General features: G+C 60.9%; 59 protein-coding genes and 1 pseudogene (2 of these 60 running past the window's edge). 13 read left to right on the top strand and 47 right to left on the bottom strand.

Features of this window, described 5'->3' with window-relative positions; translation table 11 throughout:
* Positions 1-1,291: the 5' portion of an exodeoxyribonuclease VII large subunit gene (locus tag H6866_06145; protein ID USO07020.1), read on the bottom strand. Its footprint begins 131 nt before the window's first position; the window shows 1,291 of its 1,422 coding nt (coding positions 1-1,291); the start codon lies at positions 1,289-1,291; its stop codon lies beyond the left edge, outside the window.
* 18 nt (positions 1,292-1,309) lie between these two features.
* On the opposite strand from H6866_06145, the gene putA reads away from it, so the two are divergent.
* The 5 genes from putA to H6866_06120 all read left to right on the top strand — a co-directional run bounded on the left by putA (position 1,310) and on the right by H6866_06120 (position 9,064).
* The gene (putA, locus tag H6866_06140) at positions 1,310-4,393 is read left to right on the top strand and encodes a bifunctional proline dehydrogenase/L-glutamate gamma-semialdehyde dehydrogenase PutA (protein USO07019.1); all 3,084 of its coding nucleotides are present in this window, start codon (positions 1,310-1,312) and stop codon (positions 4,391-4,393) included.
* A 334-nt stretch (positions 4,394-4,727) separates the two neighbouring features.
* Complete coding sequence (gene purD / locus H6866_06135) at positions 4,728-6,020, top strand: phosphoribosylamine--glycine ligase (GenBank protein USO07018.1); 1,293 nt, start codon at positions 4,728-4,730, stop codon at positions 6,018-6,020.
* A gap of 4 nt (positions 6,021-6,024) precedes the next feature.
* Positions 6,025-7,002: an HlyD family efflux transporter periplasmic adaptor subunit gene (locus H6866_06130; protein USO07017.1), complete on the top strand. Its 978-nt coding sequence runs from the start codon at positions 6,025-6,027 to the stop codon at positions 7,000-7,002.
* A complete protein-coding gene (locus H6866_06125) occupies positions 6,999-7,934 on the top strand; it encodes an ABC transporter ATP-binding protein (GenBank protein USO07016.1) in 936 nt (311 codons plus the stop codon). The genes H6866_06130 and H6866_06125 overlap by 4 nt, the downstream gene beginning before the upstream one ends.
* Positions 7,844-9,064 carry an ABC transporter permease gene (locus H6866_06120; GenBank protein ID USO07015.1) on the top strand — a complete coding sequence of 407 codons (1,221 nt, stop codon included), beginning with the start codon at positions 7,844-7,846 and terminating at the stop codon, positions 9,062-9,064. Before H6866_06125 ends, H6866_06120 begins: the two co-directional genes overlap by 91 nt.
* Here H6866_06120 and acs read toward each other — a convergent pair whose 3' ends face one another.
* Positions 9,065-10,948 (bottom strand): acetate--CoA ligase, encoded by a 1,884-nt coding sequence (gene acs, locus H6866_06115; GenBank protein ID USO07014.1) that lies wholly within the window; start codon positions 10,946-10,948, stop codon positions 9,065-9,067.
* Between the two features lie 49 nt (positions 10,949-10,997).
* Positions 10,998-11,423, bottom strand: a complete 426-nt coding sequence (locus tag H6866_06110; protein ID USO07013.1) for an EVE domain-containing protein — start codon at positions 11,421-11,423, stop codon at positions 10,998-11,000.
* A gap of 64 nt (positions 11,424-11,487) precedes the next feature.
* Here H6866_06110 and H6866_06105 point away from each other — a divergent pair, with 64 nt between their 5' ends.
* Together H6866_06105 and H6866_06100 are read left to right on the top strand one after the other, a co-directional pair.
* Positions 11,488-12,864 carry a M48 family metalloprotease gene (locus H6866_06105; protein USO07012.1) on the top strand — a complete coding sequence of 459 codons (1,377 nt, stop codon included), beginning with the start codon at positions 11,488-11,490 and terminating at the stop codon, positions 12,862-12,864.
* A gap of 52 nt (positions 12,865-12,916) precedes the next feature.
* A complete protein-coding gene (locus tag H6866_06100; GenBank protein USO07011.1) occupies positions 12,917-13,657 on the top strand; it encodes a DsbA family protein in 741 nt (246 codons plus the stop codon).
* 63 nt (positions 13,658-13,720) lie between these two features.
* On the opposite strand, the gene H6866_06095 is transcribed toward H6866_06100, so the two are convergent.
* Both H6866_06095 and H6866_06090 read right to left on the bottom strand, forming a co-directional pair.
* Positions 13,721-16,894 (bottom strand): hypothetical protein, encoded by a 3,174-nt coding sequence (locus tag H6866_06095; GenBank protein ID USO07010.1) that lies wholly within the window; start codon positions 16,892-16,894, stop codon positions 13,721-13,723.
* 194 nt (positions 16,895-17,088) lie between these two features.
* Entirely contained in the window at positions 17,089-18,669 is a 1,581-nt protein-coding gene (locus H6866_06090; GenBank protein USO07009.1) for a PAS domain-containing protein, read from the bottom strand.
* Positions 18,670-18,817: 148 nt separating this feature from the next.
* Here H6866_06090 and H6866_06085 point away from each other — a divergent pair, with 148 nt between their 5' ends.
* Entirely contained in the window at positions 18,818-19,399 is a 582-nt protein-coding gene (locus H6866_06085) for an isochorismatase family protein (protein ID USO07008.1), read from the top strand.
* Positions 19,400-19,412: 13 nt separating this feature from the next.
* Here H6866_06085 and accC read toward each other — a convergent pair whose 3' ends face one another.
* From accC to H6866_06045, 8 genes are all read right to left on the bottom strand, one after another.
* Complete coding sequence (gene accC / locus H6866_06080; protein ID USO07007.1) at positions 19,413-20,801, bottom strand: acetyl-CoA carboxylase biotin carboxylase subunit; 1,389 nt, start codon at positions 20,799-20,801, stop codon at positions 19,413-19,415.
* A 2-nt stretch (positions 20,802-20,803) separates the two neighbouring features.
* Entirely contained in the window at positions 20,804-21,211 is a 408-nt protein-coding gene (locus tag H6866_06075; GenBank protein ID USO07006.1) for a RidA family protein, read from the bottom strand.
* Position 21,212: 1 nt separating this feature from the next.
* Positions 21,213-21,683, bottom strand: coding sequence for an acetyl-CoA carboxylase biotin carboxyl carrier protein (gene accB / locus H6866_06070; protein ID USO07005.1), 471 nt, complete (start codon positions 21,681-21,683; stop codon positions 21,213-21,215).
* Between the two features lie 121 nt (positions 21,684-21,804).
* On the bottom strand, positions 21,805-22,260 hold the full coding sequence (aroQ, locus tag H6866_06065; GenBank protein ID USO07004.1) for a type II 3-dehydroquinate dehydratase: 456 nt from the start codon (positions 22,258-22,260) through the stop codon (positions 21,805-21,807).
* 20 nt (positions 22,261-22,280) lie between these two features.
* Positions 22,281-22,880, bottom strand: coding sequence for an HAD family phosphatase (locus H6866_06060; protein ID USO07003.1), 600 nt, complete (start codon positions 22,878-22,880; stop codon positions 22,281-22,283).
* Positions 22,873-23,817 carry a copper chaperone PCu(A)C gene (locus H6866_06055; GenBank protein ID USO07002.1) on the bottom strand — a complete coding sequence of 315 codons (945 nt, stop codon included), beginning with the start codon at positions 23,815-23,817 and terminating at the stop codon, positions 22,873-22,875. Before H6866_06055 ends, H6866_06060 begins: the two co-directional genes overlap by 8 nt.
* 77 nt (positions 23,818-23,894) lie before the next feature.
* Positions 23,895-26,045: a thioredoxin family protein gene (locus tag H6866_06050; GenBank protein ID USO07001.1), complete on the bottom strand. Its 2,151-nt coding sequence runs from the start codon at positions 26,043-26,045 to the stop codon at positions 23,895-23,897.
* Positions 26,046-26,106: 61 nt separating this feature from the next.
* Positions 26,107-27,570, bottom strand: a complete 1,464-nt coding sequence (locus H6866_06045) for a bifunctional heptose 7-phosphate kinase/heptose 1-phosphate adenyltransferase (GenBank protein ID USO07000.1) — start codon at positions 27,568-27,570, stop codon at positions 26,107-26,109.
* A gap of 187 nt (positions 27,571-27,757) precedes the next feature.
* On the opposite strand from H6866_06045, the gene H6866_06040 reads away from it, so the two are divergent.
* From H6866_06040 to H6866_06030, 3 genes are all read left to right on the top strand, one after another.
* Positions 27,758-28,672 carry a transglutaminase-like cysteine peptidase gene (locus H6866_06040; protein ID USO06999.1) on the top strand — a complete coding sequence of 305 codons (915 nt, stop codon included), beginning with the start codon at positions 27,758-27,760 and terminating at the stop codon, positions 28,670-28,672.
* 121 nt (positions 28,673-28,793) lie between these two features.
* Positions 28,794-29,357 carry a cation transporter gene (locus tag H6866_06035; GenBank protein ID USO06998.1) on the top strand — a complete coding sequence of 188 codons (564 nt, stop codon included), beginning with the start codon at positions 28,794-28,796 and terminating at the stop codon, positions 29,355-29,357.
* A 15-nt stretch (positions 29,358-29,372) separates the two neighbouring features.
* Entirely contained in the window at positions 29,373-30,680 is a 1,308-nt protein-coding gene (locus H6866_06030) for an RsmB/NOP family class I SAM-dependent RNA methyltransferase (protein ID USO06997.1), read from the top strand.
* 3 nt (positions 30,681-30,683) lie between these two features.
* Here the strand turns inward: H6866_06030 and H6866_06025 are convergent, their stop codons facing one another.
* Positions 30,684-33,239, bottom strand: a complete 2,556-nt coding sequence (locus tag H6866_06025; GenBank protein ID USO06996.1) for a penicillin-binding protein 1A — start codon at positions 33,237-33,239, stop codon at positions 30,684-30,686.
* 86 nt (positions 33,240-33,325) lie between these two features.
* Positions 33,326-34,132, bottom strand: coding sequence for an entry exclusion 1 domain-containing protein (locus H6866_06020; protein USO06995.1), 807 nt, complete (start codon positions 34,130-34,132; stop codon positions 33,326-33,328).
* A 257-nt stretch (positions 34,133-34,389) separates the two neighbouring features.
* Here H6866_06020 and H6866_06015 point away from each other — a divergent pair, with 257 nt between their 5' ends.
* Entirely contained in the window at positions 34,390-35,151 is a 762-nt protein-coding gene (locus tag H6866_06015) for a hypothetical protein (protein USO06994.1), read from the top strand.
* Positions 35,152-35,223: 72 nt separating this feature from the next.
* On the opposite strand, the gene rplQ is transcribed toward H6866_06015, so the two are convergent.
* The 7 genes and pseudogenes from rplQ to secY all read right to left on the bottom strand — a co-directional run bounded on the left by rplQ (position 35,224) and on the right by secY (position 40,763).
* Positions 35,224-35,781 carry a 50S ribosomal protein L17 gene (rplQ, locus tag H6866_06010; protein ID USO06993.1) on the bottom strand — a complete coding sequence of 186 codons (558 nt, stop codon included), beginning with the start codon at positions 35,779-35,781 and terminating at the stop codon, positions 35,224-35,226.
* Positions 35,782-35,908: 127 nt separating this feature from the next.
* Positions 35,909-36,929, bottom strand: a pseudogene (locus H6866_06005) (DNA-directed RNA polymerase subunit alpha).
* 148 nt (positions 36,930-37,077) lie between these two features.
* Positions 37,078-37,476, bottom strand: a complete 399-nt coding sequence (rpsK, locus tag H6866_06000; protein ID USO06992.1) for a 30S ribosomal protein S11 — start codon at positions 37,474-37,476, stop codon at positions 37,078-37,080.
* Between the two features lie 104 nt (positions 37,477-37,580).
* The gene (gene rpsM, locus H6866_05995; GenBank protein USO06991.1) at positions 37,581-37,976 is read right to left on the bottom strand and encodes a 30S ribosomal protein S13; all 396 of its coding nucleotides are present in this window, start codon (positions 37,974-37,976) and stop codon (positions 37,581-37,583) included.
* 201 nt (positions 37,977-38,177) lie between these two features.
* Positions 38,178-38,774, bottom strand: coding sequence for a hypothetical protein (locus H6866_05990; protein ID USO06990.1), 597 nt, complete (start codon positions 38,772-38,774; stop codon positions 38,178-38,180).
* Between the two features lie 55 nt (positions 38,775-38,829).
* The gene (locus H6866_05985) at positions 38,830-39,423 is read right to left on the bottom strand and encodes an adenylate kinase (GenBank protein USO06989.1); all 594 of its coding nucleotides are present in this window, start codon (positions 39,421-39,423) and stop codon (positions 38,830-38,832) included.
* Complete coding sequence (gene secY, locus H6866_05980) at positions 39,420-40,763, bottom strand: preprotein translocase subunit SecY (protein ID USO06988.1); 1,344 nt, start codon at positions 40,761-40,763, stop codon at positions 39,420-39,422. The genes H6866_05985 and secY overlap by 4 nt, the downstream gene beginning before the upstream one ends.
* A 364-nt stretch (positions 40,764-41,127) precedes the next feature.
* On the opposite strand from secY, the gene H6866_05975 reads away from it, so the two are divergent.
* Positions 41,128-41,538: a hypothetical protein gene (locus tag H6866_05975; protein USO06987.1), complete on the top strand. Its 411-nt coding sequence runs from the start codon at positions 41,128-41,130 to the stop codon at positions 41,536-41,538.
* A 114-nt stretch (positions 41,539-41,652) separates the two neighbouring features.
* On the opposite strand, the gene H6866_05970 is transcribed toward H6866_05975, so the two are convergent.
* The 25 genes from H6866_05970 to H6866_05850 all read right to left on the bottom strand — a co-directional run.
* Entirely contained in the window at positions 41,653-42,150 is a 498-nt protein-coding gene (locus H6866_05970) for a 50S ribosomal protein L15 (protein ID USO06986.1), read from the bottom strand.
* Between the two features lie 21 nt (positions 42,151-42,171).
* Positions 42,172-42,426, bottom strand: a complete 255-nt coding sequence (gene rpmD, locus H6866_05965) for a 50S ribosomal protein L30 (GenBank protein USO06985.1) — start codon at positions 42,424-42,426, stop codon at positions 42,172-42,174.
* On the bottom strand, positions 42,419-42,991 hold the full coding sequence (rpsE, locus tag H6866_05960) for a 30S ribosomal protein S5 (GenBank protein USO06984.1): 573 nt from the start codon (positions 42,989-42,991) through the stop codon (positions 42,419-42,421). The genes rpmD and rpsE overlap by 8 nt, the downstream gene beginning before the upstream one ends.
* A gap of 14 nt (positions 42,992-43,005) precedes the next feature.
* Positions 43,006-43,377 carry a 50S ribosomal protein L18 gene (gene rplR, locus H6866_05955; GenBank protein ID USO06983.1) on the bottom strand — a complete coding sequence of 124 codons (372 nt, stop codon included), beginning with the start codon at positions 43,375-43,377 and terminating at the stop codon, positions 43,006-43,008.
* Positions 43,378-43,386: 9 nt separating this feature from the next.
* Complete coding sequence (gene rplF, locus H6866_05950; GenBank protein USO06982.1) at positions 43,387-43,917, bottom strand: 50S ribosomal protein L6; 531 nt, start codon at positions 43,915-43,917, stop codon at positions 43,387-43,389.
* Positions 43,917-44,300: a 30S ribosomal protein S8 gene (gene rpsH, locus H6866_05945; GenBank protein ID USO06981.1), complete on the bottom strand. Its 384-nt coding sequence runs from the start codon at positions 44,298-44,300 to the stop codon at positions 43,917-43,919. Before rpsH ends, rplF begins: the two co-directional genes overlap by 1 nt.
* A 19-nt stretch (positions 44,301-44,319) precedes the next feature.
* The gene (gene rpsN, locus H6866_05940) at positions 44,320-44,625 is read right to left on the bottom strand and encodes a 30S ribosomal protein S14 (protein USO06980.1); all 306 of its coding nucleotides are present in this window, start codon (positions 44,623-44,625) and stop codon (positions 44,320-44,322) included.
* Between the two features lie 15 nt (positions 44,626-44,640).
* Positions 44,641-45,288, bottom strand: a complete 648-nt coding sequence (gene rplE, locus H6866_05935) for a 50S ribosomal protein L5 (protein ID USO06979.1) — start codon at positions 45,286-45,288, stop codon at positions 44,641-44,643.
* Between the two features lies 1 nt (position 45,289).
* Positions 45,290-45,619, bottom strand: a complete 330-nt coding sequence (rplX, locus tag H6866_05930; GenBank protein USO06978.1) for a 50S ribosomal protein L24 — start codon at positions 45,617-45,619, stop codon at positions 45,290-45,292.
* The gene (gene rplN, locus H6866_05925) at positions 45,619-45,987 is read right to left on the bottom strand and encodes a 50S ribosomal protein L14 (GenBank protein ID USO06977.1); all 369 of its coding nucleotides are present in this window, start codon (positions 45,985-45,987) and stop codon (positions 45,619-45,621) included. Before rplN ends, rplX begins: the two co-directional genes overlap by 1 nt.
* A gap of 15 nt (positions 45,988-46,002) precedes the next feature.
* Complete coding sequence (rpsQ, locus tag H6866_05920) at positions 46,003-46,407, bottom strand: 30S ribosomal protein S17 (protein USO06976.1); 405 nt, start codon at positions 46,405-46,407, stop codon at positions 46,003-46,005.
* Positions 46,408-46,419: 12 nt separating this feature from the next.
* A complete protein-coding gene (rpmC, locus tag H6866_05915) occupies positions 46,420-46,713 on the bottom strand; it encodes a 50S ribosomal protein L29 (protein USO06975.1) in 294 nt (97 codons plus the stop codon).
* 33 nt (positions 46,714-46,746) lie between these two features.
* Positions 46,747-47,160, bottom strand: coding sequence for a 50S ribosomal protein L16 (gene rplP, locus H6866_05910; GenBank protein USO06974.1), 414 nt, complete (start codon positions 47,158-47,160; stop codon positions 46,747-46,749).
* Positions 47,161-47,165: 5 nt separating this feature from the next.
* Positions 47,166-47,942, bottom strand: coding sequence for a 30S ribosomal protein S3 (gene rpsC, locus H6866_05905; GenBank protein USO06973.1), 777 nt, complete (start codon positions 47,940-47,942; stop codon positions 47,166-47,168).
* A 2-nt stretch (positions 47,943-47,944) separates the two neighbouring features.
* On the bottom strand, positions 47,945-48,406 hold the full coding sequence (gene rplV / locus H6866_05900) for a 50S ribosomal protein L22 (GenBank protein ID USO06972.1): 462 nt from the start codon (positions 48,404-48,406) through the stop codon (positions 47,945-47,947).
* Between the two features lie 14 nt (positions 48,407-48,420).
* Complete coding sequence (gene rpsS, locus H6866_05895) at positions 48,421-48,708, bottom strand: 30S ribosomal protein S19 (GenBank protein USO06971.1); 288 nt, start codon at positions 48,706-48,708, stop codon at positions 48,421-48,423.
* A gap of 14 nt (positions 48,709-48,722) precedes the next feature.
* A complete protein-coding gene (gene rplB, locus H6866_05890) occupies positions 48,723-49,550 on the bottom strand; it encodes a 50S ribosomal protein L2 (GenBank protein USO06970.1) in 828 nt (275 codons plus the stop codon).
* A 9-nt stretch (positions 49,551-49,559) separates the two neighbouring features.
* Positions 49,560-49,880 carry a 50S ribosomal protein L23 gene (locus tag H6866_05885; GenBank protein USO06969.1) on the bottom strand — a complete coding sequence of 107 codons (321 nt, stop codon included), beginning with the start codon at positions 49,878-49,880 and terminating at the stop codon, positions 49,560-49,562.
* A 4-nt stretch (positions 49,881-49,884) separates the two neighbouring features.
* Positions 49,885-50,508, bottom strand: coding sequence for a 50S ribosomal protein L4 (rplD, locus tag H6866_05880; GenBank protein ID USO06968.1), 624 nt, complete (start codon positions 50,506-50,508; stop codon positions 49,885-49,887).
* 3 nt (positions 50,509-50,511) lie between these two features.
* Complete coding sequence (gene rplC, locus H6866_05875; GenBank protein ID USO06967.1) at positions 50,512-51,285, bottom strand: 50S ribosomal protein L3; 774 nt, start codon at positions 51,283-51,285, stop codon at positions 50,512-50,514.
* Between the two features lie 139 nt (positions 51,286-51,424).
* The gene (gene rpsJ / locus H6866_05870) at positions 51,425-51,745 is read right to left on the bottom strand and encodes a 30S ribosomal protein S10 (protein USO06966.1); all 321 of its coding nucleotides are present in this window, start codon (positions 51,743-51,745) and stop codon (positions 51,425-51,427) included.
* Between the two features lie 15 nt (positions 51,746-51,760).
* On the bottom strand, positions 51,761-52,951 hold the full coding sequence (gene tuf, locus H6866_05865) for an elongation factor Tu (GenBank protein USO06965.1): 1,191 nt from the start codon (positions 52,949-52,951) through the stop codon (positions 51,761-51,763).
* Positions 52,952-52,981: 30 nt separating this feature from the next.
* The gene (gene fusA, locus H6866_05860) at positions 52,982-55,099 is read right to left on the bottom strand and encodes an elongation factor G (GenBank protein ID USO06964.1); all 2,118 of its coding nucleotides are present in this window, start codon (positions 55,097-55,099) and stop codon (positions 52,982-52,984) included.
* A 15-nt stretch (positions 55,100-55,114) separates the two neighbouring features.
* Positions 55,115-55,660 (bottom strand): 30S ribosomal protein S7, encoded by a 546-nt coding sequence (rpsG, locus tag H6866_05855; protein ID USO06963.1) that lies wholly within the window; start codon positions 55,658-55,660, stop codon positions 55,115-55,117.
* A 3-nt stretch (positions 55,661-55,663) separates the two neighbouring features.
* A protein-coding gene (locus tag H6866_05850) for a 30S ribosomal protein S12 (GenBank protein ID USO06962.1) crosses the window boundary here: on the bottom strand, positions 55,664-55,853 show its 3' portion. The gene runs 182 nt beyond the window's last position; 190 of the gene's 372 nt are visible here — the last part of the coding sequence; its start codon lies beyond the right edge, outside the window; the stop codon is at positions 55,664-55,666.

The following is a 55,853-nucleotide window of genomic DNA, read 5'->3' as shown; positions in this document are numbered from 1 at the left end:
GGACGTTTTTAAAGCTTAGGGATTCCAGCATCCGCGCGGCCGCGGAGAGGCGCAGGTGCGCCGTTTCCAACGTGGCCTGGGGCGCGCGGACGCGGGCCGTTGCCAATGCGCGGTCGGCACCGGCCAGCATGCGGTCCAGCGCGCGCGAAAGTGCGGCTGTACCACGCTCCAGCCGTGCCGCGGCGGACAGGACGACATCCTGCGGCGTACGCAGTCGGGCGGATGTACGTGTAATCGTACGTTCAGCGGAAGAAAGAATTTTATCGGCGCCATGGGAAAGCGAGAGCACGGCACGGTCGAGCCGCTGGGCGGGCGTTTCCAGGATGCGGGCCGGATTGCCCAGCGCGCGCAAGGCGCGGTCAAGGCGCAGATGATCGTGACGCAGGCGGCCCGCGATGATGGCGTTCAGCCGGTTGGCGTCGTCGGCCAGCGTATAAAGCAGGTCGTCGCGCACCGGCACCGCCATTTCAGCCGCGCCCGTGGGGGTGGGGGCGCGCCGGTCGGCGGCGAAGTCGATCAGCGTCACGTCCGTTTCATGGCCAACCGCCGAAATCAGCGGCACGCGGCTGGCAGCGGCGGCGCGGACCACCGATTCCTCGTTAAAGGGCATCAGATCCTCGAATGATCCGCCGCCGCGCGCGACGATGATCAAATCGGGTGCCAAACCGGGCGGTGCAGACGGGGCTGCCAGTGCGTTCAGGCCCGCGATGCCACGCGCAACTTCAGCGGCCGCGCCCGCGCCCTGCACCGCCGCCGGCCACAGGACGACATGGACCGGAAACCGGTCGGCGATGCGGTGCAGGATGTCGCGGATTACCGCGCCGGTGGGCGACGTCACAACGCCGATGACGCGGGGCAGGAAGGGCAGCGGTTTTTTGCGCGCGGGGTCGAACAGGCCTTCTGCGGCGAGCCGGGCCTTGCGATCCTCCAGCATCTTCAGAATCGCGCCCTGCCCCGCAAGTTCGAGCGATTCGATCACCAACTGATAATTCGAGCGGCCGGGATAGGTGGTCAGGCGTCCGGTGGCCACGACTTCCATCCCCTCCTGCGGTTTTATGGACAATCTGGCGACTGTCGTCTTCCACGCCACGGCATCAAGCACCGCGCTTTCATCCTTCAAGGCGGTATATAAATGCCCGGATTTGGCCAGCGTGACCTTTGAAATCTCCCCGCGCACCCGGACATAGCCAAAGGCGGATTCAATGGTGCGCTTGATACCCGCGGCCAGTTCGGACACCGATAATTCGGGAATGTTGGTAACTGGCGCGGGGTGATTGAACAGGTCCGACATCCCACTAGAATAGGCGCGATGTCCGAGACCTTTGCAAGCTGGAAATTCCGCCCCGAAACCGAATGCGTCGCCGCGCTTCTCGCGGCCCTGCCCACGCAGGACGCCGCCGCGCGCACGCGCATCACACAGCAGGCAAGGGTGCTGATCGAAGGTGCGCGGGCGCATAAGGGAATGAGCCGCCTGCACGCGATGGTGGAAGGATTCTCGCTGACCACGCGCGAGGGCATCGCGATGATGGCGCTGGCCGAGGCGTTGTTGCGCATTCCCGACGCCGCCACGGTCGAAATGATGCTGGAAGACAAGATTTCAGACGCGGATTTCGAGCGCCTGTTCGGACAGGCGGACGACTGGGTCGGCAAGATTTCCGGGCTGGGCCTGCGCACCGCGCAAAACCTGATGGGCGGCATGGCACGGCGGATGGGCATGCCGATGATCCGCAAAGCCGCGGTAGAGGGCGTGCGCCTTCTGGGCGGCGCGTTCGTGATGGGTGAAAGCATCGAGGCCGCGCTGGCCGCCGCCAACGACCAGCCGCGCGGCATCGCGTGGTCCTTCGACATGCTGGGCGAAGGGGCGCGTTCGGATCAGGACGCGGAAAAATATTTCAACGCCTATGCGCACGCGATTTCCGCGATCGGGCGCAGCGTGGTCGACTCCGCGACAGGATCCAGAACGCCGTCTTTGCGCCGGCATGGAATATCGGTCAAGCTTTCGGCGCTGCACCCCCGCTATCACGCGGGGCAGGCCGGGCGGTGCGTTCCCGAACTGGCGGAACGGCTGACCGAGCTGTGCCGGCTGGCCGCCGACGGCGGTCTGGCGCTGACCGTGGACGCCGAGGAAAGCGAGCGCCTGACCCTTTCATTGCAGATCATCGATAGGGCGTTGCAGGCCCCGTTCCTTAAACACTGGGACGGGTTCGGGCTGGCGGTGCAGGCCTATGGCAAGCGCGCCCTGCCGCTGACGCGCGAGTTGATCACCTGGGCTGCGGGCAGCCAGCGGCGGCTTAACATCCGTCTGGTCAAGGGCGCGTACTGGGATTCCGAAATCAAGCGCGCGCAGGTCGCGGGGCTGCCGGATTACCCCGTGTTCACGCGCAAGGCGCATAGCGACGTTTCGTATCTGGCTTGCGCGCAGATGCTGATGGACAACCGAAAATTCGTCGCGCCGTTGTTCGGCACGCATAACGCGACCAATATCGCGCAGATCCTTGAAATGGCGGGCAGCGACAAACAGGGTTTCGCGTTCCAGCGCCTGTACGGCATGGGCGAAGGTCTGCATGCGCAGCTTTTGGCCATGGACCTGCCGGTTTCGGTTTACGCGCCGGTCGGACCGCATACGCAATTGCTGGCCTATCTGGTGCGGCGGCTTTTGGAGAACGGGGCCAACAGCTCGTTCGTCAACCGCATATCCGATAAAAGCGTGCCGACGGACCAGTTGATCGACGACCCGGTCGCGGCGGCGCGCGCCAGCAAGGGCGCGCCGCATCCGAAAATTCCCTTGCCTGCGCAACTTTACGCGCCCGACCGGCGCAACAGCGCGGGGTTCGACCTGGGTGAGCCCGCGGCACTGGGACAGCTTGAAGCCGCAGCGCGGCAGGCGGCTTCGGGCGCGCGTTTCGAGGCGTGCAGCATGATCGACGGCACACGGCGCGCCGGCGCGACCGCGTTGGAAACACACCCGCCCGCCGAGGTTTCGGCACAGCTGGGTACGCTGTGGCCCGCTGACGAAAAAATCGTCGAGGCCGCGTTTGAAAGCGTGGCTGGCGGCGCCGCGCTGTGGCGGGCGACGCATCCGGACACGCGCGCCAAGGCGCTGGAGGCTTATGCCGACATGCTGGAAAAACACCGCGATGAATTCGTGGGTCTGTGCGCGCGCGAGGCGGGCAAGACGCTGGCCGACGGCATCGCGGAAGTGCGCGAAGCCGTCGATTTCGCGCGGTATTACGCGATGCAGGCGCGTAAACTGTTCGGTACGGCCACGGTTTTGCCCGGTCCCACGGGCGAGCAGAATTCCCTGCGACTGGAGGCGCGCGGGATTTTTGCCTGTATCAGTCCGTGGAATTTCCCGCTGGCGATTTTCACCGGGCAGATCGCGGCGGCTCTGGCCGCGGGCAACGGCGTCGTCGCCAAGCCCGCCGAGCAGACACCGGTCATCGCGCAACGCGCCGTACAATTGATGCTTGAGGCCGGAATCCCCAACAACGTCATCGCGCTGGTGCAGGGCGACGGACGCGTGGGTGAAATGGTGGTGGCCAACCGGCGCGTCGCGGGCGTGGCGTTTACGGGTTCGCTGCAGGCCGCCAAGGCGATCCACAAATCGCTGGCCGACCGGCCGGGGCCGATCGTACCGCTGATCGCCGAAACGGGCGGTTTGAATGCCATGATTGTCGATTCCACCGCCCTGCCCGAACAGGTTTGCGACGACGTCATCCTGTCGGCGTTCACATCCGCCGGACAACGCTGTTCGGCACTGCGGCTGCTGCTGGTGCAGGAGGACGTCGCGGATACGATGATGGAAATGATCGCGGGCGCGATGGGGGAACTGACAATCGGGGACCCGGCATCGGCAGCAAGCGACCTTGGTCCGCTGATCGACGCCGAGGCGCTGGCTGTTGTCCAGCGCCATAAATCGCGTCTGCGCGGCGGCGCGCGCGCGGTGGCCGAGGCGTCACTGGACGCCGGGCTTGAAAAACGCGGGCATTTCTGCGCGCCGATGGTCGCGGAGTTGCGGTCGGTGGACGATCTGGACCGTGAGATTTTCGGGCCGATCCTGCACGTCCTGCGTTACAAGGCGGGCGAACGCAACGATCTGATCGAGGCAATCAACCGCAAGGGGTATGGACTTACTTTCGGCGTGCACAGCCGGATCTGGAGCGTACAACGCGAAGCGGCGGCCAAGATCAGGGCCGGAAACGTCTATGTCAATCGCAGCATGATCGGCGCGGTGGTCGGCGTGCAGCCGTTCGGAGGCATGAATTTGTCAGGCACCGGGCCAAAGGCGGGCGGGCCGCATTACCTTGCGGCCTTCGCCACCGAAAAAGTCATCAGCATCGACACCACCGCATCCGGCGGAAACACCACGCTTTTGACGCAGGACGCCGGTTGAGGCGCCGCCCGTCGTTAAGGGTTTTTTAGGAATTTGCGCGTAGGTTGAGGCTATTCCAGACCCAAAGACGACAGCCGAGAGGAGTCCGCCATGACCCTACGCCGCACATTCAATTTTCAGTCCGCCAACGACCATTTCACGGCTTATATAAGGCGGCCTGAGGCATCTGTACTGGATCAACTGCACACCCGCGCGCGCAGCGTCGCCGGTGGAATTTAGAAGTCCCCATCAATTTTACAAAAAAAAGGCGGCCCCGGCCGCCTTTTTTGTTTCCGGTTTTATTTCCAGCCCATGGCGGTTTGGCGTTTTAAGGCCGGGCTGGTATAACCGGCGCATGGACATTCTCGTGATCGGATCGGGCGGGCGCGAACATGCGCTGTGCCTGCGGCTTAAGCAATCTCCTTCCTGCGGCGCGTTGCACTGTACCCCCGGCAACCCCGGCATCGCGGAAATAGCGACCTGCCACGACGCGGGGGCCGAGGACATTCCCGCCATTCTTGCGCTGGCGCGGCAAATCAAGCCCGATCTGGTGGTCGTGGGGCCGGAGATGCCCCTGGTCGCGGGGCTTGCGGACGTGTTGCGCGCGGACGGTTTCGCGGTATTCGGCCCGTCGGCCGCGGCGGCGCAGCTTGAAGGATCGAAGGCGTTTTTAAAGGATTTCTTCGCGCGGCACGATATTCCAAGCGCGCAGTACCGGACCTTTACCGATGCCGACGCGGCGTGCGATTACATCGCGCGCATGGGCGCGCCGATCGTGGTCAAGACATCGGGCCTTGCCGCGGGCAAGGGCGTAACCGTGGCCAGCAGCATCGCCGAGGCGCAGGCGGCCGCGCGCGACATGCTTTCAGGCGCGGCGTTCGGCGACGCGGGGCGCGAGATTGTGATCGAAGAATTCCTTGAGGGCGAAGAAATATCGTATTTCGCGCTGTGCGCGGGGCTTGATTTCCTGTCGCTCGGATCGGCGCAGGACCATAAACGCGCAGGCGACGGCGACACCGGCCCCAATACCGGCGGCATGGGCGCGTACAGCCCGGCGCGGCTGATGACCCCGGCGCTGGAGCGGGAGATCATCGATCGCTGCATCCGGCCGACGCTGGCCGGCATGGCGGCGGAGGGCCACCCATTTCAGGGGGTTTTGTTCGCCGGATTGATGATCACCAAGGACGGGCCGAAATTGCTGGAATACAACGTGCGGTTCGGCGACCCGGAATGCCAGACGTTGATGCTGCGGCTGAAGGGCGATTTCGCGCGTATGCTGATGGACGCGGCGAAAGGCAGGCTTGAACCCGGCGATTTTTCAATGACGTCTGACGTTTCCGCCTGCGTGGTGATGGCGGCGAAGGGCTATCCCGGCGCATATAAAAAGGGCAGCGTCATCAGCGGATTCGCACAGGCGGCGCAAACCGGCGCGATCGTCTTCCACGCCGGAACGGCGCTTGCGAACGGCGCGATCGTCGCCAATGGCGGACGGGTTTTGAACGTGTGCGGCGTGGGCCGGGATGTCGCATCCGCCCGCGCCATCGCCTATGCCGGGGTGGACGCCATCGTATGGAATGACGGGTTCTGCCGCCGCGACATTGCATGGCGCGCGCTAGACGGCGCAGATATTGGCGGGGAGGCCGCATAGGGTCATGCGCAAGCTGATCGTCATTATCCTTCTTGTTATCGTTGCCATGTATCTGGTGCTGCGCATCGGCGAGGATCAGGGTGCGCCCACAAGCTGGCAGGGCTATGCCGAAAATCAGGATGCGCTGATCGCGCCGCAGGACGCGGGGCGGATCGATGCGGTGCTGGTCAAGCGCGGCGCGCGGGTCAAACGCGGTCAAAGCCTGTTCCGGCTGGAGGACATCAGCGCACGCAACGCGGCCGATGCCGCGCAATCTCAGGTCGCGCAGGCGCAGGCAAATCTGGACAATCTTTCAAGCGGCAAACGGCCGGCCGAGCTTTCAGTCCTGCAGGCGAATGTCGCCAATGCGCAGGCGGCGGTCAGGCTGGCGCAGGGCGATTACGCGCGCAAGAAGGACCTGTTCGCCACCGGCGACCTGAGCAAAAGCATGATGGATCAGGCCAGCGCGGCGTTGAAGGAGGCGCAGGCCCAGCTGAGCGCGGCGCAACGCAACGTCGCGGCGGCGAAGCTGCCCGCACGCGAAGGCGAGATCGCGGCGGCGCGCGCAGCGCTTGAAAATGCCAAGGCGCAATTTGAAAACGCGCAATGGGCGCTTGCGCGCAACGACGTGCATTCACCGGCAGACGGGCTGATCGCGGACACAATCCGCGAAGCGGGCGAAATGGCGTCGGCGCAGCAGCCGGTGATCCGCCTGTTGCCGGACGGCAAACGCGTGATCCGGTTTTTCGTGCCGCAGGACGAGATCGCGCGCTTGAAGCCGGGCGAAACCATCGCGTTTACCTGCGACGGGTGCGCGGCGGGGTTGCATGCGCGCATCGATTACATTTCGCCCAAGGTGGAATACACGCCGCCTGTGATCTACAGCGTGCACAGCCGCCAGAAACTGGTATTCATGGTCGAAGCCGCACCGGACAATCCGGATGCGCTGCCCGCTGCGGGGCAGCCCGTGAACGTCGCCAAGCCGTGGATGCATACGCCATGAGCGACGGCGCGGTCATCGACGTTCGCGGCATTTCAAAATCATTTGACGGACGGCGCGTCGTCGACCAGGTCGACATGCAGATCAAACGCGGTGAGATCGTCGGCTTCCTTGGCCCCAACGGGTCGGGCAAGACGACCACGCTGCGCATGATGTGCGGGCTTTTGACGCCCGATTCCGGCACGGGACGCGTTTTGGGATACGACGTCACCCGCGCGGCGCAGGCGATCAAGCTGCGCATCGGGTACATGACCCAGAAATTCAGCTTTTACGAAGATCTGAGCGTCGCGGAAAACCTGCATTTCGTGGGCAGGCTGTACGCGCTGAAAAACCGGCGGGCAAAGGTGGACGCGACGCTTGAGCGTTTCGGCCTCAAGGCGCGGCGCGACCAGATGGCGGGCACGCTTTCGGGCGGGTGGAAGCAGCGCATGGCGCTGGCCGCGTGCATTTTGCACGACCCGGAGGTGTTGATGCTCGACGAGCCTACCGCCGGGGTCGACCCGCAGGCGCGGCGCGATTTCTGGGACCAGATCCACCGGCTGGCCGCCGAGGGACTGACGGTGCTGGTCAGCACGCATTACATGGACGAGGCTGAACGCTGCGGTCGCATCGTCTATATTTCGGGCGGGCGCGTGATCGCCAAAGGCACGGTGCCGGAAGTCATCGCGCAATCCGGGCTGGTGACATGGATCGCGCGCGGGGAAGACCTGATGCGGCTGGCAGCCGAGTTGCGCGGGCGCGCGGGCATCGCGCAGGTCGCGCCGTTCGGCGAAAGCCTGCATGTCATCGGCACGGACGCGGGCGCGCTGGAAGCCGCGATCGCGCCGTTCCGGGAGCGCGCGCAATGGGTGCAGGGCGAAACCACGCTGGAGGACGTATTCATCCAGTTGATGGCGCAAAGCGCGCAGGCGCCGAAAGTGCAGGAGGGCGCGTGAACCTGTTTTCCCTGTCCCGCGTCGGGGCCATTCTGGTCAAGGAGTTCACGCAGGTCCTGCGCGACCGGATGACGTTCGGCATGATGATGGGCGTGCCGATCATGCAGCTGCTTTTGTTCGGCTTCGCGATCAACAGCGACCCCAGACATCTGAGCGCGGTTTTGCTGGAGGCGGACCAATCCGCCTATACCAGAACCTATGTCGCGGCGCTGGAAAACACCGGGTATTTCCGCTTCCTGCCCGACGTGCACGACGAGGATACGGCCCGGTTCCTGATGCGCACGGGCAAGGCGAGCTTCATTTTAAACATTCCGCCCGATTTCACGCACCGGCTTTTGCGCGGCGACAATCCTTCGGTCCTGCTGGAGGCGGACGCGACCGACCCCACCGCCATCGGCAATGCGGTCGCCGCCGCCAGCGCCATCACGAACAGCGCGCTGGCGCACGATCTGCGCGCCAACACCATCGGCAGCGCGCAGGACGCCTCGCCTTTCACGCTGGTCGTGCACCGCGCCTATAACCCCGAAGGCCTGACACAGTACAACATCATTCCAGGCCTGATCGGCGTGATTTTGACCATGAGCACCATCATGATGACCGCCATGGCGCTGACGCGCGAGGTCGAACGCGGGACGATGGAAAACCTGCTGGCGATGCCGGTGACGCCGTTCGAGGTGATGATGGGCAAGATCGCGCCCTATATCCTGATCGGATTCTTTCAGGTCGCGGTCATCGTGTGCGCCGCCTATTACCTGTTCGGCGTGCCGGTCATCGGGCCTTTATGGGTTTTGTTCGCCGCCGTGTTCGTGTTCATCGCGGCCAATGTCGCGCTTGGGTACACGTTTTCGACCATGTCGCGCAACCAGACGCAGGCGATGCAGATGACGACGTTTTTCTTCCTGCCCTCGATGCTGCTGTCCGGTTTCCTGTTCCCGTTCGGCGGGATGCCGGATTGGGCGCAGATGATCGGCCGGGCCCTGCCGCTGACGCATTTTCTTTTGATCGCGCGCGGAGTCATTCTGAAGGGCAATGGCTGGAGCGAGGTCTGGCCCAATCTGTGGCCCATCGTACTGTTCTTTCTGGCGGTGTGCGGCATCGCCGTCACCCGCTATCGCCGGACGCTGGATTAATCAGGTCTGAGCGCCAGCAAGCAGCGCATCGACGATGGACGGGTCGGCAAGGGTCGATGTGTCGCCCAGATTTCCGGTGTCCCCCGCCGCAATCTTGCGCAGGATGCGGCGCATGATCTTGCCCGATCGCGTCTTGGGCAGGCCTGGCGTGAAATGGATGCGGTCGGGCGTGGCGATGGGGCCGATGATTTCGCGCACGGTCTTGACGATGTCGGTACGCAATTCGGGTGACGGCGACTCGCCCTCTTTCAAAATCACATAGGCGTATATGCCCTGGCCTTTGACGTCGTGCGGGAATCCCACGACCGCGCTTTCGGCCACGGCATGGTGGCGGTCGATCGCGGATTCGATTTCGGCGGTGCCGAAACGGTGGCCGGAAACGTTGATCACGTCGTCGACCCGACCGGTCACCCAGTAATCGCCATCGGCGTCGCGGCGCGCGCCGTCGCCGGTAAAGTACATACCCTTGAAGGTCGAAAAATAGGTTTTTTCAAAACGCGCGTGGTCGCGGTAGACCGTGCGCATCTGGCCTGGCCATGAATCCGCAATCACCAGATTGCCTTCGACCGCGCCGTCCAAAACATGACCCTCGTTGTCGACGATCGCGGGTTTGACGCCGAAAAACGGCCGTGCCGCGGAACCGGGCTTCTGCGCGGTCGCGCCGTTGGGCAGCGGCGTGATGATATGGCCGCCGGTTTCGGTCTGCCAATACGTGTCGATGACCGGGCAGCGTCCGTCGCCGACCACGTCGTGGTACCATTCCCATGCCTCGGCGTTGATCGGCTCGCCCACGCTGCCCAGAATGCGCAGCGAGGCGCGCGCGGCACGTTTGACGAACCCGTCCCCCTCGCGCAGCAGGGACCGGATCGCGGTGGGCGCGGTGTAAAAGATATTCACCTTGTGTTTGTCGATCACGTCCCAGAAACGCCCCCAGTCCGGGTATTGCGGCACGCCCTCGAACATCAGGGTGATCGCGCCGTTGGCCAGCGGGCCATAGACGATATAGCTGTGACCCGTGACCCAGCCGACATCAGCGGTGCACCAGAACACCTCCCCATCGCGGTAGTCGAAGGAAACTTCGTGCGTATAGGACGCATAAACCATGTAGCCGCCGGTCGTGTGCAGCACGCCCTTGGGCTTTCCGGTCGAACCGGAGGTGTACAGAATGAACAGCGGATCTTCCGCCGCCATTTCCTCGCACGGGCAATCGGCGGGTTGATGTTCAACCGCCTCATGCCACCAGACATCGCGCCCGTGATGCCAGTTTATCTTTCCGCCCGTGCGGCGCAGCACGATCACGGTATCGACGCCGGGGCAGCCTTCAAGCGCGGCATCGACGTTTTTCTTGAGGGGGACGGTCTTCCCGCCGCGCACGCCCTCGTCCGCGGCGATGACACAGGTGGATTCGCAATCAATAATGCGGTCGCGCAGGGATTCGGCGGAAAATCCGCCAAAGACGACCGAATGGACCGCGCCGATGCGCGCGCAGGCCAGCATGGCCACCGCCGCCTCCGGCACCATAGGCATATAGATGGTCACGCGATCACCTTTTTTTACCCCGCGGGATTTCAGGGCGGATGCGAGTTTGCAAACGTCGGCCTTCAATTCGGCATAGGTGATATGGCGGCTTTGGGCCGGATCATCCCCTTCCCAGATGATCGCGGTCTGGTCCGCGCGCTGCGGTAGGTGCCGATCGACGCAGTTGTGACAGGCGTTGAGCACGCCGTCCTCGTACCATTTTATCGATACGTCAGGCGCGAAACGCGTGTTCTTGACCTTTGTATACGGTTTGAACCAGTCGAGGCGGTGGCCGACCTCTCCCCAGAAAGCTTCCGGATCTTCAATGCTGCGCGCGTAGAGAGTCTGATATTCACCAGCGTCCATCTTTCCAGTGTACCCCAGCGTGCGGTGCAGCAACAACGCGGCAAAAGGGTTAGACGTCCGACCTTATACCGCCCAGCGCGCAAATGCGTGCCCACTCGGATTCTGTGACTGGCTGGACCGAAAGTCGCGACAGGCGCACCAGCGCCATATTCGCCAGTTTTTTATCCGCCTTGATATCGGCCAAGGTCACCGGTTTCGGCAACGGCGCGAGCGCGCGCACGTCGACCATCACGAATTTGCCGGTTTCGTCGGACGGATCGGGATAGGCCGTGCGGGCGATTTCGACGATGCCCACGATTTCCCGCCCTTCGTTCGAGTGATAGAAAAACGCGCGGTCGCCCTTTTGCATCGCGCGCAGATTGGCCGCCGCCTGATGGTTGCGCACGCCATCCCAGTGGGTCGTGCCCTTTTTCACCTGCCGGTCCCAGGACCAGATTGCGGGTTCGGATTTGATCAGCCAGTAGCGCGCGGTCATCAGGGTTCCGACCTTAACACAAGAGCGTCTTTCTTTCGACAGGATTGCGCGCCATAGTAAGGGCATGCGCAAAACCCTGATCCTTCTGGCGTTGATGTTCACGGCTTTCGTATCCACGCCCGCGCGCGCGGATACCGGCATGATCATCATTCGTGATACCGAAATCGAAGGCACGTTGCGATCATGGGTTACGCCGATCTGGCAGGCGGCCGGGCTTAATCCGCAATCGACCAAGCTGATTCTGGTGCAGTCGCCCGATTTCAACGCCTTCGTCGCGGGCGGGCCGAACATTTTTTTATATACCGGCATGATTTTGAGAGCGCAAAACCCCGGCGAGATTCTGGGCGTGCTGGCGCATGAAACCGGGCACATCGCGGACGGGCATTTGATACGCGGGCGCGAGGCGATGGAGCGCGCCTCGTACGAGGCGATGCTGGGCATGATTCTGGGTATCGGCGCCGGGGCGGCAGGCGGCGGGGGCGCGGCCAACGCCTTGATTCTGGGCGGGCAAGGCATGGCGATCAGCCAGTTTCTGGCGCATAGCCGGGTGCAGGAATCATCGGCGGATCAGGCGGGCTTGCGCTTTTTACAGGCGGCGGGCGACAGCCCGGAAGGGATGGTGACGCTTCTGGAAAAACTCAAGAGTCAGGAATTGATGCCGCAATCACAGCAATCGGCCTATCTCCAGACCCACCCGCTGACCACGGACCGGCTGGCGGCGATGGAGGCAGGGGCCGCAAAATCGCCCTATCTGAACAAGCCGTACCCGGCCGCGTGGGACGATGCGTATAAGCGCATTCAGGCAAAGCTTTTAGGTTTTATCCAGCCCGACCGAGTGGCATGGGTGTATCCGCCAGCGGACAATTCCATTCCGGCACAATACGCGCGCACCATCGCGGCCTACCGGCGCAGCGAAAAAGACAAGGCGCTGGCCGGGATCGATGCGCTGATCGCGCACGAAACGCAAAACCCCTATTTTTACGAACTCAAAGGCCAAATGCTGCGCGATTTCGGGCAATTGCCCGGCGCGGCACAGGCGTATCACAAGGCGGTCGCGCTTAAGCCCGACGCGGCTTTGATCCGGATCGATCTGGCGCAGGTATTGGTCGCCATGGCCGGAAACAACGGCGACGGCGCCCTGTACCGCGAGGCCGAGACACAACTGGACGCGGCGCGGGACAAGGAACCGCGTTCGGTCGACATGCAACGGCTTTATGCCACGATTTACGGGCGGCAGGGTGACGAGTCGCGGGCACGTTACCATCTGGCCGAGCAAGCCGTTCTGGAAGGCCGGATGCGCGAGGCACGGACCCTGCTGGCCGGGGCGATCGGCGGCATCAAGCCCGGAAACAAGGATTTCCGCGCGGCCAACGATCTTAAGCTGTATCTCGACAGCCAGCCGGACAAATCCGACAAAAAGGGTGACAGGGACAGCCGGTAAGCTAGACTGCGCCATATCGTAAAAAATTCACGTTCAAGGAGACGACCTCAACATGCGCCGCTTGCTTCTGGCATTCGCCTTTCTGATGCCCCTGACCCCGATGATGATCGCCGCCGCGCGGGCGGAAGAATTCACCCGCACCCAGATCGAGAGCATCATCCACGATTATATCGCCAACCACCCCAAGGAGATGATCGACTCGGTCGAAAATTACGGCAAGCAGCAACAGATGGTAGAAGACCAGCAGGCTTCGACGCTGGTACAGGAAAACATGGACTGGCTGGTCCATAACTCCAAGCACGCCGAAGCCGGCAGCACAAAGCCGGATGCCAGCATCGTCGAGTTTTTCGATTACAATTGCGGGTATTGCAAGGCCGCACTGCCGGATTTGATGACGCTTCTGGGCACGGATAAAAACCTGCGCATTGTCTTCGTTGAAATTCCGATTTTGGGCGAGTCCTCAATCACCGCCGCAAAATGGGCGCTGGCCGCGAACGAGCAGGGTAAATATCTGCCGTATCATATTCTTTTGATGAAGCATAAAGGCCCACTGGACGAGGCAACCTTGGTCGATTACGCGAAACGCGCGGGGCTGGACGCCGACAAACTGAAGGCCGACAAGGACAGCGACAAGATCGCACGCATCATCGACGAAAACATCGGCATGGCCCGCAAGCTAGGCATTCAAGGGACGCCCGCCTTCGTCGTCGGCGACCAGTTGTTGCGCGGCTATGTCGGCATGGATGCGTTGCGCGACGCGCTCAAGACCGCGCGCGAAGCCGAAAAGAAATAAGATTGATATTGTTTTGAACGGAAAGCCGGCCCCTTTCGGGGCCGGTTTTTTAATAACTAAATCCTATCTTTGGAATACGACTACCGCGCTGCTCAAGATCGGGTTCGGAACCTGATCCAGTCTATCCCAAGTGCCGGCCCCGGCCATGTAATAGGTAAGCGTGGGAATCGACCAAGTGCCATCGGCATAGCTGTAACCTTTCCATTCCCTGGTCTTGGCTTCGATCAAATTCTCCGTGGTGGCGTATATGAATGGCTGGCAGCCGCCTTTACCACCGCAGATGAACCCAAGATGCAGGACCGTCCAGGGGATTTTCTTCTCCTCGTTCCTGCCGCAGTGAAGCGGTTCGTAAAAACCGTTCTGGCGAACCGTCAGGCTCGTATTGTTTTCGACCTGCGGGCGGTGCGCCAGAAGCACGCCATCCTTGTTCAGCAGCGTCGTCTGGATATAGGTGGCATCGGACGGATCGTAATGGTGGAACGACAGGGAATATGTGCCGTCCGTGTTATCCGTCTTGTCAAAGACCGCATCGCAGTATTTCGTGGCCCCATCCGCGAGAGCGCCGAATCTATCCGGATAATCATAGACGTTCGTACAGCCGTCGGTGGTCGATTCCTGCTCGGTCAGGTTCAGCGATTCATTGGTCGATGCACACAACTGACCTTGCAGTGCACGAAGGTTATCCTTCTGTTCCTGCGTCAGGCCGCTTGTCCAACCTGCCGCGACCTGATCGGCAAGATCTTTGGCATGTGCCGCCGCCGCGTCCGCATCCGCCTTGGCCTGATCATAGACACCCTTGGCGGTATTATAGGCGGTAGTGGCATTGGTCAGGGTTGTTTGCGATGCATTCACCTCATTCTGACGGGCCGCGGTATCGGTTTGTTTTTGCGCATAAAGCTGTTCGGCCTGGGTCGCGTCATTTTCTGCCGTCGTGGCCGCCGCCACAGCCGCATCCGCGTCCGATTTAGCCGCATTTTTTTGCGCGGTCGTATAACTTGGATCATCCTTGATCGAGTTGTAATACGCGGTTTTTTGACCCGCCGTCGTGCGCTTTGCGGTTGCATCGGCGCGCTTGGATTCAGAATCGGTCTTAGCCTGATTTTCCACCGATTTCGCGATATTAAGCGCAGACACGCGATCGTTATACACGGCTTGGGCCGCGTCCATCGCCGTCTTTTTGGTGTTCATGATGCTTTTCTTGTCTTCCGCGATCTGTCCTTTTTGCGTCGCTATTTCACCTGCTTCCCTGGCCGCTTCGCTGGCGTTCAGCTGGAACGCGATATTACCGCAGAGATCTTCGCGCTGTTTTTGCGCTTCGCTGGTCAGGTAAATCAGATTCGGGTCGGTATGCGCATTGGTCCACGATTTGATGTAGGCGTTTTCACCTGGTCCTGCGTATTCAAACCAGTTGCTGCAGCCCTTGATGTTGCAGCGCTGCCACTGAAGAAGAACGCTGGAGGTATAGTAACCCTGCGCACGGGAGAGCACGTAAATCAGCCCAGCCTTGGTGCCGTTATACGGCACACCCGGATCAAGCGCCACCGGCAGGCCCGGATAGGAAGCCGCCTTGTAATACCCCGTCGTCGAATTCCAGCCGCTACCCGGCGTCACGATCGTCGTCGGCAGCCAGTTGCCCTGCGCGGACGGATCGTAATCATACGGACAGTTGACGATTGCGACACGGGTCGACCAGGTGCACTGGTTGTCGGAAATGGTCCAGCGCGACGTCGCCTCGGGCAATGGTTTGAAAGTCTGCGGATCGATCCAGGTGCGCGCACCCATGTCGCGACGGGTGGTGGTCGAAACATACTGACGCAGATCAGTACCGGTAAAGTAATCGAAGTTCAGGAAGGTCATTATACCGCCGACCATCTGGGTGCAGGACCCGAAGAAACATATGCCGGTGAGGTCCGGGAACCAGGTTTTGTCCCGACCCCAGCTCAGGACCGGCATGGCGTACCATTTCTGGTTGCTGACACGCGGTGCGGTGGCCGGCGCGCCGGGAACCTTGTCGCAGGTGACGGTGAAATACTCGTCGCCGCCACAACTGATATCCGTGCCGATCCATTTTGCCCGACGCCCCGCATCCTGGGTGTTATGGCTGATGTCGACTTGGGATTTATCGATCACGCGCACCAGTGTTGCCGTGCCCGTACGCCAGGTCGTGGTGGAAGTGCCGGTGCCGAGCAGGTTGACAAACGCCATTTTGGTGACCGCGGTGACACCTGCGCAATCCAGAATGCGGGTATCGCTCTGGTCCGTCGTATCGGTATCAGTCACGCCCTGCGCGCCACTGCCAGACGCCTTCAGGCCGCACGTATCCAGCGCCTTGTTCGCATCGCCCGTGCCGGTTTCCTTTTTGCTGATATTGGCCTGGGTACAATCCATCTGAAGCTTTTGGGCAAGCAAATCCTTGAGCGCCACGGCCGCGAAATTGCTAAGATCGGCCGAGCCTTCGCCAGTCTTGAATTCCTTGTCGGTCACGGTGATCGCGATATCGGGTACACAATTGCCAGCCGTGTCGGCTTGCCAGCCCGTGGTTTCAAACGTCCCATCCTTCTTGTAGGTCACGACACGTTTTTCAACGCGCGTACCGTGGCTGCCGGTATCGCACGCCATGGTGCGGTATTCCGTACGCGCCATGTCGGAAGCCGGCACGGCCGGACGATCAATTTTCAATACCACGACCGGCGCGCCGGCGGGGATGTTGGCCGTGGCGCAATCGCCGGTCAGGTTTACGGTGCTGTTGCCCGAAGCGTCGGGATGGGCCAGCGTGACCGTTCCATTGGAGAAAGTACCGACCTGATCACCGGCAAGCCGCGAACGCAGACCGTTGACCACCGCGGCGGCATTGGTGCCGATACCACGGACCTGAAAATTGCCGGTCGTGGAATCGCGACCGTCAATCCAGGTGATATGCGTCACCTGCGTGCCGCCGGAAGAGCAAATCGCCGATTTGACCGGCGCGCCCATGGCATCCGGGCTAAGACCGAAAGCCGCAAGATCAAGGCTCCAGCCAGCATCGACCTTGGACGACCAGCTGGGATCGCTGATGATTGCGTTTTGAATCTGGACCGCAACGTTGCCGAGGCCCGAAGCGTAATATTCCGCACTCAGTCGCCCGGTGGCGGAGGACAGCGCCTTGTTAGCGTCCTGTTCCTCGGGCAAGCAGGCCGAAAGCGTCAACAAACCAAAACACAGGGCCGTCATTGCCAGTTTGCGCATGGTGGACATCATGAGTTTCGACCCCTCCCACAGGGTTTTAGAAAATAGTGATCCATCCTTATTATCAGATGAAAATCCTTAAAATTTAGTTCAAAAAAAGGACTGATGCGCGGGAATCCGCTATATAGACGACTAAATTAGGGAAAATTAACGATCCGACCCCTTGTTTAGCATACGTGAATCGTAAAAATTCCAAGCGGAAAAAGTCATTGTTGCGGCAGGCGGGGCAAACGGATTGTAACCGTCGTACCGATGCCAAGGCGGCTGTCGATCGTCAGGGTGCCGCCATGCAATTCGGTCAGATCCTTGGTGATGGCAAGCCCCAACCCAGACCCTTCGTGCCCTCGGGTGAACGCGTTCGATACCTGTTCAAACGGCCTGGTGACGTCGGCGATCTTATGGGCCGGAATGCCGATGCCGGTGTCGCGCACGATGATGCCAAGCGTATCCGGCTCGTTTTTCAGCGTCACGTCGACACGACCGCCGCTTTGCGTGAATTTTACCGCATTGGACAAAAGGTTGAGCAAGATCTGCTTGAGGGCCCGGCGATCCGCACGCAAAAAGACATCGCCCTCGGGCAGGGTGCAGGTCAGCGTCAAGCCGCCTTCCTGCGCACGGGCTTCCATCATCTGGGCGGCGGTGCGAATGATCTGGGCGATATCAACCTTTTCCAGGGTGAGCTCGTATTTTCCCGCCTCGATCTTGGACATATCCAGGATGTCGGTGATGAGATCGAGCAGATGATGCCCGGATTCCCGGATCGCGCCGATGTAATCGAGATAGCGTTCGTTGCCCAGCGGTCCCAAAAGCTGCTTTTCGATCAGGTCCGAGAATCCGATAATGGCGTTGAGCGGCGTGCGCAGTTCATGACTCATATTGGCGAGGAAGCGGGATTTCGAGGCATAGGCGTTTTCGGCCTGTTCCTTGGCGATGCGCAGGGCCTTTTCGTGTTCCTTCTGCTGGGTGATGTCCTGCATGATGCCGTACAAGGCCACGACCTCGCCCTCGGCATCGAGTTCGCAACGCCCCTCGCAACGGATGACGCGGATCTGGCCGTCGGGCCGGATCGCCCGGAAATCCATGTCGTAATCGTTCTGCTGGATGATCGCGCGCTGGAAGGCCTGATACAGGCGGCCCAGATCACGCCGATGCACCAGCGCGTTCAGGGTTTCCATACCCGGACGAAAATTTGCGGGGTCGAGGCCAAAGATATTGTAGAGCTCGGCCGAAAATTCGACGTCCACCGACCCGACCTCCCAGCGCCAGTGCCCCATGCGGGCCAGCGCCTCGGCCTCGGAAAGCTGTTGGACGCGGCGTTGGAGTTCGGCTTCGTGGACTTGCGCGCGCGTAACATCGCGGCCAAGGCAGTAAAAGACATGCCTGTCGGCGCGGATCGTCCACGCCGTACGCAAAAGGTCGCCATTCGCGGCCAGCATACGGCAATGCATATCGATCTGATGCACATCGCCGTCCAGGTTTCCTGTCCGGGCGAATTGCGCCAGACCGTGCAGTGCGGCGCGCACGCCGGCGCAATCGGCCGGATCGACGAAATCAATGAACTGCTTGCCCAGCATGTCCGACGGGCCATAACCCAGCGCGCGCGTAAACGCAGGGTTGAAGCGCACGATGCCGCCATCCGTATGGGTCGTGCACATCAGGTCGTGAGTCATGCCGATGAATTGACGGAAATCCTCCGGCCGAAGGGCCGAAGCCGGTTGCTCGGTCCCGGATACACCATCAAAGCTGTTGGCGGGCGCGGGTTTTTTCAGGCGGGATTTGCTGTGCATGGCGGGTATCTGTCCAGCCGTCACAATACCGCAAATGCCTGTGATTTTCCATGGAATTCGGGGACGGGGCGTGAGAGATGGAAGTCGGCAGGATGTCAGGTCTTGATGTTATACTCCGTCAAAACAAACCTGTCCTAGCGGGGTCGGTATGATCGTTCCACAAGCAACGGATGCAAGAGCCCTGTTCATCGTCGATGTTCAGCCTCTGACATTAACCGGCGACATAGCCTTGCGTATCACCGATGCGATCGCGCGGTTCACAGAACAGCCCCTTTATCAGGCCTATATCGTCGCGGAATACCATGCCCCAAAATCATCCATGATGTACAAGCAGGGTGCTTTCACCCTGAAAGCCGAAGAAACCGGCCCCAGCAGCGAGGCCGTTTTACGCGCGCTAGAGCCATACCGGAAAAACCTTTTCCGAGTGCACAAAACCACACGATCCTGTTTCAAAGGGACGGACCCGGACGGCCTGAACCGTTTTTTGACCCAGCGCGGGATCCGTGAAATTCATTTCGTAGGCTTTGACATCAATGACTGCGTTCTGGCCAGCGCCTACGATGCCATCGATATGGGGTATTACAGTTTTGTTCTTGAGGAGTTGTCCCACCATCACGCAGGGCTGGAGCATCTGAAAGAATCGGCGATTACGATATATCGCCGCCAGAACATGACCAATAACAGCCTGATTGAAGGCATCGCGCGAAAACGGATCGAGGATCCATCCTAGAGGGGCAAGCCCGTCAGCGCCGCGCGCGGGCACCTTTCCCGGTGGGGATGGCGTCGGCATCGGTCATAGCCGCAAGCTGTTTTTCCAACCAGTGGATGGTGTATTTTCCCTTGATGAAATCGGGTTGTTCGACGATCCATGCGTGCAGCGGCAGCGTCGTTTTGACCCCATCGATCACGGTTTCGTGGATCGCACGTTTGAGGCGGCGGAGCGCCTCCTCCCGAGTGCGGCCATGGACGATCAGCTTACCGACCATGGAATCGTAATAGGGCGGAATGCGATAGCCGGTATAAATCGCGGAATCGAGGCGCACGCCCAGACCGCCTGCGGCATGGAACTGGGTGATCTCGCCGGGGCTGGGCAGGAAGGTGCGCGGATCTTCGGCGTTGATGCGGATTTCGATGGCGTGGCCGCGCAAGCGCAAATTGTCCTTGTTGATCAACAACGGTTCGCCCGCGGCAATGCGGATCTGTTCGGTCACTAGGTCAATGCCTGTGATCATCTCGGTCACCGGGTGTTCGACCTGGATGCGGGTGTTCATCTCGATGAAATAGAATTCCTCGTCCTGATACAGGAACTCGAACGTCCCGGCGCCGCGGTATCCCAGTCTGCGCACCACATCCGCCGCAAGCCCGCCGATATACTCGCGCTGTTCCGGGGTCAGGGCGGGGCTTGGCCCTTCCTCCACCACCTTTTGATGGCGGCGCTGGATCGAGCAGTCGCGTTCGCCCAGATGGATCCCCTCGCCCTTGCCGTCGCCAAAGACCTGCACTTCAATATGGCGCGGCTTGTCGAGGTATTTTTCGATATACATGGAATCGTCGCCGAAATTGGCCTTGGCCTCGCGCCGCGCGGTATTCCAGGCTTCCTCGAATTCGGATTCCTTGTGAATCACCTTCATGCCCTTGCCGCCGCCACCCGCGACCGCCTTGGTAATCACGGGATAACCGATTTTCTTTGCGACCTTTAGCCCCTCGGCCAATGTTTCAACCACGCCGTCCGATCCGGGCACCACCGGCAGGCCCAGTTTCTTGACGGTTTCCTTGGCCATCGCCTTGTCGCCCATGCAATCGATATGTTCGGGCTTGGGACCGATAAAGGTAAAGCCGTGTTCCTCCACCATGCGGGCAAATTCCGCGTTTTCGGACAGGAAGCCATAACCGGGGTGGATGGCGTCCGCGCCCGTCACTGCCGCCGCGGTCAGGATCGCGGGGATGTTGAGATAGCTGTCCTTCGCCGGCGGCGGGCCGATGCAGACCGATTCATCGGCCAAACGTACCGCCATCGCGTTCGCGTCGGCGGTCGAATGCACCGCGACCGAAAGAATCCCCAGTTCCTTGCAGGCGCGATGAATGCGCAGAGCGATTTCGCCGCGATTGGCGATGAGGACTTTTTTAAACATGGCTATTTCTCCACCATCGCAATAACTTCGATTTCCACGCAGCAACCGTCCTTGACCAGGCGGCTGACCTCGACCAGCGTGCTGACCGGTTTGGCGCGCTCAAGGTAACGGTTGCGCACGGGCGACACCTTTGCGAAGTCGTTCATATCGGTCAGAAAAATCTGGACCTTGACCACGTCGTCCAGCGTCGCGCCGTCGGCCGCCAGAATGGCTTTGATGTTTTCAAAAACGAATTCCGCCTGCGCGGCGGCGTCGCCCGGCGCAACTGCCGCGCCCGCCGCGTCCATCGCGATCTGGCCGGTCACGAATATCATGCGGGTCGCCGGCGTCAATGCAACCGAAAGCCCGTGCGAATAAGCCCCCATGACCGGGGTGAAGTCGGGCGGAACGATTTGCCTGCGCGCGGACATGTTATTCGATGATCATCAGCACGTCGCCGAATTCGACGGGGCGCGCGTCCTCGATCAAGACCTGTTTGACGGTGCCGCCGCGCTCGGCCTTGATTGGGTTCATAACCTTCATCGCCTCGATGATCATCAGCGTATCGCCCGCCTTAACCTGCGCGCCCTTGGCTACAAAAGGCGGCTTGCCTGGTTCGGGCGAGAGATAAGCGGTGCCGACCATGGGCGAAATCACCGCGCCCGGATGCTGGGCCGTGGTCGCATGGGCGATTTCCATCGAGGGCGGCATCGGCGCGCCGGGATTGTCGATCGGGAACACCGAGGCACCGGCGGAGGCCATAGGCGGCATGTAGGCGATGCCGCCTTCGGCGCGGCGGGAGACGCGGATTTTTTCCTCGCCCTGCGCGACCTCGATTTCCGAAAGCGCGGTTTCGTCGAGCAGTTCGGCCAGTTGCCGGATGGCGGCTTTGTCGATTTTCATGGACCTTGGAATTTCCTTTTTATTTTCAACAGTCTGGGCAATCAAAACCGGCACAAACCGGGCCCAAGCCCGCATGTTTAGCAGATCGGTGGAAAAGCGTCAAAACAACGAAATTATCTTTTTATTTCAATTTATTGGCCAACGCATCCAGCGCCACGAGATAGCCATCCGGCCCGATCCCAGCGATCACCGCCATGGCTAGCGGCGCGATATAGGAAGTATGACGGAATGCCTCGCGCGCCATCGGATTGGAATGATGAACCTCGACGATCGGGCAGGACAGCATTTTAAGCGCGTCATGAATCGCCACCGAGGTATGGGTGTATGCACCCGCATTGACGATAACACCAGCGGTACCGTCCGCTATAGCGTCCTGGATCCAGGTCACCAACTCGCCTTCGTGGTTCGATTGCCGCAGCGCGGTGCGCAGACCCAGTTTCGCGGCGTGGGCGGCGCACATCGCCTCGATCTCCGCCAGCGTCATCGTGCCGTACAGCGCGGGTTCGCGCGTGCCAAGCAAGTTGAGGTTCGGGCCGATCAGGATCAGGATCGTGCGGGCGGCGGCGGTGTCGGTCATTCAAATCCCCAGAAACAGGTTCAAGCCAGAAACGCCGCAAGAGTGTCGGCCAAAGCACCGGCATTTGTAAAGACATGACCCCGCATCCCCAGATCGCGCGCCGCCGCGACATTCGCGGGCAGATCGTCGATGAATAGACACGCGGCAGGATCGAGAGCATGGCGGTTGAACAACACGCGGTAAATCGCCGGGTCCGGCTTGGCGACACGCTCCACACCCGAACAGACCACGCCATCGAAACGCGCGAGGGTCGGCCACAGACTTTGTGCCAGTGTCCATTTTTCTGCCGAAAAATTGGTCAGGGCAAAGACCTTCACGCCGCGCGCACGCAGATTGTCTTTCAATTCCGATGTACCCGGCACCAGACCCGCGACCATTTCGTGCCAGTTTTCATCGTAGGCACGGATCAGGGATTCGTGTTCGGGAAAGGCGGCGATTCGTTCGCGCACCGCATCGGCCCAGCTGCGCCCAAGGTCTTGCTGCGCATTCCATGCGCGGGTACAGACCGTTTTAAGAAACGCTTCACGCGCACGCGCCTCCGGGATCAGGCGGCGATAGAGGTATTCAGGGTTCCAGTCGATCAGAACCCCGCCAACATCAAAAACAACCGTCTTATTCACCGCTTTTCACGGGTACGCCCGGTTGTGGCCCGTCGGGCAGGCGCGCACTGATGGGCGGCGACGGCGGCACGACCGCGCCGCTGGTGGCACGAATGGATTCGACGGTCGGCACCGGCAGCGCCTCCATATCCGTCGGGTTACCGATGGATGGCTGCGGCGCGGGCGGCAAGGTGCCCGGTATCACGCCGTCGGGGGTGGACATCGGCCCTTCGGGCAAAGGCCCGGGCGTTTTTTTCGGGTCGATGGCATTGGGGTCGATATGCACGGGTGCCTGCATGGCCGCGTCCGCCGGGAGCGCCGGCATGGTTTTGGTCACACCGGGCGTGTTTTCAGGCGCACGGCCCAGCAACGAACGCACCTTGTTGCGCAGACGATCCAGGAAAGATGGATTTTCCGCCTTTTCCCGGTTTTCCTGAATCGTGCGCAGCTTGCGCATTACGCCTTCCATAGTTTGGGGCGAAAAGCGTTTAGTCATTTCCTGCGGGTCGATCACCTCGACATTCACCGGCACGGTGCCCGCATGTTCAAATTTCAGGTTCATCGGAAATTTTTCGCCCGTCTTGAACTGGCTTTTAACGCCGGTCATCAACAAAGAGCTGCCGCCCATGCCAAGGACCAGCGGTTCACCCGCCGGGACGTCGATCGCATCAACACGGTTAAGCGCCATCCGGCCATCGTCGCCGACCGAAAGAGAAACCAGTTCGACCCCATCGGCCGCGGCGCTATCGGCGCCGACCAACCGGTCCGGCGCGGCGGCGTTATTGGTGAGGACCATGAACACGCCCGCAGTCGGCACCTGAACCGGCGCGGCCAGCGTGCTGGCGCGTTCAATCTGCATTGTGGACGGCACGGTCTGTGTTTTATCCGCATCCTGCGCGAATGAAGGCACAGCCAAAAACAAAACCAGCGCCAGAATCACCGTAAACGAGAAACGCATGAACCCCCCATACAGGCTAAGCCAGAAAACGGGTAATGATAAACCCAAGACAGGCGCTTTTCAAAATGCTTTGAGCTTCACTGGTCGGACGCATTCGCATGGCCGGACTCTTGCGGCATGTTAAGCGCAGTTTCAAGCGCCGCGCGGGTCAGTATCTGCGGCAGGATCACCGGCGCGGGCCGCGGGCCGTCCGCCTTGGGGGCCGGATAAAGCACGTAAAGCGGCACACCCGAACGGCCGAAACGTTGCAAATAGGCGGTAATCGCCGGGTCCTGCCCCGTCCAGTCGCCGCGCAGGGACACGACGCCCGCCGCATCGAACAAAGCGCGCACCGCGCGGGTCGAAAGCGTCATGCGTTCATTGACCAGACAGGTGATGCACCACGACGCCGACATGTTGACAAAGACCGGCGCACCCGTCGCCAGAGCGTCATCCAACGCGGCCGGGGTGAATGGCCGGGCATCACCGCGCGCGTCGTCGCTTATCGACATTGACGATCCGGTACGCGGGACGATGGGGATCAGTGTACAAAGCGCCAGAGCGAAAGCAAAAAAGCCGAGCAAGGTTAAAACGGCACGAACCTTGCGCGTCGGCGCGGGCCGGTCGAACAGCCAGATCGCAAGCGCGATCGCGCACATGCCGGCGCCGGTCCAGCCCACGGCATCCGGCCCCGCCTGCTGCGCCACCACCCAGACCAGCCAGACGGCGGAGGCAAACATCGGGAAGGCCAGCAACTGACGCAGCGTTTCCATCCACGCGCCGGGGCGGGGCAGGATTTTCTGCAGCACGGGCACGAGGCTGAGCGCAAGAAAAGGCAAGGCCAGTCCCAGCCCAAGCGTAGCAAAGATCAAAAGCGCGACCGGCGCGGCGCGGGTCAGCGCAACGCCCACCGCCCCGGCCATGAAGGGCGCGCTGCACGGCGTCGCGACCAGAGTCGCCAGCACGCCGGTCAGGAACGCGGTCAAACGGGGGTGGTGTTCCTCGGCCAGCAGCATACTGCCGCCAAAAGCGATGCGCAGGTCGAAAACACCCGCGAGGTTGAGGCCGATCACGAACATCAGCCATGCCAGCATTGCAACCAGCACCGGGTTTTGCAGTTGAAAGCCCCAGCCGATGCTTTCGCCCCCGGCGCGCAGCGCCAGCAGCAACGCGCCCAACGCCACAAACATGATAACGACGCCCAGCGCATACAAAACTCCGTTCAGACGCGCGGCGCGGCGTTCGGCGCCGTGCATTTCGACCAGATGCAACGCCTTCATCGAAAGCACCGGGAACACGCAGGGCATCAGATTCAAAATCAGGCCACCCGCAAGCGCGAAGACCAGCGTCAGCGCCAATCCCATGCCTTGCGCCGTTGCGGACGGGACGGCAGCGGAAAGACCCAGCGCAGGCGGCGTCGCAACCACGGGTCCGTCAATGCGCCATGCTTGGTCGCCCGCGCGCAGGACATAGGCGGCGGTATCGATCTCAGCCAGATCGCGGCCCGTATCCCGTGCCTGTTCGATTGTCAGTCGCCGGGCGGATGCGTCATAGGATACGGTCTGCGGCGCGGCATTGACCATGTAGCCGTATTCCAGTGGAAACAGCGCAAGCGTATCCGGGCCAGCGGCGATACCCGCCTGATCTGGCGGCAGGGTGATGCGAACCCGGACCCGGCTGTCATCAAGGTTGGTTTCAACCGGCCAGCCGACGGGCAAGGGCATCGCCCGCCCAGCCATTTCAAAAAGCGCCTTGTTCGCGGGCTGCGCCGTGGCCGCCACCGGCAGGTCAAGCGCAAGGTCGTGGGTTTCCGGGGTGCAGATTTCATCGCAGACCAACACCTGCGCCGTTGCTTCGATTTTCAGCATGTCGCCCGGACGGGCATCGGGGGGAACCAGCAGATCGGCCAGCATCACCGCCGTATCAGTATAGCCGAAATTCATCAACGGGCCGTAAGGCACGCGGCGCGGCGCGGGCCATTGCAGTTCGGAGGGCGCATAACCCGGTGGCAGGGTCCAGTCCAGGCGCATCGCCTCGCCACTGTCGCCGGGATTAACCCAATAAGTGTGCCAGTCCGGCGCAATGGTCTGGCGAACCGCCAGATGCAGTACCTGTCCCGGCACCGCCGCGCCGGTGTTGGCAAACAGGTCGAGCGCGACGTGCGAATCCTGCGCCCGCGCGGGATTCGCGGCGCAAAGCAGGCACAGACATATATAAATATAAAGGCAGAACAGGCGGCGCAAACGCATCGATACACTATATAGGCTACGTCACATAAATCGATTGGATTTATGTGGGCTCATACGCCGTTTAGGCCGCACCGATCTTGCGGATGGTCGCGGTGGTCGAAAACCCGTCCTCAAGCGGTAACAAGGCCACGCGCCCACCGGTGGATTCCACGAAATCGGCGCCGATTACGCGATCGCGCGTATAATCCGCGCCCTTGAAAAGCATATCAGGACGCACGGTCTGGATGAGTTTAAGGGGGGTATCTCCCTCGTCCGCGTTCGCGCCGAACAGCACCACGGCGTCGATGCTGCCCAAAGCGGCGACCACGCGGGCGCGCGCGTCCTGATCGTTCACGGGGCGTCCGACCCCTTTCAGGCGCGTGACCGAAGCGTCGCAGTTCAGTCCCAGAATTAGCCGGTCGCAGACGGCACGTGCATGGGCCAGCATGGTGACGTGGCCCTGATGAAGAATGTCGAAACAGCCATTGGTGAAACCGACCTTCAGCCCGCCTTCGCGCCAGCGCGCGGCCAAGGCCGCCGCGTCGTCCCATGACAGGACGGGGGCAATCGCGAATGAAGGCGCAGCATCGGCCAGCGCGGCGCGCAATTCTTTTGCCGACAAGGTGGCGGTGCCTGATTTTTCGACCACGCGGCCCGCCGCGGCGTTGGCCAGCGCAGCAGCGTCGCCCGCATCCGCCCCTACCGCCATCGCGGCCGCGAATACCGCGATCACCGTGTCGCCCGCGCCGGAAACGTCGAACACTTCGCGCGCCCGCGCGCGCAGATGCAAGGGTTCATCCGCCCCCACCAGCGTCATGCCCTCGGCCGCGCGGGTGGCAAGCACCGTGGCGATGCCGCATTCGGCCCGTATCCGGCGCGCGGCGGCGACGATGCCGGAATCATCCGATACGCCCATACCTGTCGCATCGGCCAGTTCCTTTTTATTGGGCGTGATCGCGGCGGCGCCATGATAGCGCGCGTAATCGCGGCCCTTGGGATCAACGAAAAACGGCAGGCCTGTCGCGCGCACGGCATCCAGTATTTTCGGGCCGACGACACCCTTGCCGTAGTCGGAGACGACGATCGCCGCGCAACCCCGAGCCAACGTGGGAATCCGCGCGCAAAGCGCGGATTCGACTTCCGCCGCCAGTGGCGCGGCGCTTTCGGCATCAACACGCAGAAGATGCTGGCCGTTCGCGATATAGCGTTCCTTGCGGATGGTGGGGCGGGACGGATCGACCACCAGATCGGCCCGGACGCCCCTGCGTTCCAGTATCGCGGCCAGTTCCGCGCCCGCGGCGTCGTCGCCCGCAACCGCAAGCAGCGTCACATCTACACCCAGCGCGGACAAATTGGCGGCGACATTGCCCACCCCGCCGGGGGCGGAGACAACGCGGGTGGCGGCAAGAACCGGGACCGGCGCCTCGGGGCTCAGGCGCGCGGCATCGCCATAAACAAAACGGTCGAACATTACATCGCCGATCACGAGCAGACGCGCGGCGGTTAATTTTTCGATCCAGTTCGTTAATTTTGGAGCGTTTTGCATACAAAACTCATAGGGCAAATTTGACCGGAGAGCAAGAAATCCGGGGTTTTTCAGGAAATTGTTAAAATGCACGATGATTTTCATAAATTACTAAAGCCCAGCCTGTATATTTTGGATTATGAAATTGTTGCAGTCCGGATTGCCGGGCAAGCGGCGGATAAACGAACAAACAAGAACGAGCAGAGCAATGCTGAATACGAAATCGACCAAAACGGGTGTGCTGACCAAAGTGAAGACGCATCTCGACCGCAACCGCCTCGGCGAACTTCTGGTCGACAGCGGTCAGATCAGCGAGATGCAGCTTTCGGACGCGCTGCGGATCCAGAAAGCCTCCGGCCTTGCGCTGGGCGAAGTGCTCAAGGAACAGGGGCTGATCAGCGGCGGCGCGCTGCGCGCAACGTTGGCGCAACAGGTGGCATGGCGCGCAATGGCGGCCACGCTGGCCTTCGTCATCGGCTTTGGCGCGCTGGGCATTCATACCGCGCGCGCAACCTCGGCGGTCGGCGATGCCGGTTCCATCAGCCGCCCGGAAGGCGCGCGTCTGCAACAGGCTTCGATCAACCGCCGCGACATTCCGGCCCCGGCCCCCCATTATCAAAGCCTGTTCGGGACGCAGGAAATCCGTTCCGCCGACGTTTCTCCGTTCACCAAATGGACCGGCGTCATGGCGCGACTCAACGACACGACCGCCGCCTTACCCGATGCGCTGAAAAGCGAAAGGGGCGCGAGCGAGGAAGAAAAGATCGAGGCCGTCAACGCCTTCTACAACAAGGTCCGTTATATCGAGGACAAGAATAACTGGGGCACATCGGATTACTGGGAAACGCCGCAGGAATTCATCAGCCGCGGCGGCGATTGCGAGGATTTTGCCATCGCCAAATACGCGGCGCTTAAAAGCCTGGGCTTTTCCGAAGACCAGTTGCGCCTTGCCATCGTGCGCGACACCTGGAAGGGCATCCCGCACGCGATCTTGATCGTATACACGGCGGACGGCGCCAAGTTTCTGGACAACCAGTACCGCGAAGTCAAGCAAGTCGCCGGGTTCGACCGTTACCAGCCCGTCTATTCGATCAACCGCACCGGCTGGTGGCGCCACGTCTAAACCTTCATAGACGGCTTATCGACAACAAGACAGATTTACCAAAACTTCAGGCCGCAGTACGTGTACCCCGCCCCCGCTAAACCCGCCTTGGGTTTCGGGGGCGGATTTGTTATGGTGCCGCATGACTTCCGATCCTGCACCCCATTCCGGCTCCATGCCCGTCCGCGCGCGCGCGCTGTGGATCGTGCTTGCGATCAACGCCGCGTTTTTCGTTCTTGAAACGCTGGCGGGGAATTTTTCCGGTTCTCTGGCTTTGCGTGCGGACGCGCTGGACTTTCTGGCCGACTCTTTCGTTTATGCCGCCGCGCTGAGCTTGATCCGCCATCCGGCAATCGAACGGGGGTGCGGAATTATCCTGAGCCTTCTGGCCGGATGGATTCTGGTGCGCGCGGAACTGGCCGCCGCGCACGGAATGCCGTTGCCGGACGCCCGCATCATGGCGGGCATGGCGCTGGCCGCGATGGCCGCCAACGCCGCCAGCCTGCATTTTCTGCGCGGCGCCCATGCGGGGCAAGCGGTGTGGCGCGCGTCGCGCGATGATTTTTACGGCAACGCGCTGGTGCTTGTCGCCGCGCTCGCAATCCTGATCGCTGGCGCAGCATGGGCCGACCCCGCCGCCGCCGGCGTGATGGCAGCGGTGTTCCTTGCACGCGCCGTACGCCTTGTTTTTCCTGGTAACGCATAACGAAACGGCAGCGACATGACACCCGGCGCACGCATTCAGGCGGCGATCGAACTTTGGGATAAAATCTGGACGGCAGGCGTGCCCATGGACACGCTGACCGGCGATTATTTCAGGGTGCGGCGCTATATCGGCGCGAAGGACCGCGCCGCCATCGCCGAACGGGTTTACGCCATGATGCGGCATTACGCGCGGGCGGGGTGGTGGCTGGCGCGCGTCGGAGGCGACGACACGCCGCGCACCCGCATGATCGCGGATTTGACATTGCGCGATCATGTGCCGCGCCCGCATGTCGCGGATCTTTTTTCAGGGGCCAAACACGCACCTGAATCGTTGAGCGAGCAGGAAGCGCGAATTCTGGACGCGCTGGCCGGACAAAACATCGACTCCCCCGAAATGCCGGAAGCCGTGCGCGCGGAATGCCCGCCAGAGGCCGAGGAACGGCTGCGTGCCGTGTTCGGGGACGGTTTCGCGCACGAGATGGCGGCGATGCTGATTCCCGCACCTTTGGATTTGCGGGCCAACACGATCAAGATTTCGCGCGACGATGCCATCGCGGCGCTGGCCAAGCACGGCGTCGAAACGGCGCCGACCGCCTTTTCGCCCGTGGGTCTGCGCGCGCCCGGACGGGTGCATCTGGCGGAAACGAAACTGCTTCAGGCCGGGGTGATCGAAATTCAGGACGAGGGATCGCAATTGATCGCGCTTTTATGCGCGGCCGGGCCGGGCATGCAGGTGCTGGACGCGTGTGCGGGTGGCGGCGGCAAGACATTGGCGATTGCGGCGCAAATGGCAGGCAAAGGGCGGATCGTGGCGATGGACACCAGCGCGCAACGGCTGGCACGCGGCAAGCCGCGTTACGTGCGCGCCGGGATTCACAATGTCGAACTGCGCGCGCTGTCGGACGAACAGAACGTCAAATGGCTGCGGCGGCAAAAGGGCAATTTCGACGTGGTGCTGGTGGACGCGCCGTGCACGTCGTCGGGAACATGGCGGCGCAACCCCGATCTGCGCTGGCGTGCGATGGGGCCGGGCGCTGACGAAATCGTGCGCGAGCAAGCGCAGATCCTGGAACGGTTCGCCAAATGCGTGAAGCCGGGCGGGTTGCTGGTATATGCCACATGTTCATTGTATCGCGCGGAAAACGAGGCGCAGGTCGAAGTGTTTTTAGGCGCGCATCCCGATTTCGCACTGGTGCCGCTGGCCACGGCGTGGACGCGGGCCGGGCTTAACGGCACGGCGCCGAAAGGCGAGATGATGCGCCTTAGCCCCCTGCAATCCGGGACCGACGGGTTTTTCTGCGCCGTGATGCAACGCGGCGGGTAAATCCTAGTAAATTCCGCCGGTGCCGCGCAGTGCGCCTGCCCCCGCGGCAGGCGGTGGCGGGGCCTGAACCGTGCCGCCGGTTTCACCCGCACCGGCAGGCGCGTTGTAAGCACCCCCCGCATCGTCGGGTGACGCCGCATAGGGCGCAGGTTCATAGCCACTGTCGTCGCCTTCGGGTTCCCGGTCGCTTAAAAACGCTTCCATGATCGCCTTCGGATCGTCGGGGCTGGTGCGCTGGCCGGTCGCGGCGTTGACCTCGACCAGACTGATGCCGGGCGGGATGCGGAAGGGCACGGGCTCGCGGCCCTTGATATATTCGTTCATGAAAGCGCGGAACATCGGCGCCGCGACCATGCCGCCGGTTTCATGGCGGCCCAGCGGCTTGGGCGTGTCGAAGCCGACATACATGCCGACCACGATATCGGGCGTGAAGCCCATGAACCATGCATCGCGTTCGTCGTTGGTGGTGCCGGTCTTGCCCGCGATCGGCCAGTCGAGGTTTTTGAGTGCCATCTGCGCCGTGCCGCGTTTGGGCACACCTTCAAGGATATTCACCATCTGGTAGGCCACGCGCGGATCGGTGACCAGATCCTCATCCTTTTTCACTTCCGGCACCGGTTCGCCCGGCGCCCAGGCAATACGCGGGCCACAATCGGCGCAGGCACGGCTATCGCGAGCGTACACTGTCTTGCCCTCGCGGTTCTGAATGCGGTCGATGAAGGTGGGGGTGATGCGCTGGCCGCCATTGGCGATCATCGCGTAGCCGGTCGCGAGCTTAAGCAGCGTCGTTTCCTGCGCGCCCAGCGCGTTGGCGAGGTATTTTTCCATCGGGTCGTAAACGCCGAAACGTTCAACCGTCTGGGCGATGCGGTCCATGCCCAGATGCGCCGCCAGCCGCACGGTGGGCAGGTTGCGCGATTTTTCGATGCACACGCGGATGGTGGTGGGGCCGCCGTATTCACCTTCTTCGTAATTGCCGGGGGACCAAACGCCCTGACCATGCCCCATGGAAAACGAAATCGGCGCGTCAAGAATCCGGGTCGAGGGCGTGTAGCCGTCTTCAAGCGCGGCGATATATTCAAACGGCTTGAAGGCCGAACCGACCTGACGCTGGGCCTGTGTGGCGCGGTTGAATTCGGAGCGTTCGTAATCCCACCCGCCCTGCATCGCCAGCACGCGACCCGTATAGGGATCGATCGCGACCAGACCGCCCTGCACCGCCGGCACCTGGCGCAGATGCCAGAATTTGGCGTCGTAGGGTTTTTCTGGATTGGCCATTACATGGCCGCTGTCATCGAGTTCCGGAATATCCGCGATCACATCGCGGTCGAGATAGGATTCCGGTCCGGCCATCACGATGTCGCCAACATGCATCAGATCACCCGCCCATTTGACGTCGTCGGCGCTTAGGGGATGCTCTTCCCCCCCCGCGATGCCAAGGGTTATCTGTCCGCCGGATTTTTTGGTGACGACCGCGATATGCCAGTCCGGGAGCATGCCTTTTTGCATCGGCACATCCTGAAGCCGTGTTGCCCAGCCCGCGATGTTGTCGAAACGCGCGATGGGGCCGCGCCAGCCGTGGCGATGGTCGTACCGCGTCACGCCATAACGGAAGGCGCGTTCGGCGATATCCTGCAAATGCGGGTCGAGCGTCGAGCGAACCAGCAGCCCGTCGGTATAAAGGGACATGCTGCCGCGCTGTTCGGCCAGAAAACGTCGAATTTCCTCGGCGAAATAAGGGGCGCGCACCGCCTCGGCCCGTGCATCGCGGCTGACGGTGGAAAGCGGCTGCATCTGCGCCATCTTCGCCTCGTCGCCGGTGATGTATCCATCGTCCTCCATCCGGCCGATCACCCAGTTGCGGCGGGTCAACGCCTCGCCATGGCGGCGATCCGGATCGTAATTGTTGGGCGCCTTGGGCAGCGCGCCCAAATATGCCGCCTCCTCCACCGTCAATTCATCAAGACCCTTGTTGAAATAGGTCTGGGCCGCGGCGGCAACGCCATAGGCCCCACGTCCCAGATAAATCTGGTTCAGGTAAAGTTCGAGCAGGTGATCCTTGGACATCACGCGCTCCATGCGCAGGGCCAGAATCGCTTCCTTGAATTTGCGCGCGAAGCTGACCTCGTTGGTCAGCAACATATTTTTGGCCACCTGCTGGGTGATGGTCGATGCGCCGACCAGACGGTTGTCTGAGCCGATATTGCGCAGGTTGATCAATATCGCGCGGCCGATTCCGGTGAAATCAAGGCCTTCGTGTTTGTAGAAATTCTGGTCCTCGGCGGAAATGAAGGCTTCCTGCACGCGCTTGGGGATCGAGGCGATCGGGACGAAGACCCGCCGCTCCTCGGCGAATTCGGCCATCAGGCGGCCGTCGCCGGTATAGACGCGGGTGACCAAGGGCGGCTGGTAATTCTGGAGTTTTGAGAAATCGGGTATGTCGCCCGCGTAATTCTTGAGTAGAAAGGCGACAAGACCGAACACGCCGAGCAGGCCCAAAAACCCCATCGAGCAGAGCAACAGAAAACCACCGACAATACCGCGCCAAAAACCCTTCATACCGGGGTTCTTATTGCACGAAACGGCGGCAGGATAAAGGCAGGTTCATGATTTATCGCGCAGCAATTCAGATGCGCCTGAATGGGTCAGGCGCGGCGGGATTTCTTCAATCCGAACAGCGAGGCGAAAAGCGACGTTTTCTGGCCTTCCGGCGCGCCCGCATTCTGATTGCCCACCTGCATGGTGCGGAAAACAGGCCCTTGCGATTGGGTTTGAGATACGGGGGCGGACGTGGCTTGCTGGGCCGATGTCTGTGCCGTGGTGCCGCGCGCCCCGCCTTGCACCGCACCCTGTGCGGCAGACTGCGCCGCGGATGCACCGCCTGAAGGACGGGCCGCTTGCTGCTGCGGGCGGTTGCCGGACGCATCCTGCGTGCGCTGGGGCGCACGCTGGGGCGCGTGGTTGACCGCGCCTTCGCGCAGGCGGCGGGATTCCACTTGCTGTTTGCGGGCTTCCTCGCGCATCTGCATTTCGCTGATGCGCTCCTCGGCCTGTTTTTGTGAATACTGGCTGGTGATCAGGATCTGCTGCGCCTGTTTTTGCCAGAGATCGCGCTGAACCTTCAGATCCTCGATCTGGGATTGTGCGATGTCGGCCTGTTCCTGCGCCATGCGCACTTCCATTTTCAGGCGCTCGACCTCGATCGCATGGCGGGCGCGTTCAAGCTCCAGTTCGACGGCGGACGCGCCCGCGTCACCGGCGGGTGCGGCAGCGGCGAAGGACCCGCCTTGCGGGCGCAGGCCGAAAACACGTTCAAGTTCCGAAACGTCCACAAGGCGGCGCTGGTTTGCATCGACCTCGAAAGACAGCTTGCCCGCGTTCATGGCGCGCTGGATCGTCGATTTGGATTTTCCCGTGAGTTCCGCTGCGCGTTGCGCACCAACCTTGGCCATTTCGATCCCGGTCCTGTTTTTTTATTTGGAGTGACCTGCACTATAGCGCTGTCGCAATTCCAGCTTCAACAGTTTTCGTGACGCAGGACAGGCGCGTGTACGTGTTATCCACGCTTAAATCGGGGCAAATCAGGTGCATTTGCACCGTCTTGCACCGATATGACGCGACGCTGCGCAACAAGCGTGTAAAATTTGACAGATAAGTTCGTTTTTTGTTAAGTCCGCATGGAAGCAACTACCCCCGGAGGTGCGGAAACATGGCTGCCCATACAGCCCCGGAAAGTTTCATCCATGGTGCATTGGTCATCGCAGGCGAGGACGGCGGGACGGATTTGCGGCGCAGGATCCGCCGCGAGCTGGAATCACTTGACCTTACACCCGTGATCTACCCGACCGCTTATGACGCTCAACTGGCGCTGGGCCGCGAAACAGGCGGGTTTTGCGTTTCCGTCGTCAATGCCGCCTGTCTTTCCCCGTCTCTTTCACCTTCCTTCAATATTTCCGCGCTGCCTAGCCCGGTCATCGCGATTGCGCGGCACAGCCGGGTTGAAGCCGTGAAAGCCACCGCACCCGCAGGGACTCAGGTCATCGAACGCGGGTTCGTCAGGGGCGCGCTGGCCGATACCGCAAAAAAAGCGATTGGTGAAAGACGTGTGTTGCCCGATTTTTTACGGGGGCTGACCTGTTTTCCGGATTCATTGAATATCTTTTTCGACGGTTTGCCGCTGTGCGGCTTGAGCGAGCAGCAGGTTTTTGTTCTGGAAGCGCTTATCAAACTTCAAAAAACTGGCTTGGATCTTTCCATGCAAGCCTTTCAAAGCGCCACAAAGACACTTTATCAGATATTCAATAATGGCTTGCTGGTGCAGGTGACGGCTGAACTGGAATCCAGCCTGCCCAATCTAACGCAAGGCCGGTATGCGCTTGAACGCAACGTTTCGATGAAAAAAGTTTTGGGCGGGGGGGCGATGCCCAGACTTGAAAATTGTCGGCTGATTAAAACCCCGCCCGGCCCGTGATGTATATATAACAGCAAAACGGCCCCATGATGGGGCCGTTTTTTGTTCTGTAAGATCATCAGATCGGCGCGATCAGCCGCCGGACGCGGTGCGGCGCGGTGCCGAGGCCTTCGCCGTGGTCTGGCCTTTCGCCTTGGCGCCGCCCTTGGCGGATTTCGGCGCGCCGGCCTTTTTGGCGGGCGATTTACGCGCGGTTTTTTTCGGCGCGGCTTCGTCGCCTTCGTCCTCGTCGGTCACGACGGGGCCGGAATCGGCACCCTTGGCCGCCGGATCGCGGTCGACCAGTTCGATCACGGCCAGCGGGGCATTGTCGCCGTAACGGAAGCCCGCCTTGAGAATACGGCAATAACCGCCGGCGCGGTCGGCATAACGCGGCGCCAGCGTATCGAACATCTTGGCGACCAAGGTTTCGTCACGCAGGCGCGCGATGGCAAGGCGGCGATTGGCCAGCCCGCCTTTCTTGGCAAGGGTGATCAGTTTTTCGACGACCGGGCGCAGATCCTTCGCCTTGGGCAGGGTGGTGACGATCTGTTCGTGCTTGATCAGCGCCTGGGCCAGGTTCGCGAACAGCGCGCGGCGGTGGCCACGGGTGCGCGAGAATTTGCGGCCTTTGTTACGATGGGTGGACATTGCGACTTCCTTTCAGGTTATAAGCGGTCCGGGTCAAGGGTTTCCGCTGTTTTTTCAATTTTGAACCACGAAGAACACGAAGAAATTTTCTTTTAGTGCTCTTCGTGGTTTTATCACTTCATTCAATTCAGTACGGCTCTTCAAGCTTGCGGCGAAGATCCTCGATATTTTCCGGCGGCCAGCCATCGACCTGCATGCCGAGATGCAGACCCATGGTCGCCAGCACTTCCTTGATCTCGTTCAGCGACTTGCGACCGAAGTTCGGGGTGCGCAGCATGTCGTTTTCCGATTTTTGAACCAGATCGCCGATATAGGTGATGTTGTCGTTCTTCAAGCAGTTTGCCGAGCGGACGGAGAGCTCCAGCTCCTCGACCTTGCGCAGCAGGTTGCGGTTGAACGGCAGTTCCGGCGCCGCGTCCTGACGGGCGGCGGCGGCCTTCGGTTCGTCGAAGTTGATGAAGACCTGAAGCTGGTCTTGCAGGATGCGCGCGGCATAGGCCACCGAATCCTCAGGCGTTACGGCGCCGTTGGTTTCGATGCTCAGGGTCAGCTTGTCGTAGTCGGTGATTTGGCCAACGCGGGTGTCCTCGACCTCGTACGACACCTTGCGCACGGGCGAGAAGATGGAGTCGACGGGGATCAGACCAACCGGCGCTTCTTCCGGACGGTTCGCCGAAGCGGGCGGTAGCCCTTGCCGGTGTTGACCGTCAGTTCCATGTTCAGCTGCGCGCCCTTGTCGAGGGTGCAGATGACGAGATCGGATTCATGATCTCGATATCCGCGCCGGCCTCGATCATGCCAGCGGTCACTTCGCACGGGCCTTCGGCGGCGAGGCGCATTTTCTTGGGGCCTTCGACGTGCATCGCGATCGCGATGTTCTTCACGTTGAGGATGATGTTGACCACGTCCTCGCGCACGCCGGGGATCGACGAGAATTCATGCAGCACGCCGTCAATCTGGATCGCGGTCACGGCCGCGCCCTGAAGCGAGGAAAGCAGGATGCGGCGCAGGGCGTTGCCCAGCGTCAGGCCGAAGCCGCGTTCGAGCGGTTCGACAACAACGGTGCCCGCCGAACGCGTGTTCGGGCCGGCTTTCTTTACGTCGATCTTGGTCGGCTTGATCAGTTCCTGCCAGTTTTTCTGGATCATTTGGTATTTCCTTTCCGGTTAACGTCATCCGGTTCTTAGCCGGCCTCTGGTTAGTAATCGGTACTCGGGCGACGGATACCGGGATAAACCCTGATACCCGTCTTAATCACGATTAAACGCAACGGCGTTTGCCCGTTTTTGCGCCGTGTTACACGCGGCGGCGTTTTCTGGGACGGCAGCCATTATGCGGGATCGGCGTCACGTCCTTGATGTTGGTGATGGTGAAGCCCGCGGATTGAAGCGCACGCAGCGCGGATTCACGACCCGCGCCCGGACCCTTGACCTCGACGGTCAGTTCGCGCACGCCGTGTTCCTGCGCCTTGCGGCCCGCGTCCTCGGCGCAAAGCTGCGCCGCGAAGGGGGTGGATTTGCGCGAGCCCTTGAAGCCCATCTTGCCCGACGACGACCAGGAAATCGTGTTGCCCTGGGCATCGGTGATCGCGATGATCGTGTTGTTGAAGGTCGCGTTCACCTTGGCGATTCCGACCGGAATGTTTTTACGGGCGGAGCGTTTAACGCGCGCGGTATCGTTGTTTTGCTTGCTCATTGTGTTGTCCTTTTTTTACTCGCAGCCTTTCAGATTCCTCAGCCGCTCGTGTTGTCCTTTTTTACTCGCGGCCTTTCAGATTCCTCAGCCGCTCGTGTTGTCCCTTATTTTTTCGTGGCCAGTTTCTTGCCGGCGATCGCCTTGGCCGGACCTTTGCGGGTGCGCGCGTTGGTGTGCGTGCGCTGGCCGCGGACGGGGAGATTTTTGCGATGGCGCAGACCGCGATAGCAGGACATGTCCATCAGGCGTTTGATATTCAGCGAGATCTCGCGGCGCAGTTCGCCTTCGACCTTGTAGTTCTGGTCGATCTGTTCGCGGATGCGGTTAAGTTCGTCGTCGGAAAGTTCATTCACGCGCGGGAAGCTGTTCTTTTCGTAGTCGCCGATCTTGCACGCCTCAAGAATCTTGAGGGCCGAGGTGCGACCGATGCCGTGAATGTAGGTCAGCGCGATGTGCACGCGCTTGTTGGTGGGGATGTTGACCCCCGCGATACGAGCCATTTTTTTCTCCTTCGGCTGCGACCAGCCTTGGCTATTGCTTCGGCGTGGTGATGATCCTCGATTAAACAATACCCATTCCGCCGATTTCCGGCTGAAAACGCGGGTCCCCGTTTCCTTGGAATTGCGCGCAATATATGGGGGTGACCGTGGGGCGTCAATATAATTTTCTGTGGATAAAGGCGGATTCCGGCATTTGTTATGTTAACATTTCGGCGCAGGTTTGGGCCGGTCGCGCGGTGCCAGATATTTCTCGACCAAGCCCCGTTTGGCGAGGACCAGATTCACCTTTTTCACAAAGGCCACCCGGTCGGCGTTTTCGGCGTCCGGTTGTCGCAGATCCCGTGCCGTTAAAATGCCCTTCCGGCGCAGCACTCCTAGGACGCCTTCGGGGTCGTCGCGTAATCCGGGCTGGGAAAACAAGGTGTCGTGCAAAGCGCGGTCGACATGTTTGAGATGGCCGGTATACAGCAGCCCCGCCCGGATGTAGTCGTCGTATTCCGCGCACAAAAAACCGAACGGGTCACGTGAACCCGTGAATCCGCCCGTATGCGGCAAGGTACGCGCATGATCGCGCCACAGTAATTTGCGCCGGCCCACCGGGTAAAAACGCAAACCCGTTTCGGGGTGGATGACGTATTCTGGCGTATGCGCGAGCAGATCGACATCACTTGCCACGACCATATCCAACCATTGGGCAAGTTCATCGCGCCGCGCGGGATCGGCCAGACCGCCGAACATCTCGATCAGATCAAGGATGCGCGCGCCGATGGCTGGCGTGGATTTCGGACGGACGTTCATTCCATCACGCGTAACGGCCGAACAGCGTGGGTGTCAAAATGCGTTATGTCGCAGGCTATTTCAGGAAGGCGGCAATCTGCGCGGCCACGGCATCCACGGTTTGCATTCCGTCGATGCGATGGAGCGTGTTTTTCTGCGCATAGAAAGGCGACACTTCGGCGGTGTACGTCTTGTATTCGCGGATGCGGCGCATGACCGTTTCCGGGTTGTCGTCGGCGCGCACCGGCTGGCCTGCGGCGGCGCATTCGGCCGCGCGTTTTTCGACGCGCGCGACCAGAATCGATTCATCGACCACAAGGTCGATCACAAGATCGATCGCGCAGTCCTTTTTTGCCAGCATCGCATCAAGCGCCCTCGCCTGCGGGATGGTGCGCGGAAAGCCGTCAAAGATCACGCCCTTCGCGCAATCCGCGCGCGCGATGCGGGTTTCGATCATTTCGATGATGATGTCGTCGGAAACCAGCTGCCCCGCGTCCATGATCGCCTGAACCTTTTTTCCCAGTTCGGTGCCTTCCGCGCGTTCGGCGCGCAGCATGTCGCCGGTGGAAAGCTGCTTGAGGCCGTATTTTTCCTCAAGGATGCGGGCCTGCGTGCCCTTGCCCGCGCCGGGCGGCCCCATCAGGACGATGTTGAGCGGACGTACGCTCATCGGCGGCTCCGCAGGCGTTGCTTGCGAATCAGACCTTCATACTGATGGGCGATCAGATGCGCGTGGATCTGCGCGACCGTATCCATCGTCACCGATACCACGATCAGCAGCGAGGTGCCGCCGAAGTAAAACGGCATCGAAAACTTCGAGATCAGGAATTCGGGCAGAAGGCAGATGAAGATGATGTACAGCGCGCCGATGGCCGTCAGCCTTGTCAGGACGAAATCAAGATATTCCGCTGTCTGCTGGCCCGGACGGATGCCGGGGATGAAGCCGCCGTATTTTTTCAGCATGTCGGCGTTTTCCTTGGGGTTAAAGACGATCGCCGTATAGAAGAACGAGAAAAACGCGATCAGCAGCGCGTACAGACCCATGTAGACCGGCTGGCCGTGTTGCAGACTGCGCGCGATGCTTGAAACGATTTCGCCGCCGCCCGCGCCCGCGAATCCGACCAGCGTCACCGGCAGCAGCAGCAGCGAGGAGGCAAAGATCGGAGGAATGACGCCGGAGGTGTTGAGCTTCAAGGGCAGGTGCGAAAGCTGGGCCGAGGCCATTTGGTTCGCACCGACCTGACGGCGCGGGTATTGCACCGGAATGCGGCGTTGCGCCCTTTCCATGAAAACGATGAAAACGACGATCGCGATCACCATCGCGAAAATGCCGAAAAGCACGATGAAATTGAACTGACCCTGACGGCCGAGTTCAAGCACGCTGGCCACCGCGCGCGGCAGTTCGGCCACGATACCGGCAAAGATGATCAGCGAGGTGCCGTTGCCAATGCCGCGCTGGGTGATCTGTTCACCCAGCCACATCAGGAACACGGTGCCGCCGACGATGGTGATGACGGTGGTGATGCGGAAAAACAGACCCGGATCAATAACTGCCGAACCGTTCGGGCCCTGCATATGTTCAAGCCCGGTGGCAAGACCCCAAGCCTGCACCGCGGCCAGAATCACGGTCAGGTAACGCGTGTATTGGTTGATACGGACGCGACCGAGTTCGCCTTCCTTTTTCACCGCCTCCAGCGAAGGAATCATCGAGGACGCAAGCTGCATGATGATCGATGCCGAAATATACGGCATGATGTTCAGCGCGAAAATCGTCATGCGCTTGAGCGCGCCGCCGGAAAACATGTTGAACATGTCGAGGATGCCGCCCGCCTTTTGCGAGTAGATCTGATTCCATACCGAAAGATCGATTCCGGGCAAGGGGATGTGCGTGCCGATGCGATAAATGATCAGCGCGCCAAGCAGATAGAGGATGCGCGATTTGAGTTCAGCCGCCTTGGAAAAGGCGCCCCAGTTCATTTGCGATGCGAGTTGTTCGGCAGCCGATGCCATTTGCACATACCTTGATCTATTTGCGGTTCCGTATTTGTGGCCAAACCTTAAACGGGCGGCCCCGGGGGGTCAATGCGACTTTATACGCGTTTGTTGACAAAGCCGCGGCGGTTCGGGCAAGGTGTCATTCATGAACGCTGCATCGTGCACCGCAATCGCCATCGCCATCGCAACCGGCCGATTTTATTACTGGTATTCCCTTTAAGGGTCTGCCGGTTTTAGCGTTCAATACCCCGAACATCGCATAAAAACCAAAGGCCCGCCGGACCGGAAAGGGCCCTTTCGCACAACATGCGGCACCCCCCTTCCCGAGCCCCGGTAAAACCACCAAGCGGGCCGCACAAAGGAAGGAACCAAAGTACAAATGTCCCCCAGAGCGAACAAGAAAACCGCAGATCCGCAACCAGGCGCCATCCGGGTATACCGGATCGCCCCGCAAACCCCGCTTGATGTAGCGCGGGCGATGTTTGACATCGCGCGCGAACGATTTGACGGACACAAGGGCGGTCCGGGCATCGAGGCCCGGCGGCGCAGGCTTGAGGAGCATTCTGTTCTTCCACCGGGATCGATCGTTCACAACGCCGCGCTCGCGGGTCCGTATCAGGCGCAGCGGCTGGCCCCCGCTTTGCGGACCCAGTTTGAAATCGCACAAAAAGGCGGGATAGCACCCTATCTGATCGAATGTCTGGTGCCGGACGGCAAGGGCGGTCCAGCGACGCGCATCGCCTATCTTGCGCCGCAACAGGCCTTGCCCGTGGTCAGCACCACGTTGTGATGCCTGATTGTTGACATCTGGTTGCTGTCGTCACGCGATGACGAAAGCATTATTTGCAAAAAACCCCGGTCGATGCCGGGGTTTTTTAAAATCAGAAAACGGGTAAGCCGAAAATCAGGCGATTTTCTTTTTACGCACGACCGGCTTGCGCTCGATCACGATCAGTTCAAGGCTGCCGCCCGCCTTTTCAACCGCGGCCTTGGCCGCAGCGGAAGCGCCGGAAACCTTCAGCGCGACTTTCACCTTGAGCGCGCCCTTGGCCAGCACACGCACGCCGTCCTGTTTGCGGCGGACGAGTTTGGCCGCGACCAGCGCGTCTTCGTCGATCGCCTTCTTGGCGTCGAGCTTGCCCGCGTCAATCGCGGTCTGCAGCGCGCCCAGATTGATTTCCGCGTATTCCATGCGGTTCGGCTTTTTAAAGCCGCGCTTGGGCAGACGGCGGTAAAGCGGCGTCTGGCCGCCTTCAAAGCCGTGCAGCGATACGCCGGTACGCGCGGTTTGACCTTTGCCGCCGCGGCCCGAGGTCTTGCCTTTGCCGGAACCGATACCGCGGCCGACGCGCATGCGTTTTTTGCGGGAACCCTGTTTGGGTTTAAGTTCGTTGAGTTTCATTGTGAACCTTCCTTCAAATCCTTACGCCGCTTTTTCGTCGACGATCTTAACCAGATGCGCGACCTTGCGGATCATGCCACGCACCGCCGGTGTATCTTCCAGTACGCGGGTCCTGTGACGCTTGTTCAGGCCCAGACCCTTGAGGGTCGCTTCCTGATCCGGCGTGCGGCCGATCGGCGAACCGGTTTGAACCACGGTCAGCGTCTTGCCGGATTTTTCCGTCTTTTTGGCAGCCGGCTTTTTGGGGGCCGGTTTTTTCGCTTTGGCTTCAGTCATCGGATTCGTCCTCTTTTGCGCCGCCCTGACGGTTGGCGATGATGTCGCCGACCTTTTTGCCGCGACGGGTCGCGATCTGACGGGGCGACTGGATGTTTTTAAGCGCGTCGAACGTCGCCTGCACCATGTTGTGCGGGTTGGACGTGCCCGTCGCCTTGGCAACGATGTCCTGAATGCCGACGGCTTCGAAAATCGCGCGCATCGGGCCGCCCGCGATGATACCGGTACCGGACGGGGCGGCGCGCAGGATCACCTTGCCCGCACCGAAATGGCCCTTGATGTCGTGGTGGATGGTGCGGCCTTCGCGCAGCGGTACGCGCATCATGTGGCGTTTCGCCTGCTCGGTCGCCTTTTTGATCGCTTCGGGAACTTCTTTGGACTTGGCGTGACCGGTGCCGACGCGGCCCTTGCCGTCGCCGACGACAACCAGCGCCGCAAACGCGAAGCGCCGACCGCCTTTCACCGTTTTCGCAACGCGGTTGATCGCGACCAGTTTTTCGACCAGGTCGCTTTGTTCGCGTTCTTTGCCGTCTCTTTCGGGACGTTTACCTTCGGGGCGTGCCATCGTTCATGATCTCCTTAGAATTCCAGTCCGCCTTCGCGGGCAGCCTCGGCCAGCGCCTTGACGCGGCCATGATACAGGTACGACCCGCGGTCGAAGACAACCTGTTTCACCCCGGCCTTCTTGGCACGGGCGGCGATGAGTTTTCCGACCTCGGTCGCGGCGGCGACGTTGCCGCCGAGCTTGGCCGAAGCCTTGACTTCCTTGTCGACCGTCGAGGCGGCGGCAAGGGTCACGCCCTTGGTGTCGTCGATGATCTGGGCATAGATGTTGGAGGCCGAACGAAAGACGTTCAGACGGGGACGCGCGCCCTTGAGCGCCAGCGCCCGCACCTTGTTGCGGTTGCGGAACTGGCGGCGCTGGACCGAGTTGGTTTTTGCTTTCTTCATGGCGGCCCCTTACTTCTTCTTGCCTTCTTTGCGGATGATGCGCTCACCCTCGTATTTTATGCCCTTGCCCTTGTACGGCTCCGGCTCGCGCCAGGCGCGGATCTCGGCCGCGACTTGACCGACGCGTTGTTTGTCCGCGCCGGAAATCGTGATCGCCGTCTGTTTTTCGACCGCGATCTTGATACCTTCGGGAATCTGGTATTTCACGTCGTGGCTGTAGCCGAGCTGCAATACCAGTTCCTTGCCCGCAACCTGCGCGCGGTAACCAACGCCGGTGATTTCGAGCTTTTTCTCGAAACCGCTTTCCAGACCTTTGAAAAGGTTGCTGATGTTGCGCTGGGTGGTTGCCCACATCGCGCGGTTCGCAGCACCGTCGACCGGCGTTACGGTGACCTTGCCGTCAGCCATTTTCACGGCGACGTCGCCGGTGAAGCGCACAACGCCCTCACCCAGCTTGCCCTTGGCCTTCACGTGATCCGACTTGACCTCGACGGTCATACCGGACGGAATGGCGATGGCGTGTTTTCCTACGCGTGACATCAGAACACCTCGCACAGAAGTTCGCCGCCGACGTTTTCACGGCGCGCGTCGTGATCGGACATGACGCCGTTGGGGGTCGACAGGATGGTGATGCCAAGGCCGTTCTGCACGGAACGCAGACCCTTGACGTTCGAGTAAACGCGGCGGCCCGGTGTCGATACGCGCTTGATCGTGCGGATCGCGGGTTGGCCTTCGGCATATTTCAATTCGATTGAAATGCCTTTTTCCTCAATGTTGTAGCCACGAATGTACCCTTCGCGCTTGAGCACGTCGAGCACCGAACGGCGCAGACGCGAATTGGGGCAGGCGACAGTCGCCAATTTGGCTTGCAGACCGTTACGGATGCGGGTCAGCATATCGCCGAGAGGATCGCTCATTGACATGGGATTTCCTCGTCCTTTCTTACCAGCTGGATTTCACGACGCCCGGCAGCTCACCGCGCGAAGCCTTTTCGCGCAGCATGTTGCGGGACAGTTTAAACTTACGGTGCACGCCGCGCGGCCGGCCCGTAAGGGCGCAGCGGTTGCGCTGGCGATTTTTCGCGGCGTTGCGGGGCAACTTCGCGAGTTTCATGTTCGCCTCGAAAATCTCGGCCGGGTCGGCAGAGCGATCGCGGGCGATCTTGAGCAGTTTTTCACGTTTGGACGCGAAACGTTTTTGCAGCGTTTTACGCTTTTTTTCGCGTTCGATCATGCAGGTCTTGGCCATTGTTCTCTCCTAGCCTCAGCGATCACGGATCGGCATGTTGAATTCTTTAAGAAGGGCAAGCGCGCCATTCTTGTCGCGGGCGGTCGTGCAGATCACGATGTCCATACCGCGCACCTTTTCCACCTTGTCGAAGTTCACTTCGGGGAAAATGATGTGTTCCTTGATTCCCAAGGCATAGTTGCCGTGGCTGTCGAAAGACCGGGGTGAAAGCCCGCGGAAGTCGCGCACACGCGGCAGCGCCACGTTGATCAGGCGATCGAGGAATTCGTACATGCGGCGCTTGCGCAGCGTAACCTTGCAGCCCAGCGGCATGTTTTCACGAACCTTGAAGCCGGCGATCGATTTTTTGGCGCGGGTCACGACGGCGCGTTGACCGGCGATAAGCGTAAGATCTTCAGCGGCTTGCGAGGCTTTGCGCGAGTCTTGCGTCGAGTCGCCTACACCCATGTTGAGGACGATCTTTTCGAGCGCCGGGATGTCGTGCACGTTCTTGATGCCGAACTTTTCGCCCAGCGCCTTGCGAACGCGGGATTCATAGTCCTTCTGCAGGCGGGGCTTGTAGCCCTTTTCCACAGCCTGACGCTTGACGGTCTTGAGCTCCGTGGATTCGGAAGCCGCCTGCTTTTTCGGTTTTTTATCTGTCTTTTTTGCTTCGGTGGCCATGTTATTTGCCCTCGATGGTTTCGCCGGAGGCCTTCGCCACGCGGACCTTGGTTCCGTCCTTCAGGACTTTGTAGCCGACGCGCGTGGCCTTGCCGGTTTTTGGATCGGCCAACGCAACGTTGGAAATGTGGATCGCGCCTTCGATTTTCTCGATCCCGCCCGGCGTGGTTTGCGTCGGCTTTTTGTGCACGGTGCGCATGTTCACGCCTTGAACGCGGACGCGGTTTTCGGCGCGCAGCACTTCGAGCACCTCGCCCTTCGCGCCTTTCGACGCGCCGGAGATGACGACGACCTGATCGCCCTTTTTAATCTTGAGTTTAGCCGCGGTCATTACAGCACCTCTGCAGCAAGAGAAATGATTTTCAAATAGCCTTCGCCACGCAGTTCGCGCGGCACCGGGCCGAAGATACGCGTGCCAACCGGCTCTTTCTGGGCGTTGACCAGAACCACCGAGTTGGAGTCGAAACGGATGGTCGTGCCATCGTCGCGTTTGATGCCGGTTTTGGTGCGGACGATTACCGCTTTCACCACCTGGCCTTTTTTCACGCGGCCGCGAGGAATCGCATCCTTGACGGAGCAGATGATTTCCTCGCCGCAGTTGGCGGTACGCTTGTGCGAGCCGCCCAGCACTTTAATGCACATCACTTTCTTGGCGCCGGAATTGTCGGCCACATCAAGAACGGTTTGCATCTGGATCATGATTGCACCTATTCCTTATTTCTCGGCTTTTGCCGGTTTTTTCGCGGCCGATTTTTTCGCGGTCGCAGGTTTAGCTTCCGCCTTGGCGGCGGCTTTTTTCGGGGCGGCCTTGGCTTCCGCCGTTTTGGCGGCAGGCACATGGGTCGCGGGATTGAATTCCACCACGGCGCGCGATTTGCCGAAGCGGTCGCGACCTTCGATCACGCGCCAGGATTTATTGCGCGAAATCGGGCGGCATTCCTCGATCGACACCGTGTCGCCCTGCTGGCAGACATTGGCTTCGTCGTGCGCGGCGTATTTGGCCGAACGTTTGACGTATTTTTTGTATTTCGGGTGCATGACGCGACGTTCGACCAAGACCGTGACGGTCTTGTCCATTTTGTCGGAAACGACGGTGCCTTGCAGGACGCGGCGGGGCATTGCTTTCTCTCCTTACGACTCTTTGCCGGCGGCTTTCTTGGCTGCCGGTTTTTTCGCGGCCGGGGCTTTCGCAGCCTTGGGCGCGGTTGTTTTCTTGGCGGCAGCCGGTTTAGCGTCGCCCTTCATCTGTTCGGCCAGCAACGTCTTGGCGCGCGCGATGTCGCGGCGGACGACGGTCAACTGGGCGGTGTTGGCGAGCTGCTGGCTGCTTTTCTGGAAGCGCAGGGTCATTTGCTCCTTGCGCAGTTCCATGATCATTTCCTTCAGTTCGTCCGCGGATTTGGCCCGCATTGCTTCGGCTTTCATGGCGTTATCCTTATAAACCCTCTTTTCAATCCCTTATTCGCCGATCCTGGCGACAACCCGTGTTTTCAGCGGCAGCTTGGCGGCGGCCAGCGTCAGCGCCTCGCGCGCGAGCTGGGCCGGGATGCCGTCGACCTCGAACATGATGCGGCCGGGCTTGACGCGGCACACCCAGTATTCGGGCGCGCCCTTGCCGGAGCCCATCCGGACTTCGAGCGGTTTTTTCGAAACAGGCACATCCGGGAATACACGGATCCAGAGCTGGCCCTGACGTTTCATGTGGCGCGAAATGGCGCGGCGCGCGGCTTCAATCTGGCGCGCGGTGACGCGTTCGGGCTCGACCGCCTTCAGGCCCATCGAGCCGAAGTTGAGGTCGGTACCGCCTTTGGCAGCGCCGCTGATCCGCCCTTTGTGGGCCTTGCGATACTTGGTTTTCTTAGGCTGCATCATGGCGGTTAGTCCTTATTCTCGTCCTGTTTGCGTTTGCCGCGGGGGGCGCGCTCCTGACGCTCGGAACGCTCCGGGCGGTCGGTACGCTGTTCGGGGCGGCCATCGCGGCTCCAACCCTGGGCTTCGGAAACGCGCTTATCGCGGGCCATCGGGTCGTGGCTCATCACCTCGCCCTTATAGATCCAAACCTTGACGCCGATAATGCCATAGGTGGTCAGCGCCTCGGCAAAACCGAAGTCGATGTCGGCGCGCAGCGTGTGCAGAGGCACGCGGCCTTCGCGATACCATTCCATGCGGGCGATGTCCGCGCCGGCCAGACGGCCAGAAACGTTGATCCGGATACCCTGGCCGCCCATGCGCAGCGCCGATTGCACGGCGCGCTTCATCGCGCGGCGGAACGCGATCCGGCGTTCGAGTTGCTGGGCCACGCCTTCGGCGACGAGCTGGGCGTCGACCTCGGGCTTGCGGATCTCGACGATGTTGAGCGCGACATCAGCGCCCGCCTTTTCGGAGAGGTCCTTGCGCAGTTTTTCGATATCGGCGCCTTTCTTGCCGATGATCACGCCCGGACGCGCGGTGTGGATCGAAACACGCACGTTTTTCGCGGCGCGTTCGACAATCACTTTTGAGACGCCAGCGGCCTTGAGCTTTTCATGCACGTATTTGCGCAGCTTGAGATCGTCGATCAGCTTGCCCGCATAGTCGCGGTCGGCGAACCAGCGCGAATCCCAGGTGCGGTTGATGCCCACGCGCATACCGATCGGATTGACTTTCTGACCCATGATTACGCTTCCTTCTTGGCCGCTTTTTTGGCAGCCGGTTTCTTGGCGGTTTTCTCAGCAGCAGGCTTCGCGGCTTTCTTGGCCTTGGCCTCTTTCTCGGCTTCGCGCACAACGATGGTCAGGCGCGAGAACGGCTTTTCCACGCGGCTGGCGCGGCCACGGCCGCGTGCGTGAAAACGCTTCATCGACATGGTGCGACCGACCGACGCCTCGGCAACGACCAGACGATCGACGTCGAGATTGTGGTTGTTTTCGGCGTTGGTCACCGCGGCCTTGAGCACTTTTTGCACTTCCTTGGCGATGCGGCGCGAGGAGAACTGGAGGTCGACCAGTGCCTTTTCCGCCGATTTGCCGCGGATCATCGCCGCGACAAGGTTGAGCTTGCGCGGGGAGGTACGCAGGTAACGCGCATAGGCGCGGGCCTCGTTCTTCGCCTGGCGGGGCTGGTTTGCGGGTTTGCTCATATCCTATATCTCCCTTATTTCTTGGCCGCTTCGGCCTTCTTGTCGGCAGCGGTGTGCGCGACGAAGGTGCGCGTCGGGGCGAATTCGCCAAGACGGTGGCCAATCATGTTGTCGGTCACCAGGACCGGGATGAATTTGTGACCGTTGTAGACGCCGAAGGTCAAGCCGACAAAATGCGGCAGGATCACGCTGGCGCGCGACTGGGTCTGGATGATGACGTTCTTGCCGCCGGCACGCGCCTTGTCGACCTTTTTCAGGATCGAGGGGTGAACGAACGGGCCTTTCCAGGTTGAACGGGCCATGGTTTTCTATCCTCTTACTTCTTCTTGGCGCGGCGGATGATGAATTTATCCGTCGCCTTGTTTTTACGTGTCTTGTTACCCTTGGTGCCCTTGCCCCACGGAGTGACCGGGTGGCGGCCGCCGGAGGTGCGGCCTTCGCCGCCGCCGTGCGGGTGGTCGACCGGGTTCATGGCCACGCCACGGACGGTCGGGCGGACGCCCTTCCAGCGCGTGCGGCCGGCCTTGGAATAGGATTCGTTCATGTGGTCGGCGTTCGACATGGCACCGACGGTGGCCATGCAGTCGCCGCGCACCACGCGCAGCTCGCCCGAGGAGAGCTTGATCTGGATGTAACCGGCGTCGCGGCCCACCACTTGCGCATAGCAACCGGCGGAACGGGCGAGCTGGCCGCCCTTGCCGGTTTTCAGCTCGACGTTGTGGACGATGGTGCCGACCGGCATGCTTTTGAGCGGCAGCGCATTGCCCGGCTTGATGTCGGCATTCACGCCGGACATCACCTTGTCACCCTTGGCCAGACGCTGAGGCGCCAGAATATAGGCTTTTTCGCCATCCTTGTATTCGATCAGCGCGATATAGCCGGTGCGGCCAGGATCGTATTCCAGACGCAGGACCGTCGCTTCGACGTCGTGCTTGAGGCGCTTGAAGTCGATGATGCGGTAACGCTGCTTGTGGCCACCGCCGATGTGACGCGTGGTGACCTGGCCCATGTTGTTGCGGCCGCCGGTCTTTTTCTTGCCTTTGGTCAGCGTCTTTTCAGGGCCGCCCTTCCACAGATCCTCGCGGCCGTTCAGCACCAGCTGACGGGAGGCGTTGTTGATCGGTTTGTAATGTTTGAGTGCCATGTTCGCCTCTTACTTCGCTTGACCAAAGTCGATGGCCTGACCTTCGGCCAGACTGACGATGGCTTTTTTCATGTCGCCGCGGATCGCCTTGCGGCCGCGGAAGAATTTGGTCTTGCCCTTTTGGCGCAGCGTGTTCACCGCCGTAACCTTGACGCCGAACAGGGTTTCGACCGCGGCGCGGATTTCCGGTTTGGTCGCAGCCAGCGACACTTCCAGGGTGATCTGGTTGTGTTGCGCGCCAATGGCCGATTTCTCGGTCACGATCGGACGGCGGACGATTTCATACATCCACTCGGCCGGTTTGTTTTCTGTTTTCTTTTTCGTGGCCATGGTTTCAGTCCTTCAGCTTTTCGGTCAGGGCGCCGACGGCGTCCTTGGTCAGCACCAGCGTGTCGCGGCGCAGAATGTCGTAAACGTTGGCGCCGTTCACGCCCAGCACGTCGATCATCGGAATGTTCGAGGTCGCGCGGGCAAAGTTTACATCCATATCGCCGGCGGTCACGACCACCGCGTTTTTAATGCCCAAAGTTGCCAGCTTGGCGGCCATCGCCTTGGTCTTGTGCGAGTCGGCCGCGACCGTATCAAGCACCAGCAGTTTGCCGTCCTTGAGTTTGGCGGACAAAGCGGTCCGCAGCGCGAGTTTGCGCACTTTTTTCGGCAGGCCGATCGCGTGATCGCGCGGGGTCGGCCCAAAGATCACCGCGCCGCCACGGAATTGCGGGGAGCGCAGCGAACCCTGACGGGCGTTGCCGGTGCCTTTTTGCTTGTACGGCTTTTTGCCGGTACCGGAAACTTCGGAAACACCCTTGGTGTCGTGGGTGCCCGCACGACGCTTGGCCAGCTGGTAGCGGACCATGGCGAGCAGGATATCCTGACGCACCGGGACGCCGAAGACGCCCGCGTCGAGGGCGATATCGCCCGCGGCTTTGTTATCAAGAGTTTTGACAGCGACCTTCATGGCTTACTCCGATTTCGGTTCAGCGGCCGGGACATCAGCGGTTTGCGCTTCGGCAGCAGGTTGTTCGGTTTTCTGGTCGGCTTCGTTTACCGAAACCTCCTTGTTGGCCTTAAGCCCGGCGGGCAGCGGCGCATCCTTGGGCATCGGTTTCTTGACGGCATCGCAGACCGAAACCCACGCGCCCTTGTGACCCGGCACCGAACCCTGGATCAGGATCAGGCCTTCGGCCTCGTCGACCGCGACGATTTTAAGGTTTTGAGTGGTCACGGTTTCGGCACCCAGATGACCGGCCATTTTCTTGCCGGGGAAGGTACGTCCCGGATCCTGGCGGTTACCGGTCGAACCGTGCGAACGGTGGCTGACCGACACGCCGTGCGTCGCGCGCAGACCACCGAAGTTCCAGCGCTTCATTGCACCGGCAAAACCCTTGCCGGTCGAGATGCCCTGGCAATCCACGAACTGACCGGGGATGAAATGCGCGACCGAAAGCTCGGCGCCGATTTCAAGCATGTTTTTCGGGTCGATGCGGAATTCCATCATCTTGGCCTTGGGCGCGATCTTCGTTTTCGCGAAGCTTTCGCGCTGGGCCTTGGCCAGATTCTTGACCTTGGGCTTGCCCGCGCCAAGCTGGACCGCGGTATAGCCGTCTTTTTCCTGCGTGCGCACAGCCGTCACCTGAAGTCCTTCGACTTTCAGGATGGTGACCGGGACGTGGCGGCCTTCGGAATCGAAGTACCGGCTCATCCCTTCCTTGCGTGCAATCAAACCCGTTCTCATTTCATTCACCTTTTTTCACTCGCGCCTTTGCAGATGCCTCGGGCGCTCGTCCTTTTTCACTCGCGCCTTTGAGATGCCTCGGGCGCTCGTTTTTCCGTCCCCAGAATACCCCCGGACGGCACAGAGGCTCGCGCGTACTCTATGCCGCCTGTCCGAGCTTGATTTCAACGTCCACACCCGCGGCCAGGTCGAGCTTCATCAGCGCGTCGATGGTCTGGGGCGTGGGATCCACAATGTCAATCACGCGTTTGTGGGTACGCATTTCAAACGCTTCCATCGATTTCTTGTCGATGTGCGGCGAGCGCAGCACCGTGAAACGCTCGACGCGGGTGGGCAGCGGCACGGGGCCACGGACCTGCGCGCCGGTGCGCTTGGCGGTGTTGACGATCTCGCTCGATGCCGTGTCCAGCAGGCGGTGATCGAAAGCCCGAAGGCGGATGCGGATGTCTTGAGCGCTCATGGCTTCCTCTATCCCTTAAGCGATGATTTTACCGACGACGCCGGCGCCGACCGTACGGCCGCCTTCGCGGATCGCGAAGCGAAGGCCTTCGGCCATGGCGATCGGGGCAATCAGCTCAACCGTGATCGTCACGTTGTCGCCAGGCATCACCATCTCGGTCCCGCCGGGCAGCTCCACCGTACCCGTCACGTCCGTCGTGCGGAAGTAAAACTGCGGGCGGTACTTGTTGAAGAACGGCGTGTGGCGGCCACCCTCCTCCTTCGAGAGAATGTACGTCTCGGCCGTGAACTTCGTGTGCGGCGTGATCGATCCCGGCGCGCACAGAACCTGACCGCGCTCAACGTCTTCACGCTTCGTGCCGCGCAGCAGCGCACCGATGTTGTCACCAGCCTCGCCCTGATCCAGCAGCTTCCTAAACATCTCGACGCCCGTCAGAACCGTCTTCTGCGTCGGGCGCAGACCCACGATCTCCAGTTCGTCGCCGACCTTGCAGATACCTTGCTCCACACGGCCCGTCACCACCGTACCCCGGCCCGAAATCGAGAACACGTCCTCGACAGGCATCAGGAACGGCTTGTCCTTCGGACGCGCCGGCGTCGGGATGTATTCATCCACCGCCGCCATCAGCTTCAGAACCGCTTCCTTGCCCAGTTCAGGCTGCTTGTCTTCCAGCGCGCACACGGCCGAGCCGCGCACGATCGGAATCTTGTCGCCCGGGAAGTTGTACTTCGAAAGCAGCTCGCGCACTTCCATCTCAACCAGGTCAACCAGTTCCGGATCGTCCACCATGTCGCATTTGTTCAAAAACACCACAATCGCAGGAACGCCAACCTGACGCGCCAGCAAAATGTGTTCGCGCGTCTGCGGCATCGGGCCGTCCGCCGCCGACACAACCAAAATCGCGCCGTCCATCTGCGCCGCGCCCGTGATCATGTTCTTCACGTAGTCCGCGTGGCCAGGGCAGTCCACGTGCGCGTAGTGACGGTTCTGCGTCTGGTATTCAACGTGCGACGTCGAAATCGTGATCCCGCGCGCCTTCTCCTCCGGCGCCTTGTCAATATTGTCGTACGACGTGTACGTCGCTCCGCCCGTCTCCGCCAGAACCTTCGTGATCGCCGCCGTCAGCGACGTCTTACCATGGTCCACGTGGCCAATCGTTCCAATGTTTACGTGCGGCTTGTCGCGGTTGAACTTTTCCTTGGACATTGTCTTTCTCCTAGATCTCTTTTTCGGCTATCAGGCAGCCATTTTCTTTTTCACTTCGTCGGCGATATGCGACGGGACCGGTTCGTAGTGGTCGTAGACCATCGAATAGCTGGCGCGACCCTGCGAGATCGAGCGCAGCAGGTTGATGTACCCGAACATCGAGGACAGCGGAACCATGGCCGAAATGACCTTGGCGTTGCCGCGTTCTTCCATGCTGGCAATCTGGCCGCGGCGCGAGTTGATGTCGCCGATGATGTCGCCCATGTATTCCTCGGGCGTTACGACTTCGACCTTCATGATCGGTTCGAGCAGTTGCGGACCGGCCTTCGCCATGCCTTCCTTGAAGGCCGCGCGGGTCGCGATTTCAAATGCCAGCGCCGAGGAGTCGACGTCGTGGTATGCGCCGTCGGTCAGCTCGACCTCGAAGTCGATGACCGGGAAGCCGGCGACCACGCCACTTTCCTTCGAACCATCCAAACCCTTGACGACACCCGGTATGTATTCCTTGGGCACCGAGCCGCCGACGATGGAGTTGACGAAGTTGAAGGTCGCGCCTTTCTCCAGCTTCGGATCGCTGCTTTGCGAAATCGGACGGAACGTCATGATAACGCGGGCGAACTGGCCCGTACCGCCGGTCTGTTTTTTATGGGTGTAATCGATTTCCGCGGCCTTGGTGATCGTTTCACGGTAGGCGACCTGCGGCGCGCCGATATTCGCTTCGACCCCGTAGGTACGCTTGAGGATATCGACCTTGATGTCGAGGTGGAGTTCGCCCATGCCCTTCATGATCGTCTGGCCGGATTCGATATCCGTGCTGACGCGGAAGGACGGGTCCTCGGCTACCAGCTTGCCCAGCGCGATGCCCATTTTTTCCTGGTCGGCCTTTGTTTTCGGCTCGATCGCGATTTCGATCACCGGTTCCGGGAATTCCATGCGCTCGAGCACGATGGGCTTGTTCGGATCGCACAGCGTATCACCGGTGACGGTATCCTTCAGACCCACCAGCGCCACGATGTCGCCGGCCTGCGCGGTTTTGATTTCCTCGCGGCTGTTGGCGTGCATCAGCAGCATACGACCGATACGCTCTTTCTTGTCCTTGGTCGAGTTGAGGGCATAGGAGCCCGCATCAAGCTTGCCGGAGTAGATACGCACGAAGGTCAGCGTGCCGACGAACGGGTCGGTCATGATCTTGAAGGCAAGGCCGGCAAACGGCTCGGCCAGATCGGGCTTGCGCGTGTCGTCCTCGTCCGAATACATCTTCTTGCCTTTGACGGCGCCCACGTCGAGCGGGCTGGGCAGGAAGTCACACACGGCGTCGAGCATCGGCTGGACACCCTTGTTCTTGAAGGCCGAGCCGCACATCATCGGGATGAGCTTGAGCGTGGTCGTCCCCTTACGGATGCAGGATTTGAGGGTGGCGAGGTCGGGCTGCTTGCCTTCCAGGTACGCCTCCATCGCCGCGTCGTCCATTTCGACCGCACGTTCGACCAGTTTTTCGTGGTATTCGACGGCCTTGTCCTTGAGGTCGGCCGGAATCTCCTCCTCGCGGAAGGTCGCGCCGAGGCTTTCGGAATCCCAGATGATCGCCTTCATCTTGAGCAGGTCGATCACGCCTTCAAAGTTGCTTTCGATGCCGATCGGCAGCGTCAGAACCAGCGGTTCGATGCCAAGACGTTTTTTCACCGAGTCGATGCACATGTAGAAATCGGCACCGATTTTGTCCATCTTGTTGGCGAAGATGATACGCGGCACATGGTATTTATCGCCCTGGCGCCAGACGGTTTCGGTCTGGGGCTCGACGCCCTGGTTGCCATCAAGCAGGCAGACCGCACCGTCGAGAACCTTGAGCGAACGCTCGACCTCGATCGTGAAGTCGACGTGGCCGGGGGTGTCGATGATGTTGACGCGGTATTGTTCACCGTTGCTAACCCAGTAGGCTGTCGTCGCGGCGGAGGTAATGGTGATCCCGCGCTCCTGCTCCTGCTCCATCCAGTCCATCGTCGCAGCGCCGTCGTGGACTTCGCCGATCTTGTGCGATTTACCGGTGTAGTAAAGGATGCGCTCGGTCGTCGTCGTCTTGCCGGCATCAATGTGGGCCATGATGCCGATGTTGCGGTAGCGGTCGAGAGGAACGTTGATGTCAGCCATGGTTTTCTTCCCCGATTACCAGCGATAGTGCGAGAAGGCGCGGTTCGCCTCCGCCATCTTGTGGGTGTCTTCTTGTTTCTTCTTGGCGTTGCCGCGATTGTTCGATGCTTCCATCAGCTCACCCGCGAGGCGTTCGACCATCGTCTTCTCGTTGCGCTTGCGCGCGAATTCGATCAGCCAGCGGCGGGCCAGCGCGCGCGCGCGGTCAAAGCGCACCTCGACCGGCACCTGATAGGTTGCGCCGCCGACGCGGCGGGAACGAACCTCGACCTGCGGGGCCACGTTTTTCAGCGCCCGGTAAAAAATCGTCAGACCCTTATGGGTGACGACGGCACCGCCGGAGGTGGTGGTCACCGATTCTTCCGACGCTTCTTCCGATTTCGCACCCTTGTCGTTGGCGGCGCGTTTATCGAGAAGGTCGATCGCACCATAGACGATGCCTTCGGCGACCGATTTCTTGCCATCGTACATCAGGGCGTTCATGAACTTGGTCAGCTCAACGTCGTTGAAGCGGGGATCCGGGAGGACTTCGCGTTTTTCTGCTGCGCGTCTGCGGGACATTGCTTATTTGCCTTTCTTCACGCCGTAACGGGAACGGGATTTCTTGCGGTCCTTGACGCCCTGGGTATCGAGCGCGCCACGAACGATGGTGTAACGGACACCGGGAAGGTCCTTCACACGGCCGCCGCGCACCAGCACAACGGAGTGTTCCTGAAGGTTGTGGCCTTCGCCGGGGATGTAGCAGATGACCTCG

It is taken from the genome of Rhodospirillales bacterium (genome assembly GCA_023898805.1).
GTDB lineage: Bacteria > Pseudomonadota > Alphaproteobacteria > Micavibrionales > UBA1664 > UBA6145.
The sequence above is the reverse complement of the archived record's forward strand: the minus strand, read 5'-3'. Positions and strand labels throughout refer to the sequence as shown.

Coding starts and splice junctions, on each gene's coding strand:
- H6866_05970 (USO06986.1), bottom strand. CDS start 42,150: ATGAAACTCAACGAACTTAAACCCAAACAGGGTTCCCGCAAAAAACGC.
- rpsM (USO06991.1), bottom strand. CDS start 37,976: ATGGCTCGTATCGCGGGGGTCAACATCCCCACCAACAAGCGCGTGCAC.
- H6866_06100 (USO07011.1), top strand. CDS start 12,917: ATGCGCCGCTTGCTTCTGGCATTCGCCTTTCTGATGCCCCTGACCCCG.
- H6866_06120 (USO07015.1), top strand. CDS start 7,844: ATGGGTGCAGGGCGAAACCACGCTGGAGGACGTATTCATCCAGTTGAT.
- accC (USO07007.1), bottom strand. CDS start 20,801: ATGTTTAAAAAAGTCCTCATCGCCAATCGCGGCGAAATCGCTCTGCGC.
- H6866_06075 (USO07006.1), bottom strand. CDS start 21,211: ATGTCCGCGCGCAGGCAAATCGTTCCGCCCGACTTCACCCCGGTCATG.
- accB (USO07005.1), bottom strand. CDS start 21,683: ATGAAAATCGACAAAGCCGCCATCCGGCAACTGGCCGAACTGCTCGAC.
- tuf (USO06965.1), bottom strand. CDS start 52,951: ATGTCCAAGGAAAAGTTCAACCGCGACAAGCCGCACGTAAACATTGGA.
- H6866_05990 (USO06990.1), bottom strand. CDS start 38,774: ATGAACGTCCGTCCGAAATCCACGCCAGCCATCGGCGCGCGCATCCTT.
- rplP (USO06974.1), bottom strand. CDS start 47,160: ATGATGCAGCCTAAGAAAACCAAGTATCGCAAGGCCCACAAAGGGCGG.
- rplD (USO06968.1), bottom strand. CDS start 50,508: ATGAAGGTCGCTGTCAAAACTCTTGATAACAAAGCCGCGGGCGATATC.
- aroQ (USO07004.1), bottom strand. CDS start 22,260: ATGACCGACACCGCCGCCGCCCGCACGATCCTGATCCTGATCGGCCCG.
- rpsC (USO06973.1), bottom strand. CDS start 47,942: ATGGGTCAGAAAGTCAATCCGATCGGTATGCGCGTGGGCATCAACCGC.
- rplQ (USO06993.1), bottom strand. CDS start 35,781: ATGTCCACCCATCGTAACAAAGGCCGCAAATTCTCGCGCACCCGTGGC.
- rplB (USO06970.1), bottom strand. CDS start 49,550: ATGGCACTCAAACATTACAAACCGATCAACAACGCCTCCCGTCAGCTG.
- rplX (USO06978.1), bottom strand. CDS start 45,619: ATGACCGCGGCTAAACTCAAGATTAAAAAGGGCGATCAGGTCGTCGTC.
- rplR (USO06983.1), bottom strand. CDS start 43,377: ATGAAGAAAGCAAAAACCAACTCGGTCCAGCGCCGCCAGTTCCGCAAC.
- H6866_06105 (USO07012.1), top strand. CDS start 11,488: ATGCGCAAAACCCTGATCCTTCTGGCGTTGATGTTCACGGCTTTCGTA.
- rplC (USO06967.1), bottom strand. CDS start 51,285: ATGAGAACGGGTTTGATTGCACGCAAGGAAGGGATGAGCCGGTACTTC.
- H6866_06020 (USO06995.1), bottom strand. CDS start 34,132: ATGGCCAAGGTTGGTGCGCAACGCGCAGCGGAACTCACGGGAAAATCC.
- rpsE (USO06984.1), bottom strand. CDS start 42,991: ATGGCACGCCCCGAAGGTAAACGTCCCGAAAGAGACGGCAAAGAACGC.
- H6866_06110 (USO07013.1), bottom strand. CDS start 11,423: ATGACCGCGCGCTACTGGCTGATCAAATCCGAACCCGCAATCTGGTCC.
- rpmC (USO06975.1), bottom strand. CDS start 46,713: ATGAAAGCCGAAGCAATGCGGGCCAAATCCGCGGACGAACTGAAGGAA.
- purD (USO07018.1), top strand. CDS start 4,728: ATGGACATTCTCGTGATCGGATCGGGCGGGCGCGAACATGCGCTGTGC.
- H6866_06025 (USO06996.1), bottom strand. CDS start 33,239: ATGAAGGGTTTTTGGCGCGGTATTGTCGGTGGTTTTCTGTTGCTCTGC.
- H6866_06055 (USO07002.1), bottom strand. CDS start 23,817: ATGCGTTTCTCGTTTACGGTGATTCTGGCGCTGGTTTTGTTTTTGGCT.
- H6866_06085 (USO07008.1), top strand. CDS start 18,818: ATGATCGTTCCACAAGCAACGGATGCAAGAGCCCTGTTCATCGTCGAT.
- H6866_06035 (USO06998.1), top strand. CDS start 28,794: ATGACTTCCGATCCTGCACCCCATTCCGGCTCCATGCCCGTCCGCGCG.
- H6866_06015 (USO06994.1), top strand. CDS start 34,390: ATGGCTGCCCATACAGCCCCGGAAAGTTTCATCCATGGTGCATTGGTC.
- rpsQ (USO06976.1), bottom strand. CDS start 46,407: ATGCCCCGCCGCGTCCTGCAAGGCACCGTCGTTTCCGACAAAATGGAC.
- acs (USO07014.1), bottom strand. CDS start 10,948: ATGGACGCTGGTGAATATCAGACTCTCTACGCGCGCAGCATTGAAGAT.
- H6866_06130 (USO07017.1), top strand. CDS start 6,025: ATGCGCAAGCTGATCGTCATTATCCTTCTTGTTATCGTTGCCATGTAT.
- rpsH (USO06981.1), bottom strand. CDS start 44,300: ATGTCAATGAGCGATCCTCTCGGCGATATGCTGACCCGCATCCGTAAC.
- putA (USO07019.1), top strand. CDS start 1,310: ATGTCCGAGACCTTTGCAAGCTGGAAATTCCGCCCCGAAACCGAATGC.
- H6866_06125 (USO07016.1), top strand. CDS start 6,999: ATGAGCGACGGCGCGGTCATCGACGTTCGCGGCATTTCAAAATCATTT.
- H6866_05975 (USO06987.1), top strand. CDS start 41,128: ATGTCCCCCAGAGCGAACAAGAAAACCGCAGATCCGCAACCAGGCGCC.
- H6866_05885 (USO06969.1), bottom strand. CDS start 49,880: ATGGCCACGAAAAAGAAAACAGAAAACAAACCGGCCGAGTGGATGTAT.
- secY (USO06988.1), bottom strand. CDS start 40,763: ATGGCATCGGCTGCCGAACAACTCGCATCGCAAATGAACTGGGGCGCC.
- rpsJ (USO06966.1), bottom strand. CDS start 51,745: ATGAGCGCTCAAGACATCCGCATCCGCCTTCGGGCTTTCGATCACCGC.
- H6866_06090 (USO07009.1), bottom strand. CDS start 18,669: ATGCACAGCAAATCCCGCCTGAAAAAACCCGCGCCCGCCAACAGCTTT.
- H6866_06045 (USO07000.1), bottom strand. CDS start 27,570: ATGCAAAACGCTCCAAAATTAACGAACTGGATCGAAAAATTAACCGCC.
- rplN (USO06977.1), bottom strand. CDS start 45,987: ATGATCCAGATGCAAACCGTTCTTGATGTGGCCGACAATTCCGGCGCC.
- rpsN (USO06980.1), bottom strand. CDS start 44,625: ATGGCCAAGACCTGCATGATCGAACGCGAAAAAAAGCGTAAAACGCTG.
- fusA (USO06964.1), bottom strand. CDS start 55,099: ATGGCTGACATCAACGTTCCTCTCGACCGCTACCGCAACATCGGCATC.
- rplV (USO06972.1), bottom strand. CDS start 48,406: ATGAGCAAACCCGCAAACCAGCCCCGCCAGGCGAAGAACGAGGCCCGC.
- H6866_06095 (USO07010.1), bottom strand. CDS start 16,894: ATGATGTCCACCATGCGCAAACTGGCAATGACGGCCCTGTGTTTTGGT.
- H6866_06040 (USO06999.1), top strand. CDS start 27,758: ATGCTGAATACGAAATCGACCAAAACGGGTGTGCTGACCAAAGTGAAG.
- H6866_06050 (USO07001.1), bottom strand. CDS start 26,045: ATGCGTTTGCGCCGCCTGTTCTGCCTTTATATTTATATATGTCTGTGC.
- rplE (USO06979.1), bottom strand. CDS start 45,288: ATGGCCACCGAAGCAAAAAAGACAGATAAAAAACCGAAAAAGCAGGCG.
- H6866_06030 (USO06997.1), top strand. CDS start 29,373: ATGACACCCGGCGCACGCATTCAGGCGGCGATCGAACTTTGGGATAAA.
- H6866_05985 (USO06989.1), bottom strand. CDS start 39,423: ATGAGCGTACGTCCGCTCAACATCGTCCTGATGGGGCCGCCCGGCGCG.
- rpsK (USO06992.1), bottom strand. CDS start 37,476: ATGAGCAAGCAAAACAACGATACCGCGCGCGTTAAACGCTCCGCCCGT.
- rplF (USO06982.1), bottom strand. CDS start 43,917: ATGTCACGCGTAGGAAAACACGCCATCGCCATTCCGTCCGGTATGACC.
- rpsG (USO06963.1), bottom strand. CDS start 55,660: ATGTCCCGCAGACGCGCAGCAGAAAAACGCGAAGTCCTCCCGGATCCC.
- rpmD (USO06985.1), bottom strand. CDS start 42,426: ATGACTGAAGCCAAAGCGAAAAAACCGGCCCCCAAAAAGCCGGCTGCC.
- rpsS (USO06971.1), bottom strand. CDS start 48,708: ATGGCCCGTTCAACCTGGAAAGGCCCGTTCGTTCACCCCTCGATCCTG.